Source organism: Serratia sp. ASV30 (genome assembly GCF_016428815.1).
GTDB lineage: Bacteria > Pseudomonadota > Gammaproteobacteria > Enterobacterales > Enterobacteriaceae > Chania > Chania fonticola_C.
In genome coordinates this window covers 1-44,294 of sequence record NZ_JAELTL010000047.1, presented here as the reverse complement: position 1 = coordinate 44,294, position 44,294 = coordinate 1, and the positions used below count along the sequence as shown (strand labels likewise).

Sequence of the window (44,294 nt, the reverse complement as noted above, 5' to 3'; positions counted from 1 at the left end):
GCCGATCACCACGTCACGGTTAACCACCTGAGCCGGCTTGTTAAAGCCCTGCTGCAGGGTGCTTGGCTTACGCTTGCCTTTACCGCCACGGGTCATGGTACGAGCTTCTTCGCGGTCTGCTTTAGACTCGGAGAGCTTGTTGCCTTTCTTCTGTTTGGTCGCTTTGCCACCGCGAGTACGGCTACGGCGCTCACCTTCAACTTTGGCGTCGTTTTCGTCTTCGGCAGCACGAGCGTGCTCGGAGGTGGTTACGTGGTAGTCGGCTGTTTCAACCGCAGCGCTTGCGGCTTCCGCTTCGGCCCACTTCTCACCGTTCTCTTCGGCCATACGGCGCGCTTCTTCCGCTACGCGTTTGGCATCTTCTTCCACCTTACGGCGTACTTCTTCTTCCGCTTTACGTTTCAGTTCGGCGGCTTCGGCTTCACGGCGTGCTTTTTCTGCCTGAGCTGGCTTGGTCATTTCGTCGGTATGTTGATTGGTCACTTTTTCTTTTTCCGCTGAATTACGCTTAGCAATCTCCGCGGCCTCACGTTTGGCTTGCTCTTCGGCTGCGCGCTTAGCTTCTGCTTCGCGTTTCGCTAGCTCTTCCGCTTCGCGCCTTGCCTGCTCTTCCGCTTCACGCTGTGCCTGCTCAGCCGCTTCAGCCTGTTGGGCTTCCTGCGGATCGCGATTTACATAAGTGCGTTTCTTGCGGACCTCAATTTGCACCGATTTACTCTTACCGCCGGTGCTCGGAATATTCAAGGTGCTGCGCGTTTTGCGCTGCAACGTGAGTTTGCCTGGCGCACTACCGTGTTCACGGTTCAGGTGCGCCAGTAAGGTTTCTTTCTCATGCTGTGTCACAGAGTCGGTCTCAGACTTGTTGATCCCTGCATCAGCAAACTGCTGTACCAGGCGATCAACCGGTGTCTGTATCTCTGCTGCCAGCGATTTTACGGTTACATCTGTCGTCATGCTGTTCCTTCCTGCTACAGTTATTACGCGTTGTCGCCAAACCAACAGATATTACGTGCGGCCATAATCAGCTCGCCGGCTTGCTCATCGCTAAGCCCTTCAATATCAGCCAGATCGTCAACACCCTGCTCGGCAAGATCTTCCAGCGTACAAACCCCACGCGCGGCCAGTTTAAAGGCCATGCTGCGCTCAAGACCCGGAAGGTTGAGCAAATCATCAGCAGGTTTTTGGTCGCCCAGGCTTTCTTCCTGTGCCAGGGCCAGCGTGGTCAATGCAGCTTTGGCGCGATCGCGCAACGCTTCAACCATATCTTCATCCAGACCGTCGATTTCCAGCAGCTCTTTGATTGGCACGTAAGCCAGTTCTTCCAGAGTAGAGAAGCCTTCTTCGACCAGAACGGTGGCGAAATCTTCGTCGATATCAAGATACTTGGTGAAGGTATCAATGGCGGCATGAGCCTCGGCCTGATGCTTGGCCTGCAGATCGTCCGCCGTCATCACGTTCAGTTCCCAGCGATCATCATCACGATGCTGTTTCAACAGTTGGGAAGCTAAACGCACGTTTTGGCCATTACGGCCGATCGCCTGTGCCAGGTTGCTGGCTTCAACGGCGATGTCCATCGTGCACCGGTCTTCATCTACCACGATCGAGGCAACATCTGCCGGGGCCATGGCGTTAATGACGAACTGTGCAGGGTTATCATCCCACAGGATGATATCAATACGTTCCCCGCCAAGCTCGCTCGAAACGGCCTGGACGCGGGCACCGCGCATACCGACACAGGCACCGACCGGGTCGATACGCTTGTCGTTGGTTTTCACGGCAATTTTTGCACGGGAGCCAGGATCGCGGGCTGCCGCTTTAATCTCAATCACTTCTTCGCCAATTTCCGGCACTTCGATGCGGAACAGCTCTTTGAGCATATCCGGGCTGGAACGGCTGACGAACAGTTGCGCACCGCGTGCTTCCGGACGTACTGCGTACAGTACACCGCGGATACGGTCACCCGGGCGGAAGTTTTCGCGTGGCAGCATGTCTTCACGGCCAATGACCGCTTCGGCGTTGCTACCCAGATCCAGCGCAATGCTGTCACGGTTAACTTTTTTCACCACGCCGGTGACGATCTCACCTTCGTGTTGGCGGAAGGCGTCAACCACCATCGCGCGCTCGGCTTCACGTACTTTCTGTACGATAACCTGCTTTGCCGTTTGAGTGGTGATACGGTCGAAGGTCACAGATTCGATCTGATCTTCGATATAGCCGCCCAGTTCCATGGACGGATCTTCATACTGTGCAGCTTCCAGCGTGATCTCACGCGTTGGCTGGGTCACTTCATCAACGGCAACCCAACGGCGGAAGGTGTCGAAATCGCCAGTCTTACGGTCAATGCTGACACGGACCTCGATTTCCTGCTCATATTTTTTCTTGGTGGCGGTGGCTAAAGCGGTTTCCAGGGCTTCGAAAATCTTCTCACGTGGTAGGGATTTTTCATTGGAAACTGCTTCAACAACAGCCAGAATCTCTTTGTTCATCCTAGTTGCCTCATCCAAACTTTAAAAGTGGGGTACCAGGTTCGCTTTCTGAATATTGCTCAGCGCGAACACTTCATCTTTCCCATCCACAGTAACCGTGATCATCTCGCCTTCTACAGACTTGATGATGCCCTGCCATTTGCGGCGGTTTTGTATCGCCATACGCAGAACAACGCTGACTTCTTCACCGAGAAAACGTTGATAGTGTTCCGCGGTAAACATAGGGCGCTCAAGGCCAGGAGAGGAGACTTCCAGGTTGTAAGCGACCGTGATCGGATCTTCGACGTCCAGTACAGCGCTGACCTGGTGGCTGACATCAGCGCAATCATCAACATTGATTCCGTTGTCACTATCAATATAGATGCGTAGTGTCGATTGGCGCGCCCGAATAAATTCGATGCCTACGAGCTCAAAGCCCAACGCCTCTACCGGTGCGGAAAGCATCTCTGTTAATTTTTGCTCTAATGTGGACAAGCCCACCCCCAAGACATAAAAAAAGGGCCTAATAGCCCAGTGATTCTGTTGCCAAATAACAAAAAACCCCGAAAATTCGGGGCTTTATGCAACTGGACCCTGTTTGCCGCAAAGCGGCTTCGGTGCAACTTTCTAGCAAGTGTCATTTTCAAATGTTGATCGAGAAAAGCGGAATTCAATCGAAAAGTGTATTTGAAAATAAACACTTAAAGGAAAGTGGTTGCGGGGGCCGGATTTGAACCGACGACCTTCGGGTTATGAGCCCGACGAGCTACCAGGCTGCTCCACCCCGCGTCCGAAAACGTGGCAAATATTACGCCGATAATTGCAAAAACGCAAGTTATCTCTGGGATTTGGTACCGAGGATGGGACTCGAACCCACAAGCCCGTTAGGGCACTACCACCTCAAGGTAGCGTGTCTACCAATTCCACCACCTCGGTACTGATTTTTACTGCTAACGGCTGTTTCTATTGAGGTCTAAAACAACCGCTTTCAAACTTTTCAGGCTTACTGCGGGATATCACTGACCGGTTTAGCTGGTGCTGCCGGAGTGCTAGTCTGCTCAGTTTGCGCTGGCTGACCCAGGTTTTCCCACTCACTGCCTTTCTTGCCCTGATTGGTGCTCAGGTTGCCCAGGATCAGACTGATGACGAAGAACAACGTCGCCAGAACAGCCGTCATGCGGGTCATAAAGTTGCCTGAACCGGTCGATCCGAAGAACGTGCCAGAAGCACCTGCTCCGAATGAGGCTCCCATATCAGCGCCTTTACCTTGCTGTAGCATGATCAGAGCGACTAGCCCGATCGATATCAGCAAGAAAATTACCAGAAGAGCTTCGTACATAGTGGTACCTGTATCCTTGCGGGTTCACCGCGTGCCAAATGCTTCTCACCCCAGATGCTTCCAAACTAAAGAAGGCGTGGCGTGTCACTAAAACAGCCCACTGAAGCGGGTGTGAATACTAACCAAAGCCGCCTGAGCGCGCAAGGGCAATTTGCAACCACCGATGCGTTTGCGGAAAAAAACAGCAAAAACAGGGCTGATCGGGAAATTACGCAGGCACTGACAACGTACCTGCGTAAAAACAGCGTGTTAACCTGCCAGCTTGACCGCATCGGCAATACGGTGCGCCAACGCGATAACCTGCTGTTCATCTTCGCCTTCCACCATCACGCGGATCAGCGGTTCAGTACCCGATTTACGCAGCAGTACTCGACCACGACCGGCCAATTCGGCTTCGACCTGCTCAGCGACCTTCAACACCGCTTCTGACTCCAGCGGGTTATGCTCACCGACAAAGCGCACGTTGACCAGGATCTGTGGCAGTAATTTCATACCGCTGCACAGGTCGTGCAGGCTCATGTTATTGCGCACGATTGCCGTCAACACTTGCAGGCCAGCGACGATACCGTCCCCGGTGGTGGTTTTGTCCAGCAGGATCACGTGGCCGGAGTTTTCCGCCCCAATGCGCCAGCCCAACTCTTGCAGTTTTTCCAGTACGTAGCGGTCACCCACTTTGGCACGGGCAAACGGGATGCCTAGCTGCTTCAGTGCCAGCTCCAGGCCCATATTGCTCATCAGGGTACCCACGGCACCGCCGCGCAGTTGCCCCTGGCGCAGGCCTTCACGAGCAATGATGTAGAGGATCTGATCGCCGTCGACCTTGTTACCCAGATGATCCACCATCATCACGCGGTCGCCATCGCCATCAAAGGCCAGGCCAACGTGTGCCTGCTCTTCCAGCACGCGCGCCTGCAGTTGGCGTACATCGGTAGCGCCACACTCTTCGTTGATGTTCATGCCATCCGGCTCACAGCCGATAGCGATCACCGTGGCACCCAGCTCACGCAAAACGCTTGGGGCAATGTGATAGGTAGCACCGTTGGCGCAGTCCACCACGATCTTCAGCCCGTTCAGACTCAGTTCGCTCGGGAAGGTGCCTTTACAGAATTCGATATAGCGCCCTGCGGCATCAACAATGCGGCTGGCTTTACCCAACTCGGCAGATTCGACGCAGGTCAGCGGTTTTTCCATTTCCGCTTCAATCGCTTCTTCCACATCGTCTGGCAGTTTGGCGCCGTCGATGGAAAAGAATTTGATGCCGTTATCGTAAAATGGGTTATGTGAGGCAGAAATCACGATCCCGGCTTCCGCACGAAAAGTTCGAGTCAGATAAGCCACCGCCGGGGTTGGCATCGGGCCGGTAAACGAAGCGGACAGCCCCGCCGCCGCTAAACCGGCCTCCAGCGCTGACTCCAGCATATAGCCAGAGATACGGGTATCTTTACCGATGATGATTTTGCGGGAGCCATGGCGCGCCAATACCTTGCCGGCCGCCCAACCTAACTTGAGGACGAACTCTGGGGTTATCGGGCTGTCACCCACTTTGCCACGAATGCCGTCGGTACCAAAGTATTTGCGTTCGCTCATGTCTCTACTATCCCTTAGCTGAAAGTGTTGCCTCGACGACACGCATCGCCTCGACGGTTTCTTTGACATCATGCACTCTGACTATCTGCGCCCCCTGCATCGCGGCAATCACCGCACAGGCAACGCTGCCAATCACCCGCTGTTCGGGTGGAACATTCAATAGCTGCCCAATCATCGACTTACGCGACATCCCCACCAGCAGTGGCAAGCCAAAGTGATGAAATTCCGCCAATCGGGCCAGAAGCTGATAATTATGCGCTAAATTCTTACCGAAACCGAAGCCTGGGTCGAGTAACAATTTCTGTTTTGCTATGCCACCTGCAATACAGCGGTCAATATGCTGCTGGAAAAACGCATTAACGTCCGCCATCAGGTCATCGTAATGCGGTGCTTGCTGCATGGTACGCGGCTCGCCTTGCATGTGCATCAGGCAAACAGGCAGACCGCTTTCGGCGGCGGCCAGCAACGCGCCAGGCTCTTGCAGCGAGCGAACGTCGTTGATCAGATGCGCACCGGCTTTAGCGGATTCGCGGATCACACCGGCTTTTGAGGTATCCACTGAGATAAAGATTTCAAACCGCTGCGCCAAGGCTTCCACTACCGGCACAACGCGCTCAATCTCTTCCTCTTCACTGACCTCGGCAGCGCCCGGGCGCGTGGACTCGCCCCCCACATCGATCATCGTTGCACCCGCCGAAATCAGCGCATGCGCATGCAGCAGAGCATCATTCAGCGAATTATGCCGCCCGCCGTCAGAGAAGGAGTCTGGGGTAACGTTGAGGATCCCCATCACCCGAGGATGGTTGAGATCGAGGATTTGGTCGCGCACGGTTAACTGCATGATTAATCTACCTTGGAGTCAATACTACTCTGTTGCCTGGAGTGGATCCCGCCCCTCACACCCAGGAGAGGCGGCAATTTGCAGCCAGCAATAAAAAACCCCGGCTGGCCGGGGTTTTATTTTACGCTACAGCCGATATTACTTGTCGAGCTGTTCAGACATGGTGTTGCCTGGGTTTGGCGTACGCGGCTCATCTACCGGCGTTGGTGCTTTTGGTGTACCACCATTGTCGGAGTTGTTGCTTTTCGCCACGTCGTCCCAACCTGCTGGCGGACGCACATCTTTACGGTTCATCAGGTCGTCGATCTGCGGTGCATCGATGGTTTCATATTTCATCAGTGCATCTTTCATCGAATGCAGGATGTCCATGTTTTCCATCAGCAACGCACGTGCGCGAATATAGTTGCGCTCAATCAGGGATTTGACTTCCTGGTCGATGATACGTGCGGTTTCGTCCGACATGTGTTTCGCCTTGGCCACGGAACGGCCCAGGAACACCTCGCCCTCTTCTTCCGCATACAGCAATGGCCCCAGCTTCTCGGAGAAGCCCCATTGGGTCACCATGTTGCGGGCGATCGAGGTAGCGACTTTAATGTCGTTCGATGCACCGGTAGAGACTTTTTCCGGCCCGTAAATAATTTCTTCTGCCAGACGGCCACCGTACAGGGTGGAGATTTGGCTTTCCAGCTTCTGACGGCTGGCGCTGATCGCATCCCCTTCCGGCAGGAAGAAGGTCACGCCGAGCGCACGGCCACGAGGAATAATCGTGACTTTATGCACCGGGTCATGCTCAGGAACCAGGCGGCCAATGATGGCGTGGCCCGCTTCGTGATAGGCGGTCGATTCTTTCTGCGCTTCCGTCATCACCATGGAGCGACGTTCCGCACCCATCATGATCTTGTCTTTGGCTTTTTCGAACTCCACCATCGACACCACGCGCTTGTTGCCACGTGCTGCGAACAGGGCCGCTTCGTTGACCAGGTTGGCCAAGTCCGCACCGGAGAAGCCCGGAGTACCACGTGCAAGCACAGAAGCATCAACGTCTGGTGCCAAAGGCACGCGACGGGAGTGCACCTTCAGGATTTGTTCACGGCCACGCACGTCTGGCAGCCCAACCACCACTTGGCGGTCGAAACGGCCTGGACGCAGTAACGCCGGGTCCAGTACGTCAGGACGGTTAGTTGCCGCGATGACGATAATGCCTTCGTTGCCTTCAAAGCCGTCCATCTCAACCAGCATCTGGTTCAGCGTTTGCTCACGTTCATCGTGACCACCGCCCAGACCTGCGCCACGTTGGCGGCCTACGGCGTCGATTTCATCGATAAAGATGATGCACGGTGCCGCTTTCTTGGCCTGTTCGAACATGTCACGGACGCGGGATGCACCCACACCGACGAACATTTCGACGAAGTCAGAACCCGAAATGGTGAAGAACGGGACTTTCGCCTCGCCGGCAATCGCTTTCGCCAGCAGGGTTTTACCGGTACCCGGAGGGCCAACCATCAGCACGCCTTTCGGGATCTTGCCGCCCAGCTTCTGGAAACGGCTCGGTTCGCGCAGGTAGTCTACCAGTTCACTCACTTCTTCTTTTGCTTCGTCACAGCCTGCAACGTCGGCAAAAGTGGTCTTGATCTGGTCTTCCGTCAGCATACGGGCCTTGCTCTTGCCGAAGGACATCGCGCCCTTGCCGCCGCCGCCCTGCATTTGCCGCATGAAGAAGATCCAGACCCCAATCAACAACAGCATTGGGAACCAGGAAATAAAGATAGAAGCCAGCAAGCTTGGCTCTTCCGGTGGCTCACCAACAACTTTCACGTTTTTGGTTAACAACGTATCCAGTAACTTCGGATCGTTGACCGGGATGTAAGTGGTGTACTTGTTGCTGTCTTTACGGACAACGTTGATTTCACGCCCATTAATGCGCGCTTCACGGATCTGATCTTGGGTCAGTTCGGTCATGAAGGTAGAGTAATCTACCCTACGGCCATTAGACTCGCTGGGCCCAAAGCTCTGGAATACCGACATCAAAACGACCGCGATGACTAGCCAGAGAATTAGGTTTTTCGCCATGTCACTCAAGGGATTAACCTCATATTACAACTGTGTTAACAAACAGCGTTAGGGTACTACAGTTTCCGCCCTGTCGCTACAATGTACACTTCACGCGAACGTGCGCGAGAAGCGTCTGGCTTACGAATCTTAACCTTCGTAAACAGGGAGCGAATTTCCCGTAGGTACTCGTCAAAACCATCTCCCTGGAACACCTTCACCAGGAAACTACCGCCTGGTGCGAGAACATCACGACACATTTCCAGTGCTAATTCCACCAGATACATCGATTTTGGGATATCGACCGCCGGGGTGCCGCTCATATTCGGGGCCATGTCAGACATGACTACCTGAACCTTACTATCACCTACACGTTCCAACAGTGCTTTGAGGACCAGTTCATCACGAAAATCGCCCTGAAGGAAATCGACGCCAACGATAGGATCCATTGGCAAAATATCACAGGCAATGATACGCCCGTTACCACCAATCTGGGTTACCACATATTGCGACCAACCGCCCGGTGCAGCCCCCAAATCAACGACCGTCATACCCGGCTTGAACAGTTTGTCACTTTGCTGAATTTCATCAAGTTTAAACCAGGCACGCGAACGCAGCCCTTTTTTCTGCGCCTGCAGCACATATTTATCGCTAAAGTGTTCTTGGAGCCAGCGACTGGAACTGGCCGAACGCTTTTTATTTGCCATCGAGTATTCCAACTATCCTAAAAAGAGTCTCATGCCAGGTTCGCTTCTCACGTAAACTCAATTCGGTGCAGACCGATTTGGTGATACACATGAGATGGCGGTAGAATGTACCGTTTTCAATCCCAACTTAAGCAAAAAAGACAATGAATCTGAATAATAAACAAAAACAACACCTGAAAGGCCTGGCACATCCGTTAAAACCGGTGGTCATGCTGGGTAATAACGGTCTCACCGAAGGGGTGTTGGCTGAAATTGAGCTGGCTCTGGAGCATCACGAGCTGATCAAAGTAAAAATTGCAGCCGAAGATCGCGAAACCAAAACCCTGATCGCCGACGCTATTGTGCGTGAAACGGGTGCCTGCAATGTGCAAGTGATCGGCAGTACGCTTATTCTTTACCGCCCGTCGAAAGAGCGCAAGATCACTTTGCCACGCTAATCCGCAATCTGTTTGCTGAGACGGTGCCATGCGCCGGGCTCAGATAAAAGGCCGCTTGCGGCCTTTTTCCTTTCTTTACAAAACCCTGCTGAACTTTTAACCAACTCGGGCGAAATTAAAGATATTCCACTTTCAGAATTTCGTATTCTACATCACCACCCGGGGTTTTGATGACAACAACATCATCCTGCTCTTTGCCAATCAGGCCACGAGCCATCGGTGAGTTGACAGAAATAAGATTTTTCTTAAAGTCTGCTTCATCATCACCCACGATGCGGTAAGTCACCTGATCTTCGCTATCCAGGTTCATCACCGAGACGGTAGCACCAAAAATCACGCGGCCAGTCTGAGGCATTTTGGTGATGTCGATCACCTGCGCATTGGACAGTTTGGCCTCGATTTCCTGGATACGCCCTTCACAGAAACCCTGCTGTTCACGAGCGGCATGGTACTCGGCGTTTTCTTTCAGGTCACCGTGTTCGCGTGCGGTGGCGATGTCGGCAATGATTTTCGGGCGACGCACACCTTTCAAATATTCTAGTTCTTCACGCAGTTGTTCTGCGCCAAACAAGGTCATCGGGATCTGTTTCATCGTTAAATACCTCTAAATCTATCCTGTTCAAATATACCCGTGGTGTAGCAAGCTAAGCGCAGCTCGACATCCCCAGGGCATTAGCGTCATCCTGACGTGTTCGTATGAAATTACGGCAGGCGTTGCGCCTTCCGTCTCCAGGCGATAAACAAAAGAAACCGAGCTCGGAGGTTTGTTCCAAGTCAGCGTCGATTTTGCATTTTGATACGCATTTTAGCCTAGAGTTCCTTAAGGGTCATCGTTTACTTTATCCCTTGATGCACCGTAGTATGACAGCACGTTATCCAGCTGTTACCCCGAGATTATGCGTTTTTCACGAATTGTCAGTGTATTGGCCTGCGCATTTGCTGTTAATGCCCATGCGGCCCCGGTTGAAGATTACACACAATATTTGCCTGATGGGGCGAACCTGGCCCTGATCGTTCAGAAGATTGGCGCGACTACGCCGACCATCGACTATCACTCACAGCAAATGGCACTCCCGGCCAGCACCCAGAAGGTGCTTACCGCGCTGGCGGCTTTGTTACAGCTCGGGCCGGATTATCGCTTCACCACGACACTGGAAAGTCAGGGCAACATCACGGATGGCGTGTTGCGTGGCAACCTTATCGCCCGTTTCAGCGGAGATCCCACCTTCAAGCGGCAGAATCTGCGCAATATGGTAGCGGAACTGAAAAAACAGGGAGTTCGCGAAATCAGCGGCGATGTACTGGTCGATACCTCGGTATTTGCCAGCCATGACAAAGCGCCCGGCTGGCCCTGGAACGATATGACCCAATGTTTCAGCGCCCCGCCAGCGGCAGCGATTGTCGATCGCAACTGTTTCTCGGTTTCCCTTTACAGCGCCCCTAACCCCGGTGAGATGGCGTTTATTCGCGTGGCCTCATTCTACCCGGTCAATATGTTCAGCCAGGTAAGAACGCTGGCGAAAGGCTCTGCGGATGCACAATATTGTGAGCTGGATGTGGTGCCGGGCGAATTGAACCGCTTTACACTGACCGGATGCCTGACCCAGCGCAGTGAACCACTGCCGTTGGCATTCGCCATTCAAGACGGAGCCAGCTATGCCGGTGCCATCCTGAAAGATGAGCTGGTCAAGTCAGGGATCCAGATTGGCGGCCATTTGAAACGCCAAACCCAGCCAGGGATGACGGGCACGGTGATCGCCCAGACGCAGTCTGCACCGTTGCATGACCTGCTGAAAATCATGCTGAAGAAGTCGGACAACATGATTGCCGATACCGTGTTTCGCACCATCGGCCATGAACGCTTTGGCGTACCGGGTACCTGGCGCGCGGGAGCAGATGCAGTACGCCAGGTTCTGCGCCAGAAGGCCGGGGTAGACCTAGGTAACAGCATCGTGGTGGACGGCTCTGGCCTGTCGCGCCACAACCTGCTGGCACCTGCAACCATGATGCAGGCGTTGCAATATATTGCTCAGCACGACAGCGAGCTCAACTTTATCTCGATGCTGCCGCTGTCCGGTTATGATGGCACGCTGCGCTATCGCGGTGGCCTACATGAAGCCGGGGTCGACGGTAAGGTTTCTGCCAAAACCGGGGCGCTGCAAGGGGTCTATAACCTGGCTGGCTTTATCACTACGGCCAGCGGTCAGCGTCTTGCCTTTGTCCAATATCTATCGGGTTACGCGGTGCCACCAGAAGATCAGAAACAGCGCCGAGCGCCGCTGGTGCGGTTCGAAAGCCGGTTGTATCGGGATATCTATCAGAACAATTGAGGCCCAAGGGCATGAAGCTACTGATTGTTGAGGACGATGAGTTATTGCAGCAAGGCGTTGCGCAGGCAATGTCTAACGAAGGCTACGCCTGTGATTGTGCGGCCAGTGCTGCGCAGGCTAATGGCCTGATCGTCACCAGCCAGTATAGCATGGTGATCCTCGACCTCGGCCTGCCAGATATTGACGGTGCCACCCTGCTGCGGCAGTGGCGCCGTCAGCAAATCAGCATCCCGGTGTTGATCCTCACCGCACGCGACGCGTTGCAAGACCGTGTCGATGGCCTGGACGCCGGTGCCGATGACTATCTGGTCAAACCCTTTGCGCTGATTGAGCTACAAGCCCGGGTACGGGCACTGCTCCGCCGCTATCAGGGCCACAGCGATAACCTACTGCAACAGGACGATCTGACGCTCAATCTGTCCAGCCAGCAGGTGTATCTGCAACAGCAGGCGATAGACGTCACGCCGAAAGAGTTTGCCATTCTGTCGCGTCTGATGATGCGGGCTGGGCAAACCGTCAACCGTGAGTTACTGCAGCAAGATCTTTATACCTGGAACGACGATCTGGGCTCGAATACCCTCGAAGTGCATATGCACAATTTGCGCCGTAAATTGGGCAAAGATCGTATCCGCACCGTACGTGGCATCGGTTACCGTTTGGAGCCCGCATCTTGATTAGCATGCGCCGTCGTTTGCTGCTGATGTTGGCCCTGATCCTGCTGGTCACCCAGCTTATCAGCGCGTTTTGGCTATGGCATGAAAGCCAGGAGCAGATCAGTTTCCTGGTGGATGAAACCCTGTCGGCCAAAGTACGCAACGAGCGAGTCGATACCGAGATTGCCGAGGCGATCGCGTCACTGCTTGCCCCTTCGCTGATCATGATGATAGTGACCCTGCTGGCCTCCTTCTGGGCCATCAGTTGGATTATCCGGCCGCTGAATCAACTACAGGAAAAGCTGGAGAAACGTTCGGCAGACAATCTGACGCCGTTGCCGATAACCAGCGACAGTCTGGAGATGGTGGCGGTTACCAAGGCATTGAATCAGCTTTTTTCACGCCTTGACCATACCATCCAGCAAGAGCGGCTGTTCACTGCCGATGCAGCCCACGAATTACGCACGCCACTGGCGGGGATCCGGCTGCATCTGGAACTGATGGAGCAACAGGGAGTTGCGGGCAGTAAACAGTTGATCGCCCGCATTGACCAACTGATGCACGTGGTTGAGCAATTGCTGATGCTGTCGCGCGCCGGGCAGGATTTCGCCAGCGGCCATTACCAGCAGTTTGACTGGGTAGCCAACGTTATTGAGCCATTGCAAGAAGAGTTGGATGAGCTAGCCGCTCTGCGCGAGCAAAAGATTGTCTGGCAACTGCCAGCCAGTGCGGTGACACATGGCGATCCGGTGCTGCTGCGCCTGATGCTGCGTAATCTGGTTGAAAATGCACACCGCTATGGCCCCGAGAAGAGTGTCATTCGTGTTCAGCTCACTCCCGAGAACGATGGACAACGATTGCAGGTGCTCGACGAGGGGCCGGGTATCAAACAAGAAATGGCCGGAGAGTTGACTCAGGCCTTCCGCCGGATGGATCAGCGTTATGGCGGCAGCGGGCTGGGATTGAATATCGTGATCCGTATCGTTCAGTTGCACCGTGGCTGTCTACGCCTGGAAAACCGCACCGATGCCGACGGCCTGGATGCACAGTGCTGGTTACCTGATAATATTTTAAATCACTAACGTCGCACCATCGATTGAGGTTTCAGCAACCTCAACAAACAGCAAGGGCCCGGTTCACTGAACCGAGCCCTTGTTTTATTGCGCAGAATTACTTCTGGTAGACGATTTCGACGCCTTCGTCGTCATCTTCATCCCAGTCATCATCCCAATCGTCGTCCGCTTCAGCTTCCACTTCAGCGATTTGCTCACGGTGGTAATCATCCCACATGAACTCGACTTTTTCTGGCGCGCTTTCTTCGATCGCCATGGCTTTAGGTTGCGTATTGATGAAGTTCATCACGTCCCAGCACAGCGCGTTAACGCCTTCGCGGTTCGCAGCGGAGATCATGTAGTACTTACCTTCCCAGCCCATACCTTCTACGATCGCCTTGGCGCGCTCGGCGGCCTCTTCCTCGTCCAGCAGGTCAACTTTGTTGAACACCAACCAGCGTGGCTTGTGTGACAGATTCTCGCTGTACTGGTTGAGCTCGTTGATGATGACCTTGGCATTCTCTATCGGATCGGACTCGTCGATTGGCGCAATGTCCACCAGGTGCAGCAACACGCGGCAGCGCTCCAGGTGTTTCAGGAAACGGATCCCCAGGCCAGCACCTTCATGTGCGCCTTCGATCAGGCCAGGAATATCCGCCACCACGAAGCTTTGTTCATGGTCCATACGTACCACGCCCAGGCTCGGTACCAGCGTGGTGAACGGGTAGTCCGCCACTTTTGGCTTGGCGGCAGAAACCGCGCGAATGAAGGTCGACTTACCGGCGTTCGGCAGGCCCAACATGCCCACATCCGCCAGCAGCAGCAGCTCCAGCAGGATATCGCGCATCTCGCCCTTGGTACCCAACGTTTTTTGGCGCGGAGCACGGTTTACCGAGGATTTGAAACGGGTGTTGCCGAGGCCGTGCCAACCGCCTTTCGCCACCATCAGACGCTGCTGATGGCGGGTCATATCACCGAGGATCTCACCGGTGCCCTGATCCTGCACACGGGTACCGACCGGAACTTTGATTTCGACGTCTTTGCCGCGTTTACCGGTACAGTCACGGCTCTGACCATTCTGGCCACGTTCGGCACGGAAGGATTTTTCAAAGCGGTAATCGATCAGGGTATTCAGGTTTTCGTCTGCCACCAGGTAGACGTCACCTCCGTCACCGCCGTCACCGCCATCTGGCCCACCGTTCGGGATGTACTTTTCGCGGCGGAAGCTGACGCAACCATTACCGCCATCACCTGCCACGACCAGGATCGCTGCTTCATCTACAAACTTCATTTACCGTCTCCGTAACTCATTCACCGGGCCGCTTCAAAGAAGCAACCAGGTTGGTTTCTGCCCGTCGCGGCCACCAACGGTGACCAATTGCGGAAAACATGGCGCCTGCAACCACCACAAAAGCACCTACATAACCAACGACATTCAATGCCGGGGCCGTAAATACCTGTGGCCAGGCCAGCGCCAATAAATCTGAAAACAGCAGGGTAAACAGGGGAGTCAGCGTGATTAACGCACTCACCTGGGCCGCCTGCCAGCGCGCCATCGCTTCCGCCAGCGCACCATAACCAATCAGCGTGTTAGCACCACAGAACAGCAGACAGGCCAATTGCCAGCCACTGAGCTGGAAAATCACCGCTGGCTTCGCAAGCGGAAATAACGCGATCGCACATAAAGTGTACAACAAGACCAGGATCTGCGGTGAGGCCAATCGACGCAGTAATACTTTCTGCGCCACGCCATAGGTCACCCAAACCATGGCTGCACACACGCCCAACAACACACCGAGCGTGTAGTCTGTGAACTGAGTGAAGATCTCGATCAGGCTGACGTTGAAAAACAGCATCAGCCCGCAGATCAGCATCAGAGCGCCAATCACCTGAGTGATACGCATCCTTTCTTTCAGGATCAATACGCTGGCGAACATCATGCCCACCGGCGAGAGTTGGCCGATAACCTGCGAGGCCGTCGGACTCAAATATTGCAGCGAAGAGCTGAAGAAGACAAAGTTGCCCAACAACCCGGCAGTGGCGATCGCCAGCAACAGCAACCAGCGGGGTTGACGGAACATTTTCACCGGGGGTAAACGCCCGCGCACTGCCAGGATCATCCCCAGGCCGATGGCGGCAATCGTAAAGCGATACCAGACGATGGTAAACGGCTCCATCACTTCCAGCACTTCTTTCATTGCGATAGGCAGCGCGCCCCAGCAAACCGCTGTGGTGACCGCCAGAAAAATACCAACGCCAGCCTGCTGTTTTTTTTCCATCTTCTCACTGTCTGTGCGTTGTGCCGCCAGGCACAAGCAATCTATAAATGTAAAAAGCCCCGCAACGAATTGCGGGGCTTAACATCTATTTCGTAAGGCTCGAAAAATTATTCAGCTTCGATGCTGATAAATTTACGATTGCTCGGGCCTTTAACTTCGAATTTGACTTTACCGTCTTTCAAAGCAAACAGAGTGTGGTCTTTGCCGCAACCCACGTTGGTACCAGCGTGGAATTTGGTGCCGCGCTGACGAACGATGATGCTGCCTGCCAGTACTGCTTCGCCGCCAAAGCGTTTTACGCCCAGACGTTTAGCTTCTGAATCGCGACCGTTACGAGTCGAGCCGCCAGCCTTTTTGTGTGCCATTAATCCGCTCTCCTAACTTAAGCGCTGATGCCGGTGATTTTAACATCAGTGAACCACTGACGGTGACCTTGCTGCTTACGATAGTGCTTACGACGACGAAACTTAACAATCTTGATCTTTTCGCCACGACCGTGAGCAACCACTTCAGCTTTGATCTTACCGCCATCGACGAAAGGAACGCCGATTTTGATATCTTCGCCATTAGCGATCATCAGAATCTGGTCAAACTCAACCGCTTCACCAGTTGCGATGTCCAGCTTTTCCAAGCGAACGGTCTGACCTTCGCTTACTCGGTGTTGTTTACCACCACTTTGGAAAACCGCGTACATATAAAACTCCGCTTTCCGCGTGCCCAACTGTTCAGTACAGAGCGCGCTATAAATATTCACAATAGGGCGCGAATTCTACGCAATAATCCCGCATATGACAAGAGCAGATTAGGGCCAGAAGGTGAAAAAAGAAGAAAAAAAACACAGTTTCTCTCACAACGTTTATCTGCGCCGATTTTCAAGTACAATCAACAGGACAGTTACCGCCATGTACCGATGTGAGCAGCGTTCTCATCGCGGTCAACAGAAACACAGCTGAAAAAAATACAATGAACCTAGAACAAATTACTGAGTTAACCGCGCAAGATATGGCGGCCGTGAACGCAACAATTCTCGAACAGTTGAATTCTGATGTCACGCTCATCAATCAACTTGGCTATTACATTATCAGCGGTGGCGGTAAGCGCATTCGCCCGATGATCGCCGTTCTGGCGGCACGGGCCTTGCACTATCAAGGTGATAAACACATTGCCGTCGCAGCCCTGATAGAGTTCATCCATACCGCTACCCTGTTGCATGATGACGTGGTGGATGAGTCCGACATGCGCCGTGGCAAGGCGACTGCCAACGCGGCGTTTGGCAATGCTGCCAGCGTGCTAGTGGGTGATTTCATTTATACGCGTGCTTTCCAGATGATGACCAGCCTGGAATCGCTGCGCGTGCTGGCAGTCATGTCCGAAGCGGTCAACGTAATCGCCGAAGGTGAAGTGCTGCAGTTGATGAACGTCAACGATCCGAATATCAGTGAAGAAAACTATATGCGGGTCATCTACAGCAAAACCGCTCGTCTGTTTGAAGCGGCAGCCCAGTCATCAGCCATCCTCTCCGAGGCTAACCCGGCCGAAGAGCAGGCGCTGCAAGACTATGGCCGCTATCTTGGTACGGCATTCCAACTGATCGACGATCTGCTGGACTACAGTGCAGACGGCGTGACCCTGGGTAAAAATACCGGCGATGATTTGAACGAGGGCAAGCCGACGCTGCCGTTGTTACATGCGATGCATAATGGCAATGCCGAGCAATCTGCGATGATCCGTGGCGCGATTGAACAGGGGAATGGCCGCCATCTGCTGGAGCCGGTTCTGGCTACCATGCAGGAGTGTGGTTCACTCACCTATACACGTCAGCGCGCAGAAGAAGAAGCGGATAAGGCGATCGCCGCATTGCAGATTTTGCCAGACTCTCCTTATCGAACCGCACTGGAAGGATTAGCGCATCTGGCGGTTCAACGAGACTTTTAAGAAATTTAAGTTTCTTAATATTCAAACAGGCCTGTTTTACAGGCCTATTTATTTGCCTTGCTAATGAGATCCAGTAGCCCCGCAGCCCCATTCTTCGCCAGAAAACTCAATAAAACCGCGTATTCTTCTGGTTTCATACCCGTCAGATAGCTCTGCAAACGTGCCCAAGGAACGCCATCACAGGAAACGGTATAAGCCGCCGGTTCCTCTGCGGCAAGGGGATATCTCTGGGGATACAACTCGTTTTGAGTCGAGAGGGGCAGGCTGCTGATATGATACTCCTTAGTCACCCCTTGCTTGCCAAAACGCCGCTGCCATCGCCAGTTTTGCTCACGTGCTCGCTTATTGATCCCTTGCGGGGAGCTGCCCAATTCGCCCTTCTCTTTCAGTTCGTTGGCAGTAAACCACTCCTTGTCCATTCCCGCTCCTTGATCTCGGCGTTGCCTCTAACTGACTTATCAGACCTTCCAGTTGCATGAACAACTAATGCCAATGAGTTAGTTATAACATTAACCAGACCGCTGCCAATAACCAAAAATTTGGCGAAATACTCAAGAAATGTTTATCAAACAAGGAAAGGGAAACACAGAGGCGGCGCAGAAAGTAACTTGTTGGGCGCAGCATACAGCGCCCCTATGTAGCGCAGGTCAGTTGAGGAATGACTCACTGCTTATTTTTTTCAGCAATCCAGGTCAGCAGGCTATCCATACCTTCGCGCATCAAAAACGCCATCACTTTGCCACGCTCACTGTCTGAAAGTTGGTAATAGTATTCAACCCACACGGCAAGTGGGTCCTGACGCCCGGCCTCGTAGATCGCAGGCTCTTCGCGCAATACCAGCAGATTTTTGACGCCGGTTGGCAAGCTGTCGATATGATATTCCAGCGCCTTGCCTTGCACGCCTTTGCGGCGACGGCTGAGCCAATTTTCGCGCCGGGCCATCAGATTGATTCCCTGTGTAGAGGACGGTAATCCTGCGATGCCTATCAGCTCCTTGGCAGCAAACCACTCGTTTTTCATAGCCATGATCTCGGGACAATAGTGTGGCAAGACAAATTTTTCAGAAACCATAAGGTATTTTTGGGAAACTTGGTGGTATCCTAGTTTCTGAATAAACGCTTCACGTTGTTCAAACGATTAATACTGACCTGTTAGTTATACCACTAACAGAACTTTCTCTAATCAAAAAAGGAATGAAAATATGAATTCACGGGACCCAGATTGGCATCCAGCAGACGTCATCGCGGCTTTGAAGAAGAGAGGTACCACTCTGGCAGCGGTTTCACGGGGGGCAGGGCTAAGTTCATCGACGTTGGCCAACGCGCTGTCACGTCCTTGGCCCAAGGGAGAGTGGTTGATTGCTGATGCACTGAACGTACATCCGGCAGAGATCTGGCCGAGCAGGTATTTTGATCCGCTTACCCATCATCTGCGAGATCGGAAAAGTCGAATCAAATCATGATAAACATAAGAAAGCCGCCGGATTCGGCCCGGCGGCTTATCAAAACATCACATACTGAGGGATCAGTTGTTGATAAACTTCTCGCCCAGTTCGATATCTTTGTGCAGTACGTCCAGCATTTCGCTCAGCGCTTTTTGCTCGAAGGCGCTCAGGGTACCGATGTCTTTACGCTCTTCGATACCATTTTTACCCAGTAGCAGTGGCTGTGCAAAGAAGCGGGCATATTTGCCATCCCCTTCAACATAGGCACATTCCACTACGCCTTTCTCACCGCTCAACGCACGCACCAGAGAGAGGCCAAAACGTGCAGCAGCCTGGCCCATAGACAAGGTTGCAGAGCCGCCACCGGCTTTGGCTTCAACCACTTCGGTACCCGCGTTCTGGATACGTTTGGTCAAATCAGCCACTTCCTGATCGCTAAAGCTTACGCCTGGGATCTGCGACAGCAGAGGCAAGATGGTCACGCCTGAGTGGCCGCCAATCACCGGTACGTTCAGTTCTTCCGGTTGTTTGCCTTTCAGTTCCGCGACGAAGGTGTTGGAACGGATGATGTCCAGCGATGTGATGCCAAACAGTTTGTTTTTGTCGTACACACCCGCTTTCTTCAACACTTCTGCCGCAATGGCCACCGTGGTATTCACCGGGTTGGTGATGATACCGATGCAGGCTTTCGGGCAGGTTTTGGCCACTTGCTCAATCAGGTTACGTACGATGCCAGCGTTAACGTTGAACAGATCGGAACGATCCATCCCTGGTTTACGCGCAACGCCAGCAGAAATCAGCACCACGTCCGCACCGTGCAGCGCAGGGGTTGCATCTTCGCCACTGAAGCCTTTGATTTTAACTGCGGTTGGGATGTGGCTTAAGTCAACGGCAACGCCTGGGGTAACAGGGGCAATGTCGTAGAGGGAGAGTTCAGAACCTGAAGGAAGCTGGGTCTTGAGTAGAAGGGCGAGGGCCTGGCCAATACCGCCAGCAGCACCGAGAACTGCAACTTTCATCCTATACTCCTTTATTGTCTTAAATATAAAAGCGCCGTGAATTCTTTGGTCACGGACCTTAATTTATCACGCCTTTAAAAACAACCTCTTAACAGTCGGTTTTAGATCTGGCGCAATAAAATGGCCGATGTTGCGAGCATTTTAAAGTAAATAGCTTATGCATTAAGGGCATAGCGCACACTAATCGAAAATAGTGCCAAGCTTTTCACGATCGCGTTAACCGGCGGTTACATTACACCCTTACGTAACATCAGAACAACATCATTTTAATAACATTTTCGTTACCGGAGAGCTGACTCGCTTCCCGCACCGAAAGGGCATATTCATGAGCAACGGATTTTGTTAAAATCGCGCTCTTGCCTTTCTGTCTGGGCATTTTTGATTTTCCAGACGGCCCCCATATTGCATAAAAATGCATTTATATGCATAATAATCAACTCTATTACCAACATTCCACGGTGCAAAATGCGTAATCCCGCAAAGCAGGAAGATCTGATCAAGGCGTTTAAGGCGTTATTGAAAGAAGAAAAATTCAGTTCTCAAGGCGAGATCGTTTTGGCGCTGCAAGAAGAAGGCTTCGAGAACATTAACCAGTCCAAGGTATCGCGCATGCTGACCAAGTTCGGAGCGGTACGCACGCGTAATGCAAAAATGGAAATGGTGTACTGCCTCCCGGCCGAACTTGGTGTCCCAACCACCACCAGCCCGCTCAAGAATCTGGTGCTGGACGTGGACCATAACGACGCGGTGGTGGTGATCCATACCAGCCCTGGTGCGGCGCAGCTGATTGCCCGCCTGTTGGACTCACTGGGCAAATCCGAAGGGATCCTGGGCACCATTGCCGGTGACGACACCATTTTTGTCACTCCGGCCAGTTCATTTACCGCACGCCAACTGTTTGAAGCCATTCTCTCCTTGTTCGAACAGGAACTTTGATGCATTCAGCGCAGCCTGCGGCTCTCCGTCGCGGGCCGCTCATCCTTTATTAACCCTTCATTTACTTCTTCCGCGCTGCCTACCACGTTTAAATCTTCGAAAAAGCCGACCTGCAGCACATATCAATGACATTTTTATGTAGCTAGCGATAGTGACTGGAAGTTTCCGCACTTTTAGTTAAAAGCACTTAGCTCATTGAAATTACAAAAATTTAACATCAAAAGTGTATTTTATCGCCGCTTTTTATTCCATTAGGTTATTAAAAGTAACGTTCACCCTAATAAAGTTTCACTAGAAACTGTTAGTCAGCTATTAATTTTTACCGTTACTAGATGTATACTCATTTTCGTGACGTAAATCACAGTTCATCGGAACTGATAAAAGAATACGAAGAGGATAAATCATGAAAATTAAAACTACCGTAGCAACAATTAGCCTGCTGTCCATGCTGTCTTTCGGTGCATTCGCAGCACAATCCATTGATGCCTCACAGGCTGAAAAACTGCAGTCTGCCGGTACCATCACCGTGAGCGGCGTCGGTGCAGCACCTTCTGATATCCGTCAGGCGCTGTCTGCCAAAGCCGATGCCCAAGGCGCGACCGCTTACCGCGTGATCGAAGCTCGTAACGAAGGCAACTACCACGCTACTGCCGAGATTTACAAATAAGTACAAGATGTGATGTGAGCATTGCACGACAACTCTCTGGTAAAAAACAAGCAGATAACCGCCTTCAAGTATAAAAAACGCTGTAAAGCCCTTCCAGGCCGTTATCTCTGAACGATTAAGGATCGAAGTATCATGAACATGAAAACTACTCTCGTTGCACTTAGCCTGCTGTCTGCCGTTTCTTTCGGTGCTTCTGCGGCTAACCTGGTCACTGATGCCCAAGCCAGCAATCTGCAGTCCGTCGGCACCATTACCGCTAGCGGCGTGAGTGGCGCACCTTCTGATATCCGTCAGGCGCTGTCTGATAAAGCGGACCAGCAAGGGGCCAAAGCCTACCGTGTGATCGAAGCCTATGAAAATGGTAACTGGCACGCAACGGCTGAAATCTACAAGTAAAAAACCGAGGCCGCGTTTACTGAACTGACTACCCTCGTCACTGCCACTGCCGAGTTCTCAGGTAAACGCTAGTACCTTGGAAATTATCGTCGTCCTATCCGACGAACCCCATTGCCCTCGCTCGCGAGGGCTTTTTTATGGGCGTAAAAAAGGCCGCATCAGCGGCCTCATATTGCTAGGGTCGCCGCATGCGGCGCCCGTTTAGCTAAACGTCAGTAGGTTTCTTTCGGTTCGGCCTTGTTAGCCAGCCCTGCCAGTAGTTTGTCATGAATGCCGCCAAACCCGCCGTTGCTCATCACCAGAATATGGTCACCCGGCTGCGCGGTTTTCACAATCATCTCCACCAGCGTATCCAGATCGGCACTCCAGTGCGCGGGCTGGACGCAAGCTTCGGCAACTTCCGCTACCTGCCAAGGAATGTGGTGAGGCTGGAACAGGAACACTTCGTCGGCACGGCCAAGTGAGGGCGCCAGATCGTTTTTGCTGATCCCCATTTTCATGGTGTTTGAGCGAGGCTCCAGCACGGCCAGGATGCGTGCGGTGCCGCCCACTTTGCCACGCAGTGCCGCCAAGGTAGCCAAGATGGCGGTCGGATGATGGGCAAAGTCGTCATACACCGTGACGCCATTGGCTTCACCACGCAATTCCAGACGGCGGCGGGCATTGATAAAGTCACCCAGCGCTCGACAAGCATCGGCTGGCTGCACGCCAACATGGCGGGTGGCGGCGATCGCCATCAGGCCGTTATGCATGTTGTGTTCGCCCACCAGCGCCCAGTTAACCTCACCCACCTTCTCGCCGTTGAGGAACACTTCGTAATGGCTGGCATCTGTCGTCAGTTTGTGTGCACGCCACGCGCCCCCTTCCCCGACCCATTCCTGTTCGCTCCAGCATCCCATCGCCATCACCTGTTTCAGATGGGTATCGTTTTCCGGCAGGATGATCTTGCCTTGGCCCGGCACCAGGCGCACCAGGTGGTGGAACTGTTTCTGGATGGCTTTCAGATCGTCAAAGATATCGGCATGATCGAACTCGAGGTTGTTCATGATCAACGTGCGTGGGCAGTAATGAACGAACTTGGAGCGTTTGTCGAAGAAGGCACAGTCATACTCATCGGCTTCGATGACAAAGAACGGGCTGCCGCCAAGACGGGCCGAGACTTCAAAATTACCCGGTACGCCGCCGATCACGAAACCCGGCTGATAGCCGCAGGCTTCCAGGATCCAGGTCGCCATCCCGGCAGTGGTGGTTTTACCGTGTGTTCCCGCTACCGCCAGCACCCAGCGATCGCGCAGGACATAATCATGCAACCACTGAGGACCAGACATGTAAGGAATGCTCTGTTCCAATACCGCTTCTACGCACGGATTACCACGGCTCATGGCATTGCCGATAATCACCAGATCCGGAGCCGGATCCAACTGGGCAGGATCGTAACCCTGGATCAGATCGATCCCCTGCTTTTCCAGTAAGGTGCTCATCGGAGGATAGACGTTGGCATCTGAACCGGTCACCTCGTGCCCCAGTGAACGAGCCAACATGGCTAGCCCACCCATAAAGGTGCCGCAGATCCCAAGAATATGTATGCGCATTAGGTTTCTCATTTTAGTGCATCGATTTACTGCCTATTCTAGCGCTCAGAATCGCTCAGAAGAAATGGATTTGCCTATGAATCGCAAGTTGCTTTGGGCTACACTGCTGACGAAAACGTTGGCGGTATGTTAACAAGCCGCTATCCATCCGTAGATTCAGGGATTGTGTCATGAAAACGTTAGGCGAATTTATCGTCGAGAAACAACACGACTTCTCTCACGCCACCGGTGAGCTGACCTCATTGCTTTCTGCCATCAAACTGGGTGCCAAGATCATTCACCGTGATATCAACAAAGCGGGTTTAGTTGATATCTTGGGGACTAACGGCATTTCAAACGTTCAGGGCGAAGTTCAGATGAAGCTGGACCTGTTCGCGAACGAAAAGCTGAAAGCCGCGTTGAAGGCTCGTGGTGAAGTTGCGGGCATCGCTTCGGAAGAAGAAGACGAGATCGTGATTTTCGACGGCGAGCGAGCTGAGAATGGCAAGTATGTGGTGCTAATGGATCCGTTGGACGGCTCGTCCAACATTGATGTGAACGTCTCGGTCGGGACGATCTTCTCTATCTATCGCCGCATCACCCCGATTGGCACGCCAGTCACCGAAGAAGATTTCCTGCAGCCTGGCCATGCACAGGTAGCGGCCGGATATGTGGTTTATGGCTCCTCCACCATGCTGGTTTACACCACCGGTTATGGCGTACATGCCTTCACCTACGATCCGTCTCTGGGGGTGTTCTGCCTCTCCCACGAGAAAGTGCGCTTCCCGGAAAAAGCCAATATGTATTCCATCAACGAAGGTAACTACATCAAGTTCCCGCTCGGGGTGAAGAAATACATCAAATACTGCCAAGAGCAGGATGAAGCCACCCAGCGCCCTTATACCTCACGCTATATCGGTTCACTGGTTGCCGACTTCCACCGTAACCTGCTCAAAGGCGGCATCTATATCTACCCAAGCACCGCCAGCCACCCACAGGGCAAGCTGCGTCTGCTGTATGAATGCAACCCGATGGCGTTCCTGGCTGAACAGGCCGGGGGTAAAGCCAGCGATGGCAAAAACCGCATTCTGGATATCGTGCCGCAACAACTGCACCAACGTGCGCCATTCTTCGTCGGCACCAAATCGATGGTAGAAGACGCCGAACGCTTTATTGCTGATTTCCCGGACCAGTAACGCTATAAAAGGGGCGGCATGCCGCCCCTTCACATCACAGTTTGAACACAGCCATACTCTGTGCCAATAGCTGCGCCTGCTCTTCCAAAGAGCGAGTTGCCGCCGCTGACTCTTCCACCAGCGCCGCATTCTGTTGTGCCACCTGATCCATTTGCACTACCGCCTGGTTGACCTGTTCGATACCACTGCTTTGCTCGCGAGTGGCCGCAGAGATTTCACGCATCAGCGCCGTGACGCGCCCGACTTCCCCGGTTATTCCGTTCATGGTCTTCGCCGCCGTAGCCGCCATCTGTTCACCTTCCCGCACGCGGTGTTGTGACACTTCGATCAGCCCTTTGATCTCTTTTGCCGATTGCGCACTACGTTGGGCCAGGCTGCGTACCTCACCGGCCACCACAGCAAAACCTCGACCTTGCTCACCAGCACGTGCCGCCTCTACCGCCGCGTTAAGCGCCAGAATATTGGTCTGGAAGGAGATACCGTCCATCACGCTGATGATGTCGGCAATCCGTCGGGAGCTATCGGTAATGGCCTGCATCTTGTTCATCACCTGGCTGACCACGTCACTGCCCTGCTCGGCAATATCGGAGACGCTCATTGCCAACTGGTTAGCCTGTTCACAGTTTTCAGCATTCATTTTCACCGTAGAGGTCAACTGCTCCATGCTGGCTGCGGTTTGCTCCAGCGAAGCGGCCGATTCCTCCGTACGCTGCGCCAGATGAAGGTTACCCGCAGCCAACTCGCGGGAGCCGGTATCGATCTGGCTGCTGGCATCGCGGACCTTACTGACCGACATCACCAGCGACTGCTGCATACGCTGCATGGCACTCACCAAGCGCCCCATTTCGGTATCACCTTCACCGCTGATTTCGTGGGTCAGATCTCCGGCGGCGATATGCTCCAATTGGACGATCGACTCATCTAACGGGCGCAGCAAGATCACACACATAGCAAACCAGGCCAACACCGCCAGTAACACGCTGAGTAGCCCAGCCGCAACGATCAGGATAATCTTGGTGCTGGCATTACTTTCTGCCTCATGCGCATGCTGCTGGCCAATCTCCATGGCAAACGCGCGGAACTCACTGAGGTCGGCTTCAAAAGCAATGCTCAGCTTAGAGATATGATTTTCTTGAATGGCGTAATAGTCATCCAACTTCCCCGCCTTTATCGCTGCCGCCATGGGCGCAATACCTTGCTCCAGATAGGCGCGATAGCTCTCCTGCATCCGCATTGAGAATTGGCGACCCCGTTCGGTCACCGTTCCCACGTCGACAAAGCGCGCCATTTCCTTTTTCGACTGTTCCAGATAGCCATAAATACGCCCCACCGAGGCGTCAGCAACCTCAATTTGACCAATCTCGCGCTGGCGTACTGCAAGCGAGGCCGCCGTTCTGGCCCGTAGCGCCAGGTTGGAACTGTTGGCCAACGAACCCAGTTCTTCCCCCAGGATCTGGTTCAGAGTCTGTAGCGAGCGTGTTCCGTCGTTAATGGCTTTAACCCCGATGATACTGACAACAATCAACAGCAACGTCATCAGGCTCAACAGGGCAATCAGCCCGGCCTTAACGGTGATCTTCTTTAACATGAGTGTTTCCCGGCTTTAGAAAAAAGTAGCTTCAGATGTAGAGGAGGCAAGAAGGCAGGCTCAGCTAGCTGCTGGACCGTTATTATTTGAGGAAGTTATCGGCAGCCGGGGAGTAAACTTCAATCATTAAGGGATTAATCTGGAAAAGTTGCTGTTATCGACCAGGCAGCAGCTCAATGATGAAAAGGGCGGGAAATCACAAAAGACTCCGCTATAATAGCCGCCACTCCATTTCTGGTTTGATTAAAGGAAACCGACATGAGCTTGAACCTGGTCCCTGCTGGCAAAGACCTGCCAGAAGACATCTACGTAGTTATCGAAATCCCGGCTAACGCCGATCCAATCAAATACGAAATCGACAAGGAAACCGGCTCGCTGTTCGTTGACCGTTTCATGTCCACGGCGATGTTCTACCCGTGCAACTACGGTTACATCAACCACACCCTGTCACTGGATGGTGATCCGGTAGACGTGTTGGTGCCGACCCCATACCCACTGCAACCAGGCTCTGTGATCCGCTGCCGCCCAGTTGGCGTGCTGAAAATGACCGACGAAGCCGGTGAAGATGCCAAACTGATTGCCGTACCGCACAGCAAACTGACCAAAGAGTACGATCACATTAAAGATGTGAACGACCTGCCAGAACTGCTGAAAGCGCAGATCAGCCACTTCTTTGAACACTACAAAGATCTGGAAAAAGGCAAATGGGTCAAAGTAGAAGGTTGGGCAGACGCTGCCGCAGCCAAAGCTGAGATCGTTGCCTCTTTCGAGCGCGCCAAGAAGTAAGTCTCGCCCGAACTGATAAAAAAACACCGCCCAAATGAGCGGTGTTTTTTTTACTGCTTTTCGTCAAGACGCTTCAGCCAGTCACCGCTTTCAATCCGCGGGAAACCGTCCACGCTGTGTCTATACAGGTAGATCCACGCACTGCCATAAGGCGTACGGATCAGCTCGCGCTTGTAGTCTTTGGTATTACTTTTCAACTCGTCCAGCTCGGCCAGAATCGATGAGTTAATACGATACACTTCGCAGTGTACCGTGCCCTCTCCAGGGATCGCCGCCGGGTAGTGGCCCAGATTATACAGCTGGTAGCCTTCTAACTCATGTTCACCCAACCATTGGGCGTTGGTCATCCAATGGCTGTTTCCCTGTTTGCGTCGTAAACTGCCGTAGACAATTATTCGCATAGCTAAAACTCAAACTGATAGAGCACATCCAGTGCCTGGTCGAGACCAGACACCGCTTCCAGATACAACCTAGGCATCAGGCGGTATCGCAACGTCAGCGTGGCCAATGAGTCGAAGATCCCCACCCCATATTTTACTTGTAAGCCAGGGAGGACATAGCCGCTCACCACTACCTGAGAGCTGTCGCCAACTCCCTCGGTATCCAGGGCCAGATTACTTACGCCAAACGCCTCACCGATTTTACCCACAAGTTGACCACTTTGTGCAACCCCCATGCCAATTAACATTGAGGTCATGGCGTTGCCATCGGCACCGCCAGCCCCTAATCCCTGGCCGCGCAGCAGGTAAGACAGCGCTTCTTGCTGAGACATGACCGGATCGGAGAACACTTCCAACCTTGGCGCATCGGCCATGCCGGTCACGCGGACACCGGCGGTCACATCATTTTCCGTAGCGTCCGGATTACGGATCGCCTCAATATTCAGCAGCGGTTGATCCGGTGGCCCAGAGAAGATCAGTTGGCCTTTGCGCACGAGCAGATCCTGACCATAAGCATGGAAGCGCCCCGATGGAATATTAATCTGGCCATGCACCCCCAGACCATTTCGGTCCTGTGCCACACGCAGATCGCCACGCAGGCTGGCTTTCAGACCAAATGCATCCAGACGCACGTCGTTACCCACGCGGATCGTCAGGTTACTGTTGATCGGGATCCCTGCCGTCGCCGGTTGGATCGGCTTGAGCTGGTTATTCAACATCACTTCATCAGGAGAAACTCCGACCGCACTTTCTGGTAGCTCCTGCACCGTGATGCGCGCCCAAGGGATAGCTACGCTACCGTTGAGTGAGAACAGCTGCGGCGTGGCTTCAAATACCACATCCGGCGAAACATCAATACGTATCATTGGCGGCAGGGTCACCCGTAGCCGATCGCCCTTGGCTGCAATACGTGCACGCCAGGCATTGATATCCCGCCAGTCGGCATCCCCGGCAAGGTTGAGCTGCCCATGAGTGGTCGCCAGCAATCCTTCTAGGGTCGAGGTCATCCCGTTGAAGTTCATCGCCAGGCGGCCTTCGGTCATATCAAACGGCATCCAGTGGCCAACGATCGCCACCTTATCCAACGCCAGACGGCCAAACACCAGCGGATTCTGCGCATTACCGCCTAATTGCAGGTTGGCATTCAGCATCCCCGCAGCTTTCTCGCCCTGCGTCAGTATCGGGTTAAGCAGCGCCAGCGACACATTGGTGATATTTACGTTGCCGCTGATAGTGCGGCGTACCTGCGGATCGGCGATCTGAACGTTGCCGTTAAACTGGCCGTTATTGGTCAGCTTGATCAGCCAGTCTGCCTGCGCCCGGCCATTGTTCAGACCTGCATTGAGGTTTAGCGTGTCAAAGGCAATCGGCAATGCGTTGCCTTGCACCTGCTGCACCACTTTCACCCCTTTGCCCACTAGTGAAACCTTCGCCTGTGGCAATGCGCCCCCCGGTTGCCAACTCACGTCAGCTCGACCAGTAAAGACCCCGTTCATGGAGGTATCCGGCCCGAGGAACGGTTTGATCATCGCCAGGTCAAAGCGGTTGAGTACTACGCTGGCCTGGCCGCTAGCCCCCGCCTCGATGGTTCTAGGAACGCACAGCTCGGCATTCGGGTTCACCCAGCAATGCGGTCCTACGCTGATCTTCTGTTGCGTATTCAGGTAATCCAACGCGATGGCACGGCTAAGACGCCATTCGCCTACCGGCGTATCAAAGCGAGTGTTGTTCAGGTTGCCTCGCCAGCGTTGTTGCTGGCGATCAAAGCTGCCCTCCAGCGCCAATTGCCCGGAGACTGGCTTGCCATCGATATTCAATTGCAACCGATGTTGGCGCTCGCTGCCTTTGGCATCCAACGTCAACAGATTGACCTGCAACGTATCCTGTTTGAGCTGTTCAACCCGTACCGCCAGCTGCCCCTGGATCTGATCGCTGGAACGGACATCGCCGTTGACCTTAATCCGATTGATGTGCAGCGCCTGCCATTGCAGGCCTGTCGCGGTCAGGTCTGCCAATAACTGTGGTGCCTGCATATTCCCGCGCAGTTTCAACTGCCCGCGGACATTCCCAGCAAGGCCAGGCAAAGCGCCATCGAGATGTGCTGCATCAACATTGGCATCCAGCACCCAGCTTTTCTCATCCAACTGGCCTTTGACGTTCAGCGTATTGCGCCCTAACGCCAGATCGATACCTGGGATCGTCCACTGCCCGGCCGCATTGCCACGCAGGGAACCACGTGCCGATACCTTGTTTTGTTTCACATTGCCGTCAAGCTGCAGCACCGGTACCTGTAATTGCCAACTGCCGCCGTGCAGGCTGCCACGAGTAGTGATTTTCCCTTCCAAGCGCGCTGGCCATTCCGGCCATTGCTTGGCGGTATTAATGCCTGAAAGCGTCAGTTGTGATGTCCAACTGATCGCTTTACTCCAGTCCACCAGCGCCGTCAGATCGGTATTCCCCTCCAGCGCAACCAACCGCAAGCGCTCGAGCCTGAACTGTTCAAGGTTACCTTTACCATCCAGCTGTAGCACTGCTGGTGGCAGATCCTGGCCTTTGAAATTGGCGCGGGTAGATAACGCATAATCCGCGGCCTTGCCGTTAAAGCGCAGGCGGAAGTCATTAACCTGATACTGCGCCTCGCCGGTCAGCGGCCATTTCAGCTGTTTGCTTTGCAGCGTCAACGCCAAGGGCAACCCCACCTCTGCCAACTGGGTTTGCACATCCAGCTGCGCACCAACAGGGCCAGACAGGTTAAGCGCTACTTTCAGCTCTTCACGAAGCCCACCAGACACATTCAGCTTCATCTTCTCGCCTTTCAGCGGATCGATATTCAGCGTGCTGTTGGCCACCATCTCCACCGGCCAACTGCCGGTCAGCGTTGCCTGCCCTTTGGCGGAAATCATGCCTTGCGGCGATCTCACGTCAAAGCGATCCAACTGAATGTGCTGATCTTTGGTGCTGGCCTGCAGCTGCAAGCGGGTGATCGACACCTCAGTGTCCCCGGTCAGATGTAGCTGCTCGCCGTTGATTTCCTCAACGGTAATATCAAGCGGCAGACGAATTTCTGGCAGATCCGGCAGCAGCGGTTTGGCAAACAGCGCCTTCAGGGTTTCGCCCAACGGTTTCTCTTCCACTGGCGGTGGCACCAATGCTGGCACAACCGGCGTTTTCTCTGCCAACTTGTCCGCCACTTTCTCCGCAGCTGGCTGCAGCGCCTCCGGTAAAGGATTGACCGGCGTTTTTGGCAAGGCGACCAGCAAAGCGCGAACCGTAGTTGGCATCAACGTCAACGCACGTTCCTGCCACTGTGCACCAGTGCTGAATTCCCCCAGCGAGATCGCCGTGTCGTCCACGGTAAGCTTGACGTTATTCAACGCCAGCTTACGCAGGGTAATGGGATAAGGCGTGCTGAGATCGCCGATCGGTTCACTGCTTTCCTCAACCGGCACAGAAGGCGCCATTTCGGCGGTTTTCACCACCACATCAACATCCTGTGCGGTCAGCGCATTGACACACAATGAACTGCGTTTAAAACAGGAGAGATCGAGCGAGAGATGGAACTGCCCGGCGTTAACCGCCACGCCCGGCATCTGATACTTCACGCCTTTCAGGGTCAGATCGCGCCAGCCACCACTGACCTCCGCAATTTCTAACCCGGGTACCCAGCGGGCAGCCCCGTTGATTACCATATGCAAGCCGGTCGTGGTGCCAAGCAAAAACGCCAACGTGCCGATCAGCAGCAACAGCAGGATCAAAAATCCCAGACAAATCTTTTTTATCAGGCTCATAGTTCAGGCCCCAAACCGATATAAAACTGTAGGCCGTGGGTCTCTTTATCCCCAACCGGCGCGGCGATATCCAGTTTCACCGGCCCTACCGGCGACTGCCAGCGCACGCCGACGCCCGCCCCCGTCTTGAAATCGCTGTCTGAGAATTTATTGACCGCCTGCCCGGAATCCACAAACATCGCCCCCCACCAACGGCCGGTGACGTTATATTGATACTCAAGCGACCCCGTCACCATTTTAGAGGCACCGGTCAGCTTACCATCATCTCCACGCGGGGAAATGCCCTGGAATTTATAACCACGGATACTGCGATCGCCACCGGCGAAGAAGCGCAAATCCGGCGGCACCTTGTCAAAATCGTTGGTTTCGATCCAGCCGACCTGGCCACGGACCACAAAGCGGTTTTTCTCGCCCAAGGTGCGGATCCAGACGTTCTGCGCCTGCAGTAGCGCAAAATCGACCCCGGAGCCCCAAGTGGTATCCGACACGTCAATGGAGTAGCGCTGGCTATCGCCCCATACCGGCATCAGGCCACCGCGTGAACGCGTACGGTTGATGGACACACCAGGATAAAGCAGCATGGTGGTATTGGTGACGGTACCTTGGGTAAAGTGGTCCAGACGCCAGCTGAGGTTGATCGCACGCTGCCAACCGCTGGAAAGATCCCAGTTACGAGAAGCCACGACCTTGGTACTGTCAGATTGAGTATCGTTCAGGTCCGTACGTTTGAAACCGGCCTGCAACAGGTAATACTGTTCCAGCGGGCTACGCAGCAACGGGATTTTGTAGGTCAGATCCAACTGCTGCTCTGGCGCGGAAATACTGGCGGTGGTGGTCAGGCTGTGGCCCCGATCGTTCAGCCAGGGCTTACGCCAGGTTCCCCGTACACGCGGGCCAATGTCGGTAGAAAAACCACCACCTAGCTCCACGATATTGCTGCTTCGTGGCGTCACCACCGCATCTAACGGCAGGATCTTGCTCTCTTTAGAATCGGTAAAGTCTGGAGACACCACCACCGAGTTGAACCAGTTGGTGGCAGATAAACGGCGGTTAAGTTCGGCAAGATCGTTCGAGCTGTAATAATCCCCCTGATGGAAGGGAAGCAGATTTTGCAGATAGTCCTCGCGGATTTGCGAGCCCTTGAAAATCACTTTGCCGAAGTGATAGCGCTCACCACTGTCGAAATCAATGTCCCAGAACGCCTTATGCAACTCTTCCGCCACGCCAAGTTGGCTCTTGAGCATTTGAGCATCAAAATAGCCTTTACGCAGCGCCAGGTTGGTCAGCGAACTTTTAAAACTGTCGAACTGACCATGGTTGAGGATCTCGCCAATCGTTGGGCGATCGGTTCTGACCAGATTCAGGTAATCTTCGTCGGTTCTGGCCCCGCCTTGCAGCTGGATATCCACACCTGCAATACGCACCGGTTCACCCGGATCGACCTTGGCGATCAATACCGGCCGCGAAAGCTTCGGGTTATCATCAAAGGTGAATTCAATCGTAGGCTGATAATAGCCCAACGGCCGCAACCCCAGGCGGATGGCAGCATCCACCCGAGCGCGAAAACGCCCTTCGGCATTAACCTCTTCCGGCGTGATCGCCGAAAGGCGCACACGAACGTTGCGCTCCAAATCCCCACTCAGGCCGTCAACCTGCAGCCGCACATTCGCTGCTAACACCGACGGCGTAACGAATAGCGCACATAACATGCAAAGGACACGATATCGTGGCACAGGTGCTCCTTAATTGATTTTTCTGTCCTGTCAGTACCTTTGCTCTGGTGCTGGGGCGGTGCTGCGCTATCAGACTGCCCCCCTTACCTTTAGATCCCAGACGCGGCCCATGCGGCATCGACCGTTACCGAAAACAAGACGCATTCTTAGCTTTTGGCGCTCAAAATACTGCGTTAAGCTGATACATAAACCTTAGATAGGGCTTATTGTGGGCAAAGAAGCGGCCAGTTACAACTGACACGCGTCCCTATTAGGCTAATTCTTATTATGGCAATGGGAGTCAAACATGATGCAATCTTTTGATAAGTCTCACAACATCGATAAGGCAAGTGCGCTTCCTGGCCGTACAACGCCAATGCCCGTCGCTGCGCTTAACGAGGTGACCGGCCATTCCATGACCTTCGTACCCGAGGGGATGGCAACGGCCATCTTCGGCATGGGCTGCTTTTGGGGCGTTGAACGCCTGTTTTGGCAGCAGCCGGGGATTTATAGCACTGCCGCAGGTTACAGCGGTGGCTATACGCCAAATCCAACCTATCGCGAGGTATGCAGCGGCCAGACTGGGCATGCCGAAGTGGTACGCGTAGTCTTTGACCCGCAGGTCATCAGCTATCGCCAACTGTTACAGGTATTCTGGGAAAACCACGATCCTGCGCAGGGCATGCGTCAGGGCGGGGATATCGGTACCCAATACCGCTCTGCTATTTACTACCTGGATGCAGAACAACAGGCCGAAGCGGAGCAAAGCCTGCAAGCATTCCAACAGGCGATGGATAAAGCGGGCGATCAGCGCACCATCACCACTGAAATCGCACCGGCACTGCCTTTCTACTATGCAGAAGATGACCACCAACAATACCTGCATAAGAATCCAGGCGGCTATTGTGGCCTGGGCGGCATTGGGGTGTGCCTGCCGCCACAGGGTTAAGCTGTTAATTTTTAACCACTGGCGGCCCTCACGGGGCAACTGCTATACTGTGTTGGGCCGCGTTTGCGGCCCGCTTTTGTGGGCGCGTGATATAACGCACCTTGGATCCACCTTTTTAAACGGTATTACCCCTCCGAAAGATCGCCGACATCCCGTCGGTACGAATGGATAGACTATGTTAAACAGTATTTTACTGATTCTTTTTCTGATCGCAGTGAGTGCGTTTTTCTCGCTTTCAGAAATCTCTCTGGCTGCGTCACGCAAGATCAAACTCAAACTGATGGCTGATGAAGGTAACATCAATGCCGCCAGGGTCCTTAAGCTGCAGGAAACCCCGGGTATTTTCTTTACCGTGGTGCAAATCGGCCTCAACGCCGTGGCCATCCTCGGCGGTATCGTTGGCGATGCAGCCTTCTCCCCCAGTTTCAAATTGATTTTCGACCGTTTTCTGTCACCCGAGATTTCCGAACAGGTAAGCTTTATGTGCTCGTTTGTGATGGTGACCAGCATGTTCATCCTGTTCGCGGATTTAACGCCGAAGCGCATCGGTATGATTGCACCAGAGACGGTTGCCGTCCGGATCATCAACCCGATGCGTTTCTCGATCATGCTGTTCCGCCCGCTGGTCTGGTTCTTCAACGGCATGGCCAACCTGATTTTCCGCATGTTCAAGCTGCCGATGATGCGTAAAGACGACATCACCTCCGAAGATATTTACGCGGTGGTGGAAGCTGGCGCGCTGGCCGGGGTACTGCGTAAACAGGAACATGAGCTGATTGAAAACGTCTTCGAGTTGGAATCGCGCACCGTGCCCTCTTCAATGACGTCCCGCGAAAGCGTGATTTACTTCGACCTGCGGGAAAGCGAAGACAGTATTAAAGAAAAGATCTCCACTCACCCGCATTCCAAGTTCCTGGTGTGCGACGGCCATATCGATCAGGTCGTTGGCTATGTTGACTCCAAAGACCTGCTGAACCGCGTTTTGGGCAACCAGAGCCTGGTACTGAGCAGCGGTGTGCAGATCCGCTCGGCGCTGATCGTGCCGGATACGTTGACCCTGTCAGAAGCGCTGGAAAGCTTTAAAACCGCGGGTGAGGACTTTGCGGTGATCCTCAATGAATATGCTTTGGTGGTCGGGATTATTACGCTGAACGATGTGATGACCACGCTGATGGGTGACCTGGTAGGCCAAGGCCAGGAAGAGCAGATCGTGACGCGTGATGAGAACTCGTGGCTGATTGAAGGTGGGACGCCAATCGAAGACGTGATGCGTGTACTGCATATCGATGAGTTCCCACAGGCTGGCAACTACGAAACCATTGGCGGCTTTATGATGTACATGCTGCGCAAAATCCCGAAACGTACCGACTTTGTAAAATATGCCGGGTACAAGTTTGAAGTGGTGGATATCGACAGCTACAAAATTGATCAGCTATTGGTCACCAGGCTGGTCGACAAACCGATCACAGTGCTACCAAAAGCCCCAGATGAAACACCTCAGGCCTAAATTCTCCTGCGGTAGAAACATTAGCGGCCCCTAAGGGGCCGCAGTTACTTTGCTTTGCAGGTACTCCATACATCGCGCTTTAGCCCATTTCGGCCTGCAGTAACAACACCTGCCGGTTAACTTCTGACATCACATTGAAGTGGCGTTTGTCACGAACCTTCGGCAACAGGATTTTCCCCTTGTCGAATTCGAACGCCCCCACATCCTTGATGTACAGCCGCCCCCGGAACAGGGTTTTTACATACGTAGCCACTTTCAGTGGGTTATAACGCTGGAAGATTCTCATAGTTGTTACTCTCCTCCCATTGGATCCATGCGCTCAGCGAGCGGCCAAAGCGGCCACCTCGACATTCGGAGCGCAACTTGATTGCTTTCTAGTAGACTGAGTAAAGACCATTTCGTTCAACTTCGCCTGGATTTCTATCCTGGATTTACACTTGCTGACAGAATTGTGTATACCTATTTATAACCTTTGCAGTATATCCATTCAAAAAGCGCGTAATTGTCTCCAGAAGGAAAAACTGCGATCCGGTTAACAGGACAGACCTCGGATGAGCACCTATGCTTTAATCACCTTGAGTCATATTGAGACTTATTTCCCTCTGCAGGAGAACGCATGAAAAATAGCATGCTGATAATATCGCTGCTGTTGGCCCCGATGTTGGCCTCTGCTCACAACCTTCAGCTCCACCAGCGCGTGGCACCTATCGGCGTCAGCGATAAAGGTGAGTTGGACTATGTTGATAATAAGTTTAGCTACAAAGGTTGGAATAGCGCGCAGCTCAGTGGAAAAGTGCGAGTGGTGCAACATATTGCTGGCCGCACTTCGGCCAAAGAGCTCAACGATCCGCTGATTGAAGCCATCAAAGCCGCTAAGCTACCGCATGATCGTTACCAAACGACGACCATCGTCAATACCGACGACGCCATCATCGGCACCGCCATCTTTGTGCGTAACAGTATTGAAGACAGCAAGAAAGAGTTCCCTTGGTCGCAGTTCATTGTCGACAGTAATGGCAACGTCAAAAAAGCCTGGGACCTGCAACCAAAAGGCTCGGCAATTGTGGTGCTCGATAAAGAAGGCAAGATCCAGTTTGCCAAAGATGGCGCACTGACGCCGCAAGAGGTGCAGCAGGTGATGGAGATGCTGCACCAGTTGCTGAAATAGCGCTTAAACGGCGTCCCGCACGGCGATACGCGGTGCGCAGCCTAAAACAGAGAAACCCTAAAGCCAGGGTTCAGGAAAGACTCACGCGGGGTGTATAACAGCGGCTTGCCCTGCCAATCGTGGATCTGAGCCCCGGCTGCTACCGCTACCGCGTGCCCTGCCGCCGTATCCCAGATATTGGTTGGCCCAAACCGTGGGTAAAGCTGCGCCCGCCCTTCCGCCACCAGGCAGAACTTCAGTGACGAACCTACAGAGATGGTTTGGTGTGCGCCCAACTGTTGCAGATAATCCTGTAATTCCTCATCACTATGAGAGCGGCTGACCACTACCAACGGTAGCTCGGCATTACTGACGCTAATCTCACGACGTCGGCCCCCCTCTTCCTTCCAGGCCTTGCCGCGTTCGGCCAGATACAGCACGTCCATCGCCGGAGCATAGACCACTCCCATTACCGCCTCACCCTCTTCGATCAGCGCGATATTGACCGTGAACTCACCGTTACGGTTTAAAAACTCTTTGGTACCGTCCAACGGATCGACCAGCCAGTAACGCGTCCAGTTACGGCGGACTTCCCAGGCAGGAGGGTCTTCCTCTGAGAGCAGTGGGATCTCCGGCGTCAGTGCCGCCAGACCTCGTTTGATAATATGGTGCGCGGCCAAATCCGCGGCAGTCACCGGTGAATCATCTTTTTTCTGCGCCACATCAAGCGGTTGTTCACCATGATATACCGCCATGATCGCCGTACCCGCCTCGCGGGACAGCTGGCAAATCTGCTCCAACATAGTGCACCTCAGACATTAAGTTCCGTGGGACATTTCCCCTTTCTATAGCTTGCAGCCTAGTTTTTTTTGGGCGGAATATCCATCTCAACTCGCTAAGCTGCGGTATTTATTCAAGTCTTCTCTGTCACAACTTTGCATATCTGTCCGTTACATTCGGCCAATTTATGCCAGACTTCACAGTTTGCTGATAAAGAGAGTGGTAATTACATACCCCTTTGAGATGCCACTCTAAGATTAATCCAATGGAGATAACCATGATCAAGCGCCCTTTGGGACTATCTGCCCTGGCCCTGCTGGTTTGCGCCTCAACGCAGGCAGCCACGGTTGACCTGCGCGTGCTGGAAACCAGCGATCTGCACGGCAATATGATGGACTTCGACTATTACAAGGATAAGCCCACCGATAAATTCGGCCTGGTGCGCACCGCCAGCCTGATCCAACACGCTCGCCAGCAGGTGACCAACAGCGTGCTGGTCGATAACGGTGACATCATCCAGGGCAGCCCAATGGCTGACTATATGGCCGCCAAGGGCTTGAAACCTGGCGATACCCACCCGGTCTACAAGGCGATGAATACCCTGGATTATGTGGTGGGCAATATCGGTAATCACGAGTTCAACTACGGGCTCGACTATCTGAAGAATGCCCTGGCCGGTGCCAAATTCCCCTACGTCAACGCCAACGTTATTGATGCCACCACGCAAAAACCGTTGTTCACTCCCTACATTATTGTCGATACCCCGGTAAAAGACCGTGATGGCCAAGCTCATACTTTACGTATCGGCTATATCGGCTTCGTGCCGCCGCAGATCCTGGTGTGGGACAAAGCCAACCTGCAGGGGAAAGTGACCGTAAACGACATCACCGAAACCGCCAAACGCTATGTACCGGAAATGCGCAAACAAGGTGCCGATCTGGTCGTCGCGATCCCCCACTCTGGCCTTTCCAGCGATCCCTATAAGGCCATGGCGGAAAACTCGGTGTACTACCTCAGCCAGGTTCCAGGCATCGATGCCATCATGTTCGGCCATGCGCACGCGGTGTTCCCCAGCAAGGATTTCGCCAATATCAAAGGCGCGGATATCGATAAAGGCCTGCTGAACGGCGTACCTGCGGTGATGCCCGGCCAATGGGGCGATCATCTCGGCATCGTGGATCTGCAATTGAATAACGATGAGGGAAATTGGAAGGTTACCGCAGCGAAGGCGCAAGCCAGGCCGGTTTATGACAAAGAGAACAAGCGTTCGTTGGCAGCGGAAGATCCCGCGCTGGTCAAGGTGTTAGAGGAAGATCATAAGGGAACGCGTGAGTTCGTCAGCAAGCCTATCGGCAAGTCCGACGGCAATATGTACAGCTATCTGGCCCTGATCCAGGACGATCCTACCGTGCAGATCGTCAACAATGCGCAAAGAGCCTACGTCGAGCGTTATATTCAAGGCGATCCGGATCTGGCCGATCTGCCGGTATTGGCCGCTGCAGCACCGTTCAAAGTGGGCGGCCGCAAGAACGATCCCGCCAGCTTTGTCGAGGTGGAAAAAGGCCAGCTCACCTTCCGCAATGCCGCCGATCTCTATCTCTACCCGAATACCTTGGTGGTGGTTAAAGCCAGCGGTAAGGAAGTGAAAGAGTGGCTGGAGTGCTCCGCCGGGCAGTTCAACCAAATTGACGTTAACAGTAGCAAACCGCAGGGGCTGATCAATTGGGACGGTTTCCGCACCTATAATTTTGACGTGATCGACGGCGTCAATTATCAAATCGACGTCAGCCAACCGGCACGTTACGACGGAGAGTGTACGCTGATCAATGACCAGGCGGAGCGTATCAAGCAGTTGACCTTTAAGGGCAAGCCGATCGATCCTGACGCCCAGTTCCTGGTTGCGACCAACAACTACCGTGCCTACGGCGGCAAGTTTGCCGGAACGGGCGATAAGCATATTGCCTTTGCTTCACCGGATGAGAACCGCGCGGTATTGGCGGCCTACATCAGCGAAGAAACCCAGAAGCACGGCGCGGTGCATCCACAGGCGGACAATAACTGGCGTTTGGCCAGCTTCCACAGCCCACAGCCGCTGGATATCCGCTTTGAGACCTCCCCTAACGAGAAGGCTGCTGCATTTATTAAGGATAACGCGCAGTACCCGATGAAGTCCGTAGGTAACGACAGCATCGGCTTTGAGCTGTATAAGATCGACCTACAAGCCAAGTAAACTTCAGTTAGGCGCGTAGCAACGCGCCTTTTCCATTTCATATCTCAATACAGAGCTGATGGGTAGAATATTTAACAACAATCTCACCACACAGAATAGGGATAGAAAAATGAATTTGTTAGCATATTTTACAGCAAGCAATCCACAGATGCCGTATTAGATAAATATTTTTAGCACTAAACGCCAATATTTTCTAACAGTATTGAATGTAATAACCAGACGTTAAGAGCTTGCATTAAGCGCTTGGTGCGCAAAACGATTTCCTTCTCACACTCGCGCCTATTGAATGGAAATATTATTGATACCTATATCGAAAAGCACATATTCTACTCATTACCCACCATTCCAATAATGACTACGTGAGTCCCTCGAACTATGAGTTACAGCTACGAATAGTCGCTTGAAAAAATGCCCGAAAACTGTTGCTAGAACATTAATGGACAGGTTCTTGGAGTCCCTTTCAATTTCATTTTTTTGACTGTCAATAAATCACAAACCATCATCTCAACTCGATGAGTTAATTAATTTCATTTCCTTTGGTTACAAAAAAAAGGTCGACCTGAGCATTTTCCTAGTTCTTACCTGTAATTTAAGTAAATGCTTACTCCATTTCTTGCGGTAGCTAATATATTTTTTGTGTTAGGATATATCTAAAGCTTAGCATGAATACTAAACCACAGCCTTTAAGTAACATCAGGGAATGATTATGAGCGAGCAATTATTGGTATCTCCGGAGTCAGCGGAGATCCCTGATTCTCCGGCGATTCAATCGCGAGAGTTCGATAATGTAGAAGACCACGGTAGAGATTCATTACTCTGGGCTGTGGAATGGTTGTGTAAGTACTACAACAAGCTGGCCAGTAAAGAAGTGCTGTACGCAGGGTTACCACGTGGTGACAAATTGGAACCTGAATTGGCGTTGCGTATGCTGGACCAGATCGGCATCGCTGCCGGTTGGATCAAACGCGATCTTGCCAAAATTTCCTCTTATTTATTCCCTTTGGTGGTTGCTCGCAGTGATGGGACCTACTGTATTGTCACCGCACGAACGGGTAAACGCGGAAGCTATGAGTATCAGGTCGTCGTACCTGAAAGTGGCGGTACCATCAGCATTCAGGAAGCGGAGTTGTCAACCAATGGCTATACCATGGTGGCGAATCCCAAGCCCAGACTGGATGCACATCTGGATGATGAAATTCTGCCGCAAGCCAACCGTGAAGGGCACTGGCTGTTCTCTACGCTTTGGTGCTATCGGCACTATTTTTACAGTGCGGCAACGGCGGCACTGTTAGCTAACATACTGACACTGGCCTCTACATTTTTCACGATGAACGTCTACGATCGCGTCATCCCTACCCAAGCTTATGTCACCTTATGGTCATTGGCGATTGGAGTGCTGATTGCCATTGTGTTCGAATTCATTTCCCGGCAGGTTCGTACCTACTTAATTGATGTTGCCGGGAAAAAAGCCGATCTGATTGTGGGGGCAAAACTCTTCCGTAAAGTCATGGCGATGCGGATGGAAAGCAAACCACAATCGACAGGGACATTCGCCAACCAACTGCGTGATTTCGAGGCCGTACGTGATTTCGCCACCTCGGCAACGTTGTCGACCCTGTCAGATCTGCCATTCTGTGTACTGTTTATGTTCATCATTTACCTGATTGGTGGACAACTGGCAATAGTACCGCTGGCGGCGATACCGATTATTTTGCTGGTCAGTGTGCTCATCCAATGGCCGTTAAGTCGTTATATGGATGAAAATATCCGAGAGATCTCGCAAAAACAGGGAATGTTGATTGAGTCTATTGGAGGAATGGAAGCTCTGAAAGCGGCTCAGGGTGAAGGCGTAATGCAAAAACGCTGGGATGACATCAGCGCTTTGGCTGCCGCTTCTTCCATGAAAACCCGTTACCTTTCAGCACTGACCTCGAACTTTGTCACCTTTATGCAGCAGGTGTGTACCGTAGGGATCGTGGTGTTTGGTGTTTATCTGATCCATGCGGGCGAGCTCACTATGGGGTCGATGATCGGGGTGGTTATTCTGTCTGGCCGCTCGCTGGCACCATTGGCTGCGGTGGTTGGGCTGGCACTACGCTATCAACATGCAAAAACGGCGTTGAAGTCACTTAATCAGTTGATGTCATTACCTACGGATCGCGATCCGGCCATCAACTATCTGCCGACGCCAAAATTTAACGGTAATCTGACCCTGAAAAAGGTTGCTTTTGCTTACCCTGTACCCGGCATGATGGTGCCCCCGTCGATTCTTGAGAATATCAATATCTCCATCAAGGCAGGTGAACGGGTTGCGATTATCGGCAGCATCGGCAGTGGAAAGTCGACGCTGTTACGCGTGATGGCACGGATTTATCAGCAGCGTAGCGGCCAGATCTCGATTGATGGCGTTGATGCGACACAGGTCGATCCGGCAGATTGGCGTACAGCGGTCGGGTATGTTGGCCAGGATTGCCGGCTATTCAGTGGTACCTTGCGCTTCAACGTAACAATAGGGAACCCAGGAGCCAGCACAGAAGAGTTTCTGCGCGTTGCCCAAATGACTGGACTGGATCGTATCGCAGCCAAGCATCCGTTGGGTTACGACATGCAGGTAGGGGAAATGGGTAACGGCTTGTCAGGTGGGCAGAAACAGCTGGTTGCACTGGCACGTTGTCTGTTACTGCGCCCGAAAGTGTTGCTGATGGATGAACCAACCAGCTCCATGGATGCGATGACGGAAACCCTGTTTATTCGCCAACTGCAAAAAGCCATAGCAGGACAAACGTTGGTTATTGTGACGCACCGCATGTCAGTGCTGAATATTTTTGACCGCTTGATTGTTCTGGATGACGGACATGTCATGGCTGATGGCCCGAAAGAGCAGGTCATCGCGATGCTGAGTGCTAACGGCCAGAAAAATGGCCAGGCAATTACCCAGCAGAATCAGCAACTCTAATTTCAATCAGGCGGCAACAATCAGCGATACCCAACCGCTTTCAAGATGCAGATAGCTCTGGCTTTTGCATCTTGAACAACGATGGCTATCTGCAACAAGGAACTACGGATGAGCAAGGATGACATTACATTAGCCACTTCTAATGATGCTGATATCGGCAATAAAAATGGTGTGCGAGTAAAAGAAACTGAGGCAAAGAAAATCACGGTGAATGCGGCAGACAGAACTGGACCTCAGAATAAGAATAACCAAAATAATCAGCACAGTGGGAAAATTAAACCTGAAGATCTGCGGTTTATGAATGACCTGCAGGCCGCATTAATTTCACAAAAGACGCCGTTCAGCATGATCATGCTCTATATCATTATGCTGGTGGTGGTCGTTGCATTAGTGTGGGCGCATTTCGCCAGGGTTGAGGAAATCACCCGTGGCGACGGAAAGATTATTCCTGCTAGCCGTGAACAGGTTATCCAGAGCTTGGAAGGGGGGATCCTGGAAGAGCTGAATGTGCATGAAGGTGACATCGTCGAGAAAGGACAGGTGTTATTGAAGATGGATCCCACGCGTGCAGGCTCCAGCTATGGTGAATCATTATCGAAAGTATTGGGGCTCAAGGCAACGATAGCGCGTTTACGCGCACAATCATATGATACTGCGTTGGTGTTTCCGCCTGAGGTACTGGCGGCTCCGAGTATCGTGAATGATGAAACTCAGGCCTACAATGCCCAGTTGAGAACGCTGAATGAGAGCGTCGATGCCCTGAAGAAAAGCTTGTCTCTGGCGGAAAATGAAGTACAGCTTTCCGCACCGTTAGCCAAGAAAGGGCTGATTTCGGACGTAGAAATTCTGCGTCTGCGTAGGCAAGCGAATGAATTCCAACTGCAGATTGCCGAACGTACCAACCGTTTCCGCTCTGATGCCAACAGTGAGTTGAACAAGCAGGGGTCAGAACTGGCTCAGGCTGAGGAGATCTTGCGTGGCCGCCAGGATGTGATGCAGCGCACCACTATTGTTGCCCCGGTACGCGGAACGGTGAATAACATCCGCACCACCACCCGCGGTGGCGTTATCCAGCAGGGGGCCGAAATCATGACGATTATTCCTCTGGAGGATAACTTACTGGTTGAGGCGCATATTAAACCAGCCGATGTGGCATTTATTCATCCGGGCTTGCCAGCCACGGTCAAAATCACCGCTTATGACTATGCCATTTACGGCGGATTAACCGGCGTAGTGGAACATTTGAGTTCTGACACCTTGGTTGATGAAGAAAAAGCCCGTTCTGGACGTGGGGACTCGACCTATTACCGGGTGTATGTGCGTACTAACCAGGCAGCATTACATGTTGACGATAAAACCTGTCTCTTATACACATCTAAAATTGGGGGGGGGGGGGGGGGGGGGGGGGGGGGGGGGGGGGGGGGGGGGGGGGGGGGGGGGGGGGGGGGGGGGGGGGGGGGGGGGGGGGGGGGGGGGGGGGGGGGGGGGGGGGGGGGGGGGGGGGGGGG

General features: G+C 53.1%; 41 protein-coding genes and 2 tRNA genes. 18 read left to right on the top strand and 25 right to left on the bottom strand.

Annotated features, from left to right (window positions below):
• The 10 genes from JHD74_RS18945 to rlmE all read right to left on the bottom strand — a co-directional run.
• Positions 1-954, bottom strand: a 954-nt coding sequence (locus JHD74_RS18945; RefSeq protein WP_199063287.1) for a translation initiation factor IF-2 associated domain-containing protein, incomplete at its 3' end; no start/stop codon positions are given.
• Between the two features lie 23 nt (positions 955-977).
• Complete coding sequence (gene nusA / locus JHD74_RS18940; RefSeq protein WP_024483371.1) at positions 978-2,486, bottom strand: transcription termination factor NusA; 1,509 nt, start codon at positions 2,484-2,486, stop codon at positions 978-980.
• Positions 2,487-2,507: 21 nt separating this feature from the next.
• Positions 2,508-2,960, bottom strand: coding sequence for a ribosome maturation factor RimP (gene rimP, locus JHD74_RS18935; RefSeq protein WP_024529072.1), 453 nt, complete (start codon positions 2,958-2,960; stop codon positions 2,508-2,510).
• 217 nt (positions 2,961-3,177) lie between these two features.
• Positions 3,178-3,254, bottom strand: a tRNA-Met gene (locus JHD74_RS18930).
• Between the two features lie 60 nt (positions 3,255-3,314).
• Positions 3,315-3,401 (bottom strand) — tRNA-Leu (locus tag JHD74_RS18925).
• A 67-nt stretch (positions 3,402-3,468) separates the two neighbouring features.
• On the bottom strand, positions 3,469-3,804 hold the full coding sequence (secG, locus tag JHD74_RS18920) for a preprotein translocase subunit SecG (RefSeq protein ID WP_024483369.1): 336 nt from the start codon (positions 3,802-3,804) through the stop codon (positions 3,469-3,471).
• Between the two features lie 249 nt (positions 3,805-4,053).
• Entirely contained in the window at positions 4,054-5,391 is a 1,338-nt protein-coding gene (gene glmM / locus JHD74_RS18915) for a phosphoglucosamine mutase (protein ID WP_024483368.1), read from the bottom strand.
• A gap of 7 nt (positions 5,392-5,398) precedes the next feature.
• Positions 5,399-6,232 (bottom strand): dihydropteroate synthase, encoded by an 834-nt coding sequence (gene folP / locus JHD74_RS18910; protein ID WP_074031603.1) that lies wholly within the window; start codon positions 6,230-6,232, stop codon positions 5,399-5,401.
• Between the two features lie 138 nt (positions 6,233-6,370).
• Positions 6,371-8,302 (bottom strand): ATP-dependent zinc metalloprotease FtsH, encoded by a 1,932-nt coding sequence (ftsH, locus tag JHD74_RS18905; RefSeq protein ID WP_024529076.1) that lies wholly within the window; start codon positions 8,300-8,302, stop codon positions 6,371-6,373.
• 56 nt (positions 8,303-8,358) lie between these two features.
• Complete coding sequence (gene rlmE, locus JHD74_RS18900) at positions 8,359-8,988, bottom strand: 23S rRNA (uridine(2552)-2'-O)-methyltransferase RlmE (RefSeq protein WP_021179046.1); 630 nt, start codon at positions 8,986-8,988, stop codon at positions 8,359-8,361.
• A gap of 143 nt (positions 8,989-9,131) precedes the next feature.
• Between rlmE and yhbY the strand changes: the two genes are divergently transcribed.
• Entirely contained in the window at positions 9,132-9,425 is a 294-nt protein-coding gene (gene yhbY, locus JHD74_RS18895) for a ribosome assembly RNA-binding protein YhbY (protein WP_021807520.1), read from the top strand.
• A 115-nt stretch (positions 9,426-9,540) separates the two neighbouring features.
• Here yhbY and greA read toward each other — a convergent pair whose 3' ends face one another.
• Entirely contained in the window at positions 9,541-10,017 is a 477-nt protein-coding gene (gene greA / locus JHD74_RS18890) for a transcription elongation factor GreA (RefSeq protein ID WP_021179044.1), read from the bottom strand.
• 304 nt (positions 10,018-10,321) lie between these two features.
• On the opposite strand from greA, the gene dacB reads away from it, so the two are divergent.
• From dacB to pmrB, 3 genes are read left to right on the top strand one after another with little or no spacing between them, the layout of a single operon-like run.
• A complete protein-coding gene (gene dacB / locus JHD74_RS18885; protein WP_059199541.1) occupies positions 10,322-11,755 on the top strand; it encodes a serine-type D-Ala-D-Ala carboxypeptidase in 1,434 nt (477 codons plus the stop codon).
• 11 nt (positions 11,756-11,766) lie between these two features.
• On the top strand, positions 11,767-12,429 hold the full coding sequence (gene pmrA, locus JHD74_RS18880) for a two-component system response regulator PmrA (protein WP_024529078.1): 663 nt from the start codon (positions 11,767-11,769) through the stop codon (positions 12,427-12,429).
• Positions 12,426-13,490, top strand: a complete 1,065-nt coding sequence (gene pmrB, locus JHD74_RS18875; RefSeq protein ID WP_024529079.1) for a two-component system sensor histidine kinase PmrB — start codon at positions 12,426-12,428, stop codon at positions 13,488-13,490. The genes pmrA and pmrB overlap by 4 nt, the downstream gene beginning before the upstream one ends.
• Positions 13,491-13,578: 88 nt before the next feature.
• Here the strand turns inward: pmrB and cgtA are convergent, their stop codons facing one another.
• From cgtA to rplU, 4 genes are all read right to left on the bottom strand, one after another.
• Positions 13,579-14,751, bottom strand: coding sequence for an Obg family GTPase CgtA (cgtA, locus tag JHD74_RS18870; RefSeq protein WP_024529080.1), 1,173 nt, complete (start codon positions 14,749-14,751; stop codon positions 13,579-13,581).
• A gap of 16 nt (positions 14,752-14,767) precedes the next feature.
• Positions 14,768-15,739, bottom strand: coding sequence for a DMT family transporter (locus tag JHD74_RS18865; RefSeq protein ID WP_021807524.1), 972 nt, complete (start codon positions 15,737-15,739; stop codon positions 14,768-14,770).
• 107 nt (positions 15,740-15,846) lie between these two features.
• Entirely contained in the window at positions 15,847-16,104 is a 258-nt protein-coding gene (gene rpmA, locus JHD74_RS18860; RefSeq protein ID WP_004933559.1) for a 50S ribosomal protein L27, read from the bottom strand.
• A 17-nt stretch (positions 16,105-16,121) separates the two neighbouring features.
• Positions 16,122-16,433, bottom strand: coding sequence for a 50S ribosomal protein L21 (gene rplU, locus JHD74_RS18855; protein WP_004955927.1), 312 nt, complete (start codon positions 16,431-16,433; stop codon positions 16,122-16,124).
• A 269-nt stretch (positions 16,434-16,702) separates the two neighbouring features.
• Here rplU and ispB point away from each other — a divergent pair, with 269 nt between their 5' ends.
• Positions 16,703-17,674 carry an octaprenyl diphosphate synthase gene (ispB, locus tag JHD74_RS18850; protein WP_021807527.1) on the top strand — a complete coding sequence of 324 codons (972 nt, stop codon included), beginning with the start codon at positions 16,703-16,705 and terminating at the stop codon, positions 17,672-17,674.
• A gap of 44 nt (positions 17,675-17,718) precedes the next feature.
• Here the strand turns inward: ispB and JHD74_RS18845 are convergent, their stop codons facing one another.
• Together JHD74_RS18845 and JHD74_RS18840 are read right to left on the bottom strand one after the other, a co-directional pair.
• Positions 17,719-18,093, bottom strand: a complete 375-nt coding sequence (locus tag JHD74_RS18845; RefSeq protein WP_199063286.1) for a DNA-binding protein — start codon at positions 18,091-18,093, stop codon at positions 17,719-17,721.
• A gap of 244 nt (positions 18,094-18,337) precedes the next feature.
• Positions 18,338-18,694, bottom strand: coding sequence for a DNA-binding protein (locus JHD74_RS18840; protein ID WP_024529083.1), 357 nt, complete (start codon positions 18,692-18,694; stop codon positions 18,338-18,340).
• A 181-nt stretch (positions 18,695-18,875) separates the two neighbouring features.
• Between JHD74_RS18840 and JHD74_RS18835 the strand changes: the two genes are divergently transcribed.
• Complete coding sequence (locus JHD74_RS18835) at positions 18,876-19,136, top strand: helix-turn-helix transcriptional regulator (RefSeq protein WP_071783710.1); 261 nt, start codon at positions 18,876-18,878, stop codon at positions 19,134-19,136.
• Positions 19,137-19,198: 62 nt separating this feature from the next.
• Here JHD74_RS18835 and mdh read toward each other — a convergent pair whose 3' ends face one another.
• Entirely contained in the window at positions 19,199-20,137 is a 939-nt protein-coding gene (gene mdh, locus JHD74_RS18830; protein ID WP_021179035.1) for a malate dehydrogenase, read from the bottom strand.
• Between the two features lie 465 nt (positions 20,138-20,602).
• On the opposite strand from mdh, the gene argR reads away from it, so the two are divergent.
• From argR to yhcN (JHD74_RS18815), 3 genes are all read left to right on the top strand, one after another.
• Positions 20,603-21,073 carry a transcriptional regulator ArgR gene (gene argR / locus JHD74_RS18825; RefSeq protein WP_021179033.1) on the top strand — a complete coding sequence of 157 codons (471 nt, stop codon included), beginning with the start codon at positions 20,603-20,605 and terminating at the stop codon, positions 21,071-21,073.
• 403 nt (positions 21,074-21,476) lie between these two features.
• Positions 21,477-21,740 (top strand): peroxide/acid stress response protein YhcN, encoded by a 264-nt coding sequence (gene yhcN / locus JHD74_RS18820; protein ID WP_021807531.1) that lies wholly within the window; start codon positions 21,477-21,479, stop codon positions 21,738-21,740.
• A gap of 132 nt (positions 21,741-21,872) precedes the next feature.
• Positions 21,873-22,136, top strand: a complete 264-nt coding sequence (yhcN, locus tag JHD74_RS18815) for a peroxide/acid stress response protein YhcN (RefSeq protein ID WP_199063285.1) — start codon at positions 21,873-21,875, stop codon at positions 22,134-22,136.
• A gap of 212 nt (positions 22,137-22,348) precedes the next feature.
• Here yhcN (JHD74_RS18815) and mpl read toward each other — a convergent pair whose 3' ends face one another.
• Positions 22,349-23,728, bottom strand: a complete 1,380-nt coding sequence (gene mpl / locus JHD74_RS18810; RefSeq protein ID WP_074031606.1) for a UDP-N-acetylmuramate:L-alanyl-gamma-D-glutamyl-meso-diaminopimelate ligase — start codon at positions 23,726-23,728, stop codon at positions 22,349-22,351.
• Between the two features lie 170 nt (positions 23,729-23,898).
• Here mpl and fbp point away from each other — a divergent pair, with 170 nt between their 5' ends.
• On the top strand, positions 23,899-24,903 hold the full coding sequence (gene fbp, locus JHD74_RS18805) for a class 1 fructose-bisphosphatase (protein WP_029711176.1): 1,005 nt from the start codon (positions 23,899-23,901) through the stop codon (positions 24,901-24,903).
• Between the two features lie 34 nt (positions 24,904-24,937).
• On the opposite strand, the gene JHD74_RS18800 is transcribed toward fbp, so the two are convergent.
• Positions 24,938-26,491, bottom strand: a complete 1,554-nt coding sequence (locus JHD74_RS18800; RefSeq protein WP_199063284.1) for a methyl-accepting chemotaxis protein — start codon at positions 26,489-26,491, stop codon at positions 24,938-24,940.
• A gap of 258 nt (positions 26,492-26,749) precedes the next feature.
• On the opposite strand from JHD74_RS18800, the gene ppa reads away from it, so the two are divergent.
• On the top strand, positions 26,750-27,277 hold the full coding sequence (ppa, locus tag JHD74_RS18795) for an inorganic diphosphatase (RefSeq protein ID WP_021179028.1): 528 nt from the start codon (positions 26,750-26,752) through the stop codon (positions 27,275-27,277).
• 50 nt (positions 27,278-27,327) lie between these two features.
• Here ppa and JHD74_RS18790 read toward each other — a convergent pair whose 3' ends face one another.
• The 3 genes from JHD74_RS18790 to JHD74_RS18780 are packed head-to-tail and all read right to left on the bottom strand — an operon-like array spanning position 27,328 to position 33,238.
• Complete coding sequence (locus JHD74_RS18790; RefSeq protein WP_024483355.1) at positions 27,328-27,678, bottom strand: gamma-glutamylcyclotransferase; 351 nt, start codon at positions 27,676-27,678, stop codon at positions 27,328-27,330.
• A gap of 2 nt (positions 27,679-27,680) precedes the next feature.
• Complete coding sequence (locus tag JHD74_RS18785; protein ID WP_199063283.1) at positions 27,681-31,505, bottom strand: translocation/assembly module TamB domain-containing protein; 3,825 nt, start codon at positions 31,503-31,505, stop codon at positions 27,681-27,683.
• Positions 31,502-33,238: an autotransporter assembly complex family protein gene (locus tag JHD74_RS18780; RefSeq protein WP_024529086.1), complete on the bottom strand. Its 1,737-nt coding sequence runs from the start codon at positions 33,236-33,238 to the stop codon at positions 31,502-31,504. Before JHD74_RS18780 ends, JHD74_RS18785 begins: the two co-directional genes overlap by 4 nt.
• A 289-nt stretch (positions 33,239-33,527) precedes the next feature.
• On the opposite strand from JHD74_RS18780, the gene msrA reads away from it, so the two are divergent.
• Positions 33,528-34,166, top strand: a complete 639-nt coding sequence (gene msrA / locus JHD74_RS18775) for a peptide-methionine (S)-S-oxide reductase MsrA (protein WP_199063289.1) — start codon at positions 33,528-33,530, stop codon at positions 34,164-34,166.
• 175 nt (positions 34,167-34,341) lie between these two features.
• The gene (locus tag JHD74_RS18770) at positions 34,342-35,673 is read left to right on the top strand and encodes a hemolysin family protein (protein WP_021179023.1); all 1,332 of its coding nucleotides are present in this window, start codon (positions 34,342-34,344) and stop codon (positions 35,671-35,673) included.
• A gap of 79 nt (positions 35,674-35,752) precedes the next feature.
• Here the strand turns inward: JHD74_RS18770 and JHD74_RS18765 are convergent, their stop codons facing one another.
• Entirely contained in the window at positions 35,753-35,959 is a 207-nt protein-coding gene (locus tag JHD74_RS18765; RefSeq protein ID WP_021179022.1) for a DUF1107 domain-containing protein, read from the bottom strand.
• 330 nt (positions 35,960-36,289) lie between these two features.
• Here JHD74_RS18765 and JHD74_RS18760 point away from each other — a divergent pair, with 330 nt between their 5' ends.
• Positions 36,290-36,841, top strand: a complete 552-nt coding sequence (locus JHD74_RS18760) for a YtfJ family protein (protein ID WP_024529089.1) — start codon at positions 36,290-36,292, stop codon at positions 36,839-36,841.
• Between the two features lie 41 nt (positions 36,842-36,882).
• Here the strand turns inward: JHD74_RS18760 and cysQ are convergent, their stop codons facing one another.
• Positions 36,883-37,623, bottom strand: coding sequence for a 3'(2'),5'-bisphosphate nucleotidase CysQ (gene cysQ / locus JHD74_RS18755; RefSeq protein WP_024529090.1), 741 nt, complete (start codon positions 37,621-37,623; stop codon positions 36,883-36,885).
• Between the two features lie 254 nt (positions 37,624-37,877).
• Between cysQ and JHD74_RS18750 the strand changes: the two genes are divergently transcribed.
• The 4 genes from JHD74_RS18750 to JHD74_RS18735 form a co-directional block, all read left to right on the top strand.
• Complete coding sequence (locus JHD74_RS18750; protein WP_074031610.1) at positions 37,878-39,830, top strand: bifunctional 2',3'-cyclic-nucleotide 2'-phosphodiesterase/3'-nucleotidase; 1,953 nt, start codon at positions 37,878-37,880, stop codon at positions 39,828-39,830.
• A 186-nt stretch (positions 39,831-40,016) separates the two neighbouring features.
• Entirely contained in the window at positions 40,017-40,193 is a 177-nt protein-coding gene (locus JHD74_RS27085; RefSeq protein WP_081375840.1) for an IS1 family transposase, read from the top strand.
• Positions 40,194-40,536: 343 nt separating this feature from the next.
• Complete coding sequence (locus JHD74_RS18740) at positions 40,537-42,786, top strand: type I secretion system permease/ATPase (protein ID WP_081375841.1); 2,250 nt, start codon at positions 40,537-40,539, stop codon at positions 42,784-42,786.
• A 297-nt stretch (positions 42,787-43,083) separates the two neighbouring features.
• A partial coding sequence (locus JHD74_RS18735; RefSeq protein WP_199063282.1) for an HlyD family efflux transporter periplasmic adaptor subunit occupies positions 43,084-44,294 on the top strand: 1,211 nt, incomplete at its 3' end.

Excerpts from the sequence above, each read along its gene's own strand:
- yhcN (WP_199063285.1), top strand. The coding sequence starts at position 21,873 with ATGAACATGAAAACTACTCTCGTTGCACTTAGCCTGCTGTCTGCCGTT.
- JHD74_RS18835 (WP_071783710.1), top strand. The coding sequence starts at position 18,876 with ATGAATTCACGGGACCCAGATTGGCATCCAGCAGACGTCATCGCGGCT.
- yhcN (WP_021807531.1), top strand. The coding sequence starts at position 21,477 with ATGAAAATTAAAACTACCGTAGCAACAATTAGCCTGCTGTCCATGCTG.
- argR (WP_021179033.1), top strand. The coding sequence starts at position 20,603 with ATGCGTAATCCCGCAAAGCAGGAAGATCTGATCAAGGCGTTTAAGGCG.
- glmM (WP_024483368.1), bottom strand. The coding sequence starts at position 5,391 with ATGAGCGAACGCAAATACTTTGGTACCGACGGCATTCGTGGCAAAGTG.
- JHD74_RS18785 (WP_199063283.1), bottom strand. The coding sequence starts at position 31,505 with ATGAGCCTGATAAAAAAGATTTGTCTGGGATTTTTGATCCTGCTGTTG.
- rlmE (WP_021179046.1), bottom strand. The coding sequence starts at position 8,988 with ATGGCAAATAAAAAGCGTTCGGCCAGTTCCAGTCGCTGGCTCCAAGAA.
- rpmA (WP_004933559.1), bottom strand. The coding sequence starts at position 16,104 with ATGGCACACAAAAAGGCTGGCGGCTCGACTCGTAACGGTCGCGATTCA.
- dacB (WP_059199541.1), top strand. The coding sequence starts at position 10,322 with ATGCGTTTTTCACGAATTGTCAGTGTATTGGCCTGCGCATTTGCTGTT.
- ispB (WP_021807527.1), top strand. The coding sequence starts at position 16,703 with ATGAACCTAGAACAAATTACTGAGTTAACCGCGCAAGATATGGCGGCC.
- ftsH (WP_024529076.1), bottom strand. The coding sequence starts at position 8,302 with ATGGCGAAAAACCTAATTCTCTGGCTAGTCATCGCGGTCGTTTTGATG.
- mpl (WP_074031606.1), bottom strand. The coding sequence starts at position 23,728 with ATGCGCATACATATTCTTGGGATCTGCGGCACCTTTATGGGTGGGCTA.
- rplU (WP_004955927.1), bottom strand. The coding sequence starts at position 16,433 with ATGTACGCGGTTTTCCAAAGTGGTGGTAAACAACACCGAGTAAGCGAA.
- fbp (WP_029711176.1), top strand. The coding sequence starts at position 23,899 with ATGAAAACGTTAGGCGAATTTATCGTCGAGAAACAACACGACTTCTCT.
- JHD74_RS18765 (WP_021179022.1), bottom strand. The coding sequence starts at position 35,959 with ATGAGAATCTTCCAGCGTTATAACCCACTGAAAGTGGCTACGTATGTA.
- nusA (WP_024483371.1), bottom strand. The coding sequence starts at position 2,486 with ATGAACAAAGAGATTCTGGCTGTTGTTGAAGCAGTTTCCAATGAAAAA.
- JHD74_RS18865 (WP_021807524.1), bottom strand. The coding sequence starts at position 15,739 with ATGGAAAAAAAACAGCAGGCTGGCGTTGGTATTTTTCTGGCGGTCACC.
- cysQ (WP_024529090.1), bottom strand. The coding sequence starts at position 37,623 with ATGTTGGAGCAGATTTGCCAGCTGTCCCGCGAGGCGGGTACGGCGATC.
- JHD74_RS18840 (WP_024529083.1), bottom strand. The coding sequence starts at position 18,694 with ATGAAAAACGAGTGGTTTGCTGCCAAGGAGCTGATAGGCATCGCAGGA.
- pmrA (WP_024529078.1), top strand. The coding sequence starts at position 11,767 with ATGAAGCTACTGATTGTTGAGGACGATGAGTTATTGCAGCAAGGCGTT.
- ppa (WP_021179028.1), top strand. The coding sequence starts at position 26,750 with ATGAGCTTGAACCTGGTCCCTGCTGGCAAAGACCTGCCAGAAGACATC.
- folP (WP_074031603.1), bottom strand. The coding sequence starts at position 6,232 with ATGCAGTTAACCGTGCGCGACCAAATCCTCGATCTCAACCATCCTCGG.
- cgtA (WP_024529080.1), bottom strand. The coding sequence starts at position 14,751 with ATGAAGTTTGTAGATGAAGCAGCGATCCTGGTCGTGGCAGGTGATGGC.
- JHD74_RS18750 (WP_074031610.1), top strand. The coding sequence starts at position 37,878 with ATGATCAAGCGCCCTTTGGGACTATCTGCCCTGGCCCTGCTGGTTTGC.
- JHD74_RS18760 (WP_024529089.1), top strand. The coding sequence starts at position 36,290 with ATGAAAAATAGCATGCTGATAATATCGCTGCTGTTGGCCCCGATGTTG.
- JHD74_RS18845 (WP_199063286.1), bottom strand. The coding sequence starts at position 18,093 with ATGGACAAGGAGTGGTTTACTGCCAACGAACTGAAAGAGAAGGGCGAA.
- greA (WP_021179044.1), bottom strand. The coding sequence starts at position 10,017 with ATGAAACAGATCCCGATGACCTTGTTTGGCGCAGAACAACTGCGTGAA.
- JHD74_RS18770 (WP_021179023.1), top strand. The coding sequence starts at position 34,342 with ATGTTAAACAGTATTTTACTGATTCTTTTTCTGATCGCAGTGAGTGCG.
- secG (WP_024483369.1), bottom strand. The coding sequence starts at position 3,804 with ATGTACGAAGCTCTTCTGGTAATTTTCTTGCTGATATCGATCGGGCTA.
- JHD74_RS18800 (WP_199063284.1), bottom strand. The coding sequence starts at position 26,491 with ATGTTAAAGAAGATCACCGTTAAGGCCGGGCTGATTGCCCTGTTGAGC.
- msrA (WP_199063289.1), top strand. The coding sequence starts at position 33,528 with ATGCAATCTTTTGATAAGTCTCACAACATCGATAAGGCAAGTGCGCTT.
- JHD74_RS18740 (WP_081375841.1), top strand. The coding sequence starts at position 40,537 with ATGAGCGAGCAATTATTGGTATCTCCGGAGTCAGCGGAGATCCCTGAT.
- yhbY (WP_021807520.1), top strand. The coding sequence starts at position 9,132 with ATGAATCTGAATAATAAACAAAAACAACACCTGAAAGGCCTGGCACAT.
- JHD74_RS18790 (WP_024483355.1), bottom strand. The coding sequence starts at position 27,678 with ATGCGAATAATTGTCTACGGCAGTTTACGACGCAAACAGGGAAACAGC.
- mdh (WP_021179035.1), bottom strand. The coding sequence starts at position 20,137 with ATGAAAGTTGCAGTTCTCGGTGCTGCTGGCGGTATTGGCCAGGCCCTC.